55 protein-coding genes and 1 riboswitch (1 of these 56 running past the window's edge) are annotated in these 53,881 nt (G+C 71.2%); of the genes, 31 read left to right on the top strand and 24 right to left on the bottom strand.

Annotated elements, in window-relative coordinates; genetic code table 11:
* Positions 1-124 precede the first annotated feature (124 nt).
* The 5 genes from ACIQUC_RS06550 to xseA all read right to left on the bottom strand — a co-directional run bounded on the left by ACIQUC_RS06550 (position 125) and on the right by xseA (position 4,589).
* On the bottom strand, positions 125-1,525 hold the full coding sequence (locus tag ACIQUC_RS06550; protein ID WP_402265687.1) for a class II fumarate hydratase: 1,401 nt from the start codon (positions 1,523-1,525) through the stop codon (positions 125-127).
* A gap of 119 nt (positions 1,526-1,644) precedes the next feature.
* Positions 1,645-2,259: a carbonic anhydrase gene (locus ACIQUC_RS06545; RefSeq protein ID WP_022906013.1), complete on the bottom strand. Its 615-nt coding sequence runs from the start codon at positions 2,257-2,259 to the stop codon at positions 1,645-1,647.
* A 143-nt stretch (positions 2,260-2,402) separates the two neighbouring features.
* Positions 2,403-3,041, bottom strand: coding sequence for a DUF4245 domain-containing protein (locus ACIQUC_RS06540; RefSeq protein ID WP_402264639.1), 639 nt, complete (start codon positions 3,039-3,041; stop codon positions 2,403-2,405).
* Positions 3,038-3,283: an exodeoxyribonuclease VII small subunit gene (locus ACIQUC_RS06535; RefSeq protein ID WP_022906010.1), complete on the bottom strand. Its 246-nt coding sequence runs from the start codon at positions 3,281-3,283 to the stop codon at positions 3,038-3,040. Before ACIQUC_RS06535 ends, ACIQUC_RS06540 begins: the two co-directional genes overlap by 4 nt.
* A gap of 70 nt (positions 3,284-3,353) precedes the next feature.
* A complete protein-coding gene (gene xseA, locus ACIQUC_RS06530; protein ID WP_402264636.1) occupies positions 3,354-4,589 on the bottom strand; it encodes an exodeoxyribonuclease VII large subunit in 1,236 nt (411 codons plus the stop codon).
* 125 nt (positions 4,590-4,714) lie between these two features.
* Here xseA and ACIQUC_RS06525 point away from each other — a divergent pair, with 125 nt between their 5' ends.
* Both ACIQUC_RS06525 and ACIQUC_RS06520 read left to right on the top strand, forming a co-directional pair.
* Entirely contained in the window at positions 4,715-5,779 is a 1,065-nt protein-coding gene (locus tag ACIQUC_RS06525; protein ID WP_402264634.1) for a 4-hydroxy-3-methylbut-2-enyl diphosphate reductase, read from the top strand.
* A complete protein-coding gene (locus tag ACIQUC_RS06520; RefSeq protein WP_402264631.1) occupies positions 5,776-6,507 on the top strand; it encodes a DUF6264 family protein in 732 nt (243 codons plus the stop codon). The genes ACIQUC_RS06525 and ACIQUC_RS06520 overlap by 4 nt, the downstream gene beginning before the upstream one ends.
* Positions 6,508-6,563: 56 nt before the next feature.
* Here ACIQUC_RS06520 and ACIQUC_RS06515 read toward each other — a convergent pair whose 3' ends face one another.
* Complete coding sequence (locus ACIQUC_RS06515) at positions 6,564-7,127, bottom strand: TetR family transcriptional regulator (protein WP_402264628.1); 564 nt, start codon at positions 7,125-7,127, stop codon at positions 6,564-6,566.
* 87 nt (positions 7,128-7,214) lie between these two features.
* Between ACIQUC_RS06515 and ACIQUC_RS06510 the strand changes: the two genes are divergently transcribed.
* The gene (locus ACIQUC_RS06510; protein WP_402264626.1) at positions 7,215-8,354 is read left to right on the top strand and encodes a zinc-binding alcohol dehydrogenase family protein; all 1,140 of its coding nucleotides are present in this window, start codon (positions 7,215-7,217) and stop codon (positions 8,352-8,354) included.
* A 30-nt stretch (positions 8,355-8,384) separates the two neighbouring features.
* Here ACIQUC_RS06510 and ACIQUC_RS06505 read toward each other — a convergent pair whose 3' ends face one another.
* Both ACIQUC_RS06505 and fbaA read right to left on the bottom strand, forming a co-directional pair.
* Positions 8,385-9,644 (bottom strand): M18 family aminopeptidase, encoded by a 1,260-nt coding sequence (locus ACIQUC_RS06505; protein ID WP_402264623.1) that lies wholly within the window; start codon positions 9,642-9,644, stop codon positions 8,385-8,387.
* Between the two features lie 94 nt (positions 9,645-9,738).
* Entirely contained in the window at positions 9,739-10,767 is a 1,029-nt protein-coding gene (gene fbaA / locus ACIQUC_RS06500; protein ID WP_402264620.1) for a class II fructose-bisphosphate aldolase, read from the bottom strand.
* A gap of 220 nt (positions 10,768-10,987) precedes the next feature.
* Here fbaA and glpX point away from each other — a divergent pair, with 220 nt between their 5' ends.
* Positions 10,988-11,977, top strand: coding sequence for a class II fructose-bisphosphatase (gene glpX / locus ACIQUC_RS06495; RefSeq protein ID WP_022906003.1), 990 nt, complete (start codon positions 10,988-10,990; stop codon positions 11,975-11,977).
* Between the two features lie 125 nt (positions 11,978-12,102).
* On the opposite strand, the gene rmuC is transcribed toward glpX, so the two are convergent.
* Positions 12,103-13,362 carry a DNA recombination protein RmuC gene (rmuC, locus tag ACIQUC_RS06490; RefSeq protein WP_402264618.1) on the bottom strand — a complete coding sequence of 420 codons (1,260 nt, stop codon included), beginning with the start codon at positions 13,360-13,362 and terminating at the stop codon, positions 12,103-12,105.
* Between the two features lie 133 nt (positions 13,363-13,495).
* On the opposite strand from rmuC, the gene iolC reads away from it, so the two are divergent.
* The 10 genes from iolC (at position 13,496) to ACIQUC_RS06440 (ending at position 24,825) form a co-directional block, all read left to right on the top strand.
* Positions 13,496-14,488, top strand: coding sequence for a 5-dehydro-2-deoxygluconokinase (gene iolC, locus ACIQUC_RS06485; protein WP_402264616.1), 993 nt, complete (start codon positions 13,496-13,498; stop codon positions 14,486-14,488).
* Positions 14,481-15,470, top strand: a complete 990-nt coding sequence (locus ACIQUC_RS06480; protein ID WP_402264613.1) for a class I fructose-bisphosphate aldolase — start codon at positions 14,481-14,483, stop codon at positions 15,468-15,470. The genes iolC and ACIQUC_RS06480 overlap by 8 nt, the downstream gene beginning before the upstream one ends.
* Complete coding sequence (locus ACIQUC_RS06475; RefSeq protein ID WP_402264610.1) at positions 15,467-16,978, top strand: CoA-acylating methylmalonate-semialdehyde dehydrogenase; 1,512 nt, start codon at positions 15,467-15,469, stop codon at positions 16,976-16,978. The genes ACIQUC_RS06480 and ACIQUC_RS06475 overlap by 4 nt, the downstream gene beginning before the upstream one ends.
* An 8-nt stretch (positions 16,979-16,986) precedes the next feature.
* A complete protein-coding gene (gene iolB, locus ACIQUC_RS06470) occupies positions 16,987-17,880 on the top strand; it encodes a 5-deoxy-glucuronate isomerase (RefSeq protein WP_402264607.1) in 894 nt (297 codons plus the stop codon).
* A complete protein-coding gene (iolD, locus tag ACIQUC_RS06465) occupies positions 17,877-19,784 on the top strand; it encodes a 3D-(3,5/4)-trihydroxycyclohexane-1,2-dione acylhydrolase (decyclizing) (protein WP_402264604.1) in 1,908 nt (635 codons plus the stop codon). Before iolB ends, iolD begins: the two co-directional genes overlap by 4 nt.
* A gap of 42 nt (positions 19,785-19,826) precedes the next feature.
* Complete coding sequence (locus tag ACIQUC_RS06460) at positions 19,827-20,753, top strand: sugar phosphate isomerase/epimerase family protein (RefSeq protein WP_402264601.1); 927 nt, start codon at positions 19,827-19,829, stop codon at positions 20,751-20,753.
* A 26-nt stretch (positions 20,754-20,779) separates the two neighbouring features.
* Positions 20,780-21,811, top strand: coding sequence for a Gfo/Idh/MocA family protein (locus ACIQUC_RS06455; protein ID WP_402264598.1), 1,032 nt, complete (start codon positions 20,780-20,782; stop codon positions 21,809-21,811).
* Between the two features lie 71 nt (positions 21,812-21,882).
* A complete protein-coding gene (locus ACIQUC_RS06450; protein WP_402264596.1) occupies positions 21,883-22,995 on the top strand; it encodes a transaldolase family protein in 1,113 nt (370 codons plus the stop codon).
* Between the two features lie 98 nt (positions 22,996-23,093).
* Entirely contained in the window at positions 23,094-24,296 is a 1,203-nt protein-coding gene (locus ACIQUC_RS06445) for a Gfo/Idh/MocA family protein (RefSeq protein ID WP_402264593.1), read from the top strand.
* A gap of 124 nt (positions 24,297-24,420) precedes the next feature.
* The gene (locus tag ACIQUC_RS06440) at positions 24,421-24,825 is read left to right on the top strand and encodes a tautomerase family protein (RefSeq protein ID WP_402264590.1); all 405 of its coding nucleotides are present in this window, start codon (positions 24,421-24,423) and stop codon (positions 24,823-24,825) included.
* A gap of 3 nt (positions 24,826-24,828) precedes the next feature.
* On the opposite strand, the gene ACIQUC_RS06435 is transcribed toward ACIQUC_RS06440, so the two are convergent.
* The 3 genes from ACIQUC_RS06435 to ACIQUC_RS06425 form a co-directional block, all read right to left on the bottom strand.
* Complete coding sequence (locus tag ACIQUC_RS06435) at positions 24,829-25,587, bottom strand: GntR family transcriptional regulator (RefSeq protein ID WP_402264588.1); 759 nt, start codon at positions 25,585-25,587, stop codon at positions 24,829-24,831.
* 160 nt (positions 25,588-25,747) lie between these two features.
* Entirely contained in the window at positions 25,748-26,206 is a 459-nt protein-coding gene (locus tag ACIQUC_RS06430) for an SRPBCC family protein (protein WP_402264585.1), read from the bottom strand.
* 38 nt (positions 26,207-26,244) lie between these two features.
* Positions 26,245-26,880 carry an exonuclease domain-containing protein gene (locus tag ACIQUC_RS06425; protein ID WP_022905989.1) on the bottom strand — a complete coding sequence of 212 codons (636 nt, stop codon included), beginning with the start codon at positions 26,878-26,880 and terminating at the stop codon, positions 26,245-26,247.
* A gap of 89 nt (positions 26,881-26,969) precedes the next feature.
* Between ACIQUC_RS06425 and ACIQUC_RS06420 the strand changes: the two genes are divergently transcribed.
* The 4 genes from ACIQUC_RS06420 to ACIQUC_RS06405 are packed head-to-tail and all read left to right on the top strand — an operon-like array spanning position 26,970 to position 29,565.
* Positions 26,970-27,557, top strand: coding sequence for a hypothetical protein (locus ACIQUC_RS06420; RefSeq protein ID WP_402264582.1), 588 nt, complete (start codon positions 26,970-26,972; stop codon positions 27,555-27,557).
* A gap of 11 nt (positions 27,558-27,568) precedes the next feature.
* On the top strand, positions 27,569-28,642 hold the full coding sequence (gene ychF / locus ACIQUC_RS06415; protein ID WP_022905988.1) for a redox-regulated ATPase YchF: 1,074 nt from the start codon (positions 27,569-27,571) through the stop codon (positions 28,640-28,642).
* Positions 28,643-28,653: 11 nt separating this feature from the next.
* Positions 28,654-29,043, top strand: coding sequence for a DUF2510 domain-containing protein (locus ACIQUC_RS06410; RefSeq protein ID WP_402264579.1), 390 nt, complete (start codon positions 28,654-28,656; stop codon positions 29,041-29,043).
* Positions 29,044-29,103: 60 nt separating this feature from the next.
* Positions 29,104-29,565: a phage tail protein gene (locus tag ACIQUC_RS06405; protein WP_402264578.1), complete on the top strand. Its 462-nt coding sequence runs from the start codon at positions 29,104-29,106 to the stop codon at positions 29,563-29,565.
* Positions 29,566-29,575: 10 nt separating this feature from the next.
* On the opposite strand, the gene ACIQUC_RS06400 is transcribed toward ACIQUC_RS06405, so the two are convergent.
* The gene (locus tag ACIQUC_RS06400) at positions 29,576-29,986 is read right to left on the bottom strand and encodes a nucleotidyltransferase family protein (protein ID WP_402264576.1); all 411 of its coding nucleotides are present in this window, start codon (positions 29,984-29,986) and stop codon (positions 29,576-29,578) included.
* A gap of 207 nt (positions 29,987-30,193) precedes the next feature.
* Here ACIQUC_RS06400 and ACIQUC_RS06395 point away from each other — a divergent pair, with 207 nt between their 5' ends.
* Positions 30,194-30,526, top strand: a complete 333-nt coding sequence (locus ACIQUC_RS06395; protein ID WP_402264574.1) for a hypothetical protein — start codon at positions 30,194-30,196, stop codon at positions 30,524-30,526.
* 63 nt (positions 30,527-30,589) lie between these two features.
* Here the strand turns inward: ACIQUC_RS06395 and ACIQUC_RS06390 are convergent, their stop codons facing one another.
* From ACIQUC_RS06390 to ACIQUC_RS06380, 3 genes are all read right to left on the bottom strand, one after another.
* Entirely contained in the window at positions 30,590-30,877 is a 288-nt protein-coding gene (locus ACIQUC_RS06390) for a hypothetical protein (protein ID WP_148286865.1), read from the bottom strand.
* Positions 30,878-31,107: 230 nt separating this feature from the next.
* A complete protein-coding gene (locus ACIQUC_RS06385) occupies positions 31,108-31,734 on the bottom strand; it encodes an HD domain-containing protein (protein WP_402264571.1) in 627 nt (208 codons plus the stop codon).
* Positions 31,735-31,817: 83 nt separating this feature from the next.
* Positions 31,818-32,594, bottom strand: coding sequence for an isocitrate lyase/phosphoenolpyruvate mutase family protein (locus ACIQUC_RS06380; protein WP_402264568.1), 777 nt, complete (start codon positions 32,592-32,594; stop codon positions 31,818-31,820).
* A gap of 97 nt (positions 32,595-32,691) precedes the next feature.
* On the opposite strand from ACIQUC_RS06380, the gene ACIQUC_RS06375 reads away from it, so the two are divergent.
* From ACIQUC_RS06375 to ACIQUC_RS06365, 3 genes are all read left to right on the top strand, one after another.
* On the top strand, positions 32,692-33,573 hold the full coding sequence (locus tag ACIQUC_RS06375; protein ID WP_402264565.1) for a helix-turn-helix domain-containing protein: 882 nt from the start codon (positions 32,692-32,694) through the stop codon (positions 33,571-33,573).
* A 193-nt stretch (positions 33,574-33,766) separates the two neighbouring features.
* A complete protein-coding gene (locus tag ACIQUC_RS06370; RefSeq protein WP_402264562.1) occupies positions 33,767-34,954 on the top strand; it encodes a MalY/PatB family protein in 1,188 nt (395 codons plus the stop codon).
* 562 nt (positions 34,955-35,516) lie between these two features.
* Positions 35,517-35,897 (top strand): hypothetical protein, encoded by a 381-nt coding sequence (locus ACIQUC_RS06365; protein ID WP_402264560.1) that lies wholly within the window; start codon positions 35,517-35,519, stop codon positions 35,895-35,897.
* 9 nt (positions 35,898-35,906) lie between these two features.
* On the opposite strand, the gene ACIQUC_RS06360 is transcribed toward ACIQUC_RS06365, so the two are convergent.
* Both ACIQUC_RS06360 and ACIQUC_RS06355 read right to left on the bottom strand, forming a co-directional pair.
* Positions 35,907-36,107, bottom strand: coding sequence for a hypothetical protein (locus tag ACIQUC_RS06360; protein ID WP_402264557.1), 201 nt, complete (start codon positions 36,105-36,107; stop codon positions 35,907-35,909).
* Between the two features lie 122 nt (positions 36,108-36,229).
* The gene (locus ACIQUC_RS06355) at positions 36,230-36,724 is read right to left on the bottom strand and encodes a GNAT family N-acetyltransferase (RefSeq protein WP_402264555.1); all 495 of its coding nucleotides are present in this window, start codon (positions 36,722-36,724) and stop codon (positions 36,230-36,232) included.
* A gap of 68 nt (positions 36,725-36,792) precedes the next feature.
* Between ACIQUC_RS06355 and ACIQUC_RS06350 the strand changes: the two genes are divergently transcribed.
* On the top strand, positions 36,793-37,680 hold the full coding sequence (locus ACIQUC_RS06350; RefSeq protein WP_402264552.1) for a LysR substrate-binding domain-containing protein: 888 nt from the start codon (positions 36,793-36,795) through the stop codon (positions 37,678-37,680).
* A gap of 15 nt (positions 37,681-37,695) precedes the next feature.
* Here ACIQUC_RS06350 and ACIQUC_RS06345 read toward each other — a convergent pair whose 3' ends face one another.
* From ACIQUC_RS06345 to ACIQUC_RS06330, 4 genes are read right to left on the bottom strand one after another with little or no spacing between them, the layout of a single operon-like run.
* Positions 37,696-37,950, bottom strand: coding sequence for a hypothetical protein (locus ACIQUC_RS06345; RefSeq protein ID WP_022906065.1), 255 nt, complete (start codon positions 37,948-37,950; stop codon positions 37,696-37,698).
* Positions 37,947-38,429, bottom strand: coding sequence for an FBP domain-containing protein (locus ACIQUC_RS06340; protein WP_402264549.1), 483 nt, complete (start codon positions 38,427-38,429; stop codon positions 37,947-37,949). The genes ACIQUC_RS06345 and ACIQUC_RS06340 overlap by 4 nt, the downstream gene beginning before the upstream one ends.
* A gap of 35 nt (positions 38,430-38,464) precedes the next feature.
* Positions 38,465-39,205: a M56 family metallopeptidase gene (locus tag ACIQUC_RS06335; protein WP_022906067.1), complete on the bottom strand. Its 741-nt coding sequence runs from the start codon at positions 39,203-39,205 to the stop codon at positions 38,465-38,467.
* A 13-nt stretch (positions 39,206-39,218) separates the two neighbouring features.
* Positions 39,219-39,593, bottom strand: a complete 375-nt coding sequence (locus ACIQUC_RS06330) for a BlaI/MecI/CopY family transcriptional regulator (RefSeq protein WP_402264546.1) — start codon at positions 39,591-39,593, stop codon at positions 39,219-39,221.
* A gap of 94 nt (positions 39,594-39,687) precedes the next feature.
* A riboswitch (glycine riboswitch) is annotated at positions 39,688-39,790 on the top strand.
* Between the two features lie 170 nt (positions 39,791-39,960).
* On the opposite strand from ACIQUC_RS06330, the gene gcvT reads away from it, so the two are divergent.
* The 8 genes from gcvT (at position 39,961) to ACIQUC_RS06290 (ending at position 50,806) form a co-directional block, all read left to right on the top strand.
* Positions 39,961-41,079: a glycine cleavage system aminomethyltransferase GcvT gene (gcvT, locus tag ACIQUC_RS06325; RefSeq protein ID WP_402264544.1), complete on the top strand. Its 1,119-nt coding sequence runs from the start codon at positions 39,961-39,963 to the stop codon at positions 41,077-41,079.
* Positions 41,080-41,083: 4 nt separating this feature from the next.
* Positions 41,084-41,461: a glycine cleavage system protein GcvH gene (gene gcvH, locus ACIQUC_RS06320; RefSeq protein WP_022906070.1), complete on the top strand. Its 378-nt coding sequence runs from the start codon at positions 41,084-41,086 to the stop codon at positions 41,459-41,461.
* Positions 41,458-44,382, top strand: a complete 2,925-nt coding sequence (gene gcvP / locus ACIQUC_RS06315; protein ID WP_402264541.1) for an aminomethyl-transferring glycine dehydrogenase — start codon at positions 41,458-41,460, stop codon at positions 44,380-44,382. Before gcvH ends, gcvP begins: the two co-directional genes overlap by 4 nt.
* Positions 44,383-44,783: 401 nt before the next feature.
* The gene (locus tag ACIQUC_RS06310; protein WP_402264538.1) at positions 44,784-46,412 is read left to right on the top strand and encodes an ABC transporter substrate-binding protein; all 1,629 of its coding nucleotides are present in this window, start codon (positions 44,784-44,786) and stop codon (positions 46,410-46,412) included.
* A 231-nt stretch (positions 46,413-46,643) separates the two neighbouring features.
* On the top strand, positions 46,644-47,573 hold the full coding sequence (locus tag ACIQUC_RS06305) for an ABC transporter permease (RefSeq protein WP_022906073.1): 930 nt from the start codon (positions 46,644-46,646) through the stop codon (positions 47,571-47,573).
* Complete coding sequence (locus tag ACIQUC_RS06300; RefSeq protein ID WP_022906074.1) at positions 47,563-48,513, top strand: ABC transporter permease; 951 nt, start codon at positions 47,563-47,565, stop codon at positions 48,511-48,513. Before ACIQUC_RS06305 ends, ACIQUC_RS06300 begins: the two co-directional genes overlap by 11 nt.
* Positions 48,510-50,252: a dipeptide ABC transporter ATP-binding protein gene (locus ACIQUC_RS06295; RefSeq protein WP_402264534.1), complete on the top strand. Its 1,743-nt coding sequence runs from the start codon at positions 48,510-48,512 to the stop codon at positions 50,250-50,252. Before ACIQUC_RS06300 ends, ACIQUC_RS06295 begins: the two co-directional genes overlap by 4 nt.
* An 83-nt stretch (positions 50,253-50,335) precedes the next feature.
* Positions 50,336-50,806: a PH domain-containing protein gene (locus tag ACIQUC_RS06290; protein WP_022906076.1), complete on the top strand. Its 471-nt coding sequence runs from the start codon at positions 50,336-50,338 to the stop codon at positions 50,804-50,806.
* An 84-nt stretch (positions 50,807-50,890) separates the two neighbouring features.
* Here the strand turns inward: ACIQUC_RS06290 and ACIQUC_RS06285 are convergent, their stop codons facing one another.
* The gene (locus ACIQUC_RS06285) at positions 50,891-53,035 is read right to left on the bottom strand and encodes a dipeptide ABC transporter ATP-binding protein (protein WP_402264530.1); all 2,145 of its coding nucleotides are present in this window, start codon (positions 53,033-53,035) and stop codon (positions 50,891-50,893) included.
* Positions 53,028-53,881, bottom strand: partial view of an ABC transporter permease gene (locus tag ACIQUC_RS06280; RefSeq protein ID WP_022906078.1) — the 3' portion only. The gene runs 85 nt beyond the window's last position; the window shows 854 of its 939 coding nt (coding positions 86-939); its start codon lies off the right edge, out of view; it ends in the stop codon at positions 53,028-53,030. Before ACIQUC_RS06280 ends, ACIQUC_RS06285 begins: the two co-directional genes overlap by 8 nt.

Below are 53,881 nucleotides of genomic sequence, written 5' to 3'. Positions count from 1 at the left end.
CGCGCCTCCCCGCCCCCGGGGGCCCCCGCCGGCGGGCGCCCCCGGCCCCCCCCCCCCCTCCCCCCCCCGGGCGGGGGGGGGGGCCCCCCCCCCCCCCCCCGCCTCCTGTCCGTCAGGGGGTGCGTCAGTTCGGGTGCGTCATGCTGAGCACGTCGAGGGCGCTGTCGAGCTGCTCCTCGGTGACCTCGCCCCGCTCGACGTGACCGAGGGCGATCACGGCCTCGCGCACGGTGATGCCCTCGCGCACGGCGTACTTGGCGACCTTGGCGGCTGCCTCGTACCCGATCACGCGGTTGAGCGGCGTCACGATCGACGGCGAGGACTCGGCGAACGCGCGGGCACGGTCGAGGTTCGCCTCGAGCCCGTCGATGGTCTTGTCGGCGAGCACCCGCGAGCTGTTCGCGAGCAGACGGATCGACTCGAGCAACGCGGTGCCCATCACCGGGATCGCAACGTTCAGCTCGAACGCGCCGGACGCACCCGCCCAGGCGATCGTGGCGTCGTTGCCGATGACGCGGGCGGCGACCATGAGAGTGGCCTCGGGGATGACCGGGTTGACCTTGCCGGGCATGATCGACGAGCCCGGCTGCAGGTCGGGGATGTGCAGCTCGCCCAGGCCGGTGTTCGGCCCGGAGCCCATCCAGCGCAGGTCGTTGTTGATCTTCGTCAGGCTGACCGCGAGGACCTTGAGGGCACCCGAGGCCTCGACGAGGGCGTCACGCGCACCCTGGGCCTCGAAGTGGTCGAGCGCCTCGGTGATGGGCAGGCCGGTGTCAGTCGCGAGCTGGGCGATGACGCGCTGCGGGAAGCCCTTCGGCGTGTTGATCCCGGTGCCGACCGCCGTGCCACCGAGGGGGACCTCGGCGACGCGGGGAAGCGTCGCCTCGACCCGCTCGATGCCCAGACGGACCTGGCGTGCGTAGCCGCCGAACTCCTGCCCGAGGGTGACGGGCGTCGCGTCCATGAGGTGCGTCCGACCGGACTTCACCGCGTCGGCCCACAGCGTCGCCTTGGCCTCGAGCGACTCGGCGAGGTGCTCGAGCGCCGGCACGAGGGTGCGGATGAGGGCCTCGGTCACCGCCACGTGCACCGACGTGGGGAACACGTCGTTCGAGGACTGCGAGGCGTTCACGTGGTCGTTCGGGTGCACGGGGGTGCCCGCGATGTCCGACGCGAGCGTCGCGAGGACCTCGTTCATGTTCATGTTCGACGAGGTCCCGCTGCCGGTCTGGTAGACGTCGACCGGGAACTGGTCGTGGTGCGCCCCGCCGATGATCGCGTCCGCCGCCTGCGCGACGGCGTCGGCCAGCGCGGGGTCGACGATGCCGAGCTCCCCGTTGACGATCGCGGCGGCGCGCTTGATCCGGGCGAGGGCGACGATCTGCGCCGACTCGAGTCCGCTCCCCGAGATCGGGAAGTTCTCCACCGCGCGCTGCGTCTGCGCCCGGTAGAGCGCGGACACCGGCACCCGGACCTCGCCCATGGTGTCGTGCTCGATGCGGTACTCGCCGGAGCTGTCGGTCACGGTGGTCGGGGTGGTGTCGGTCACGTCGTCGTGGTCCTTCCTGGGGTGCTCGCCGGCCGCGGTCGCGCCGGCTGGTGGATGTCCCGAGGGTGTCCGGGACGATTCGTCGTGGCGGCGGGTCAGGCCTGGCCCACGACGGTGTCGATGGCGACCTCGCCCGTGGTGAGGTCGTAGGTCGCGCCGACGACGGCCAATCTACCCTCGGCGATCGCGTCGGAGACGGCACCGGACCGCTCGATCACCTGGCGCAGCGTGGCCTCGAGGTGGGCGGCGCCGACCGATTCCTGCGGGACGTCGGCGTCGGTGCTGCGGACACGCTCGACGCTCGGGGCGATGGCGTCCACCAGCGCCTGCAGGTGCGGTGCCGGCACGGGCTCGCCGGAGCGGGCGGCGGCGACCGCGCCGCACTTGGTGTGCCGGAGCACGACCACGAGCGGGGTGCCGAGCGCGACGACGGCGAACTCGATCGACCCGAGCACGACGTCGTCGACGATCTGCCCGGCGTTGCGGATCGCGAAGAGGTCACCGATGCCGGCGTCGAAGACGTGCTCGAACGGCACGCGCGAGTCGGAGCAGCCGAGCACGGTGGCGAAGGGTGCCTGCGACCCGGCGAGTTCCGAGCGGCGGTCCGGGTCGATCCGGCCGGTGCGGCGCTTGTCGGCGGCGAAGCGGGCGTTGCCCTCGACGAGGAGTCGGAGGGCGTCGGACGGGGTGGCGGCGGCGCGGTCGGGCATGGGGTTCCTCGGGGCTTCGGGTCGGTGGTCGTGCTGGGGGTCGGGCTGGGGCTGGTGCTCGCGCTGGTGGTCGTGCTGGGGCTGGTGCTCGCGCTGGGGGTGGGGCTGGTGGTCGTGCTGGTGCTCGCGCTGGTGCGGAGGGGTCAGTTCGCGAACTGCTTCGCGACGGCGGTGGCGACGGTCCGGAAGGCGGCGTCGTCGGCGGTGCCGGCCAGGACGACGGTGCCCTGGTCGAACCTCGCCACGAGCGAGTACGCCTGGTTGCCGGCGTCGTCCCCCTCGGACCGGCGGTCGTACACGGTCCACTTCGTGCCGGCGATCGTGCGGGAGCCGGTGGCCGCGTGCTGGTCGAGCTGGTTCGACACCCACGTCGCATTCGCGTCGATGCCCTGCTGCAGGCCGATGTACTGCTTGTCGGGCGTGATCAGGCCGACGGTCCAGACGCTCACGCCGTCGGAGGTCTTGTCCTGGTAGTCGGCGCGGTTCGACGAGAAGCCCTTCGGCAGGGCCGGAGCCGCCAGCGTGACGCCGGGCACCTGCGCCTGGGACGCGACCTGCCGGTAGTCGACCGTGCGGTCGCCGATCGTGGTGTCCGGGCGGACGACCACGGCGACGAGGAACAGGACGATCCCGAGCGAGGCGATCAGCGCGATGACGAGGTTGAACGCCGTCTGGTGCTGCCGTCGTGCGGTGCGTGCGGCGTCCTTTCGCGCCCAGGTCTCTTCCGGGGTCTCGGGGCGGCCCAGCTCGGCGACGATCGGGCGGCCGTCGGCATCGGTCATCGCGCTGCGCCGTCCTCGGACTCGGACGCGGCACGGGCGGCGTCAAGCCGGGCCCGTGCGCCGACGAGCCACTCTTCGCACCGGGCGGCGAGCGACTCGCCCCGTTCCCACAGCGACAGCGAGCGTTCGAGCGTGGCCGACCCCTGTTCGAGCTCGGCGACGACGCGCACGAGTTCGTCGCGCGCCGCTTCGTAGCTCAGCGACCGGACGTCGGGCTGCTCGGGTTCCTGCTGGGATGACACCCCTCGATCCTACCGAGCGCCCACCGACGTGTGCCCCGCACGGGCAGACCGGTGGAGAACCCGCAGCCGCTCAGACGCCGTCCGGCCCCGGCCCGTCCGGCTCGAGCGTCCCGGTGGCCGTCCCGGCGCCGAGCGTCACGTGCACGGGCGTCGCCCCGGACAGGTCATCGGCGCCGCGCACGACCCCGCCGTCCGCCGTCTGGACGATGGCGTAGCCACGGCGCAGGGTGTCCCGCGGCGACAGCGCCCGGAGCCTGGCGGTGAGGTGACCGACCTCGGCGTGGGAGCGTTCGAGCCGCCGGTCCAGCAGCTCACGGGCACGGGAGAGGTCGCGCGCCACCTCTTCCGCGCGGGTGTCGACGAGCCACGCGGTGGACGCGAGGGCCGGGCGGGAGCGCAGGGCCGCGATCCGGTCCGCCTCGACCGACAGGGTGTGCGACAGGCGCAGCCCGAGTCGTGCCCGCGCCTGCTGGACGTTGGCGAGTTCCTCGGCGACGTCCGGCACCACACGCTTGGCCGCGTCGGTCGGGGTGGAGGCGCGGAGATCCGCGACCTCGTCGAGGATCGGCCGGTCGGCCTCGTGCCCGATGGCCGAGACGATCGGGGTGGTCGCCGCGGCGGCGGCACGCACGAGTCCCTCGTCGCTGAAGCCGAGCAGGTTCTGGAAGTCGCCGCCGCCGCGGGCGACGATGATGACGTCGACGGAGGGGTCGGCGTCGAGTTCCGCGATCGCGGCCGTGACCTCGCCGACGGTGCGGTCGCCCTGCACCGCGGTGTGCACCGTCCGGAACTCCACCTGGGGCCACCGGAGCTGCGCGTTGCGCTTGACGTCCTTCTCGGCGTCGGAGTCCTTGCCCGTGATGAGGCCGATCCGGTGCGGCAGGAACGGCAGCCGCTTCTTCCGGGCGGGGTCGAACAGCCCTTCCTCGGCCAGGGTCCGGCGCAGCCGTTCGAGGCGTTCGAGCAGGTCACCGAGCCCGACGTGCTTCATCTCGACGACCTGCATCGTCAGCGAGCCGCCCTTGACCCAGTAGTTCGGCTTGACGGCGGCGACGACCCGGTCGCCCTGCTTGATGTCCGCCGGGACCCGGGAGCGCACGCTCGACCAGATCGAGAACGACACGGTGGCGTCGACCTCGACGTCCTTGAGCTTGCCGTAGACGTTGCCGCCGGCGACGTTCCACTGGGTGATCTCGCCCTCGACCCAGGCGGTGCCGAGGCGGTCGATCCAGTCGCGGATCTTGGCACCGAGCAGTGCGACGGGCCACGGGTTGTCGGCCGTGGGTGGTCCCTGTTCGATCGCCATGTCGCTCCTTCTCGTGCGGGACGTCCATCGTGCCGGACACCGGTGACAGCGGGGGCGCGACGGGTTCTCCACAGGTCGCACCCGCGCCCAGCCCGCACGCGACCCGCTCACCTATCATCGGGGACGTGACGATCACCAACGGCCACACGGTCCCGCTCGCCGCCCCGCGGGTCCTCGCGGCGCGCGGCCGCCTGCGGGACGAACCGGTCGCCGGCACCAAGAAGGTCCTGCTCGCAGCGCCCCGCGGCTACTGCGCCGGCGTCGACCGTGCCGTCGTCGCGGTCGAGAAGGCCCTCGAGCAGTACGGCGAGCCGGTGTACGTCCGCAAGCAGATCGTGCACAACGTCCACGTCGTGTCGACCCTCGAGCAGCGTGGAGCGGTGTTCGTCGACGACGTCACCGAGGTCCCTCGCGGCTCGCACGTCGTGTTCAGCGCGCACGGCGTCTCGCCGGCGGTCGTCGCCGGCGCGGCCGACCGCGACCTGCACGCCATCGACGCCACGTGCCCCCTGGTCACGAAGGTCCACCGCGAAGCCACGCGCTTCGCCCGGGCCGACCGCACGATCATCCTCATCGGACACGCCGGCCACGAAGAGGTCGAGGGCACCATGGGGCACGCGCCGGACCGCACGATCCTGGTCAACGGTCCCGAGGACGTCGCCGCGCTCGAGGTCCCCGACCCCGACAACCTCGTCTGGCTCTCGCAGACCACGCTGAGCGTCGACGAGACCATGGAGACCGTCCGTCGGCTGCGTGAGAAGTTCCCCGCGATCGAGGACCCGCCCTCCGACGACATCTGCTACGCCACCCAGAACCGACAGGTCGCGATCAAGAAGGTTGCCCCCGCGGCAGACCTCGTGATCGTCGTCGGCTCGGCGAACTCGTCGAACAGCGTCCGCCTGGTCGAGGTCGCGCTGGAGCACGGCGCGAAGGCCGCGCACCGCGTCGACTACGCCGCCGAGATCCAGCAGGACTGGCTGACCGGCGTCGCGACCGTCGGCGTCACGAGCGGCGCGAGCGTCCCGGAAGAACTCGTCACCGAGGTCCTCGACCAGCTCGCGGACGCCGGCTACGGCGCCGTCGAAGAGGTCGTCACCGCACACGAGGACCTCATGTTCTCGCTCCCCAAGGAGCTCCGCACCGACGCGTCGGGCAACCCGACGCGCGCACTCGGCGGGCGTCGCCGGTGAGCGGCGGCACGGACGGCTGGTCCGCGGTCCCGGCCCGCGACCCGGGTCACGTCGCCGATCCCCCTGCCGGCCAGGAGGCTCGGCGCACCCCCGCCACGTCGGCCGACGCCGACCAGCGCGGTCGCGTCCACGGCCGCCCGGCACCGCAGTACGGCGAGTACGCGCCCGAGGGCTGGGTGAACCCGGTGCTCGTCGAACAGGAGCGCCTCGCGCACGAAGAACGCTCCCGGGCGGCTGACGAACGCGCGGCGCGCGACCAGCCCGCTCGCGACCGCGGTCCCCGTGCCGGCGCGCAGCGGCCCAGCGCTGCGACCGACGATGCCACGGCCCGCCCGACACCGGTCGCCGGACGGTTCGGTGCCACCCCGCTCGACGTCGTCCTGACGGTCGGGCTGCTGGTGATCGGCCTCTGGTCGGTCGTCGAGTCCCTCGCCGTCGGCACCACCGCCTCGACGATCCGGACCCTCGTCGAGCGCCAGTACACCGAGCTGTCCGACCCGGCGGCGCTCTCGACCGCCGTGCTCGTCCGGGCGGTCGTGCTCGTCGTGGTGTTCGTGCTGGTCGCCTGGTGGTCGATCCGGCGGCTCCGTGCCCGGCGCTGGACGTTCTGGGTCCCGCTCCTGGGCGGTGTGGTCGCGTCGGTGCTCGGCATCGTGCCGGTGATGGTCGTGCTCCTCCAGGACCCGGCGTTCACGGCGTACGTGCAGCGGATGGCCACCGGCGGCTGACCCGCCCAGCGCGTCCGCCGACGGGGAACGCGGCGACGACGGTCTCGATCGCCGGGTCAGCAGCCGAAGGTCGACCGCATCCGGCTGAGCACCCGGTCCAGGTGCTCGGTGAGCGGTGCGGTGTCGTCGTCGGCCAGCCATCCCTCGAGCGCGGTCTGGAAGAGCTCGACGGTGAGTCCGCCGAGGACACGTGCCGTGAGTTCGTCCTCGCCCCGGTCGACGAAGCCCTGCTGCACGGCGTCTCGGAGGTCGGCCTGCTTGCGCAGGTCCCGCTCGCGGAGTAACGGTTCGGCCTCGATGATCCGCCGCGCCGAACGCATGTGCTCGCGCTGTGCCTCGAACCGTCGGATCGCGAGCGTCCGGAGTCCCTCGGTCACGAGCTCCAGTGGATCGACGCCGGCGGGTGCGCCCGCGAGGACCCCCGCGGCCAGGCGCGGGATCTCGTCGTCGCCGAAGAACACCTCGCGCTTGTCGCTGAAGTGCCGGAAGAAGGTCCGTTTCGTCAGTCCCGCCCGGAGGACGATGTCCGGCACGGTCGTGGCCGCGAAACCGCGCTCGGCGAAGAGCTCGAGCGCGGCGGTCCGCAGTCGTTCCCGGGAGTCGGGAGCCCATCTGGCCATACTGCGAGCCTAGATGATGACACCGGGTGTCGTCACGCGCTAGAGTGACGACACCGCGTGTCATCACTCCTGCAGAAAGGCACACCCGTGTCGCAGCACTCCGCCGCCGTCCTCCGCGCATCTCGCGCACCCCTCGTCGTGTCGAGCGTCCCCGACGCCGAACCCGGAGCGGGCGAGGTGTTGGTGCGCGTCCGGGCGGTCGCCGTGAACCCGGTCGACTGGGTGATCCAGGGCACGGGGTCGGTGACCTACCGCTGGCTCCGCTACCCGGCGGTCCTCGGGTCGGACGTCGCCGGCGAGGTGCTGGCGGTCGGGGCCGGGGTCACCCGCTTCCGCGTCGGGGACCGGGTGTTCGGGCTCGCGACGGGCACCGACCGCGGGCGTGACCCGATGCGGGAGGGAGCGTTCCAGGAGACGACGGTGCTGCTCGAGCGGCTGACCGCTGCGACGCCGTCCGGCGTGTCGGACGCAGAGGCCGCGGTCCTGCCGCTCGGCGCCTCGACCGCTGCCTGCGCACTGTTCCAGCCGGCGCACCTCGGCCTCAGGATGCCCGGCGACGCCGTCGTGCCCGGTGACGCCGTCGAGCCCGAGGGTGAGGGGGGCGTCGTGGTGGTGTGGGGCGGCTCGACGAGTGTCGGGATGAACGCCGTCCAGCTCGCCCGGGCAGCGGGCTACGACGTCGTCAGCACGGCATCGCCCCGGAACGCCGCACTCGTGCGGTCACTCGGAGCGGACGTCGTCGTGGACCACGGCGACGCGCGGGCAGTCGAGCACCTCGTCGAGGGCATCGGCGGGCGCCGGGTCGTGGGGGCCGTCGCACTCGGCACGACCTCGGCAGCCGCGTGCATCGAGGTGCTCCGACGGACCGGCGGGAGCGTCCTCGCGATGGCGAGCACGCCCGTCTCGCTCGACGGCCTCGCGGGCCGCCGACGCCTGTTCCCGGCGATGCTGCCCGTCTTCACGCGGGTCGGGCTGACCATGGCCCGGCTCACGCTGCGTGCACGACGGGCCGGCATCCGGTCGGCGTTCGTGTGGGGGAGCAGCCTGCGCGACGACGAGGTGGGCCGTCGACTCTGGAGCGAGGTGCTCGAGACCGGGCTGGCCGACGGGACGCTGCGTCCGGTCCCCGAGGCGCTCGTGGTCGGCGAGGGGCTCGGATCGGTGCAGACGGCGATCGACCGCCAGCGCGCCGGAGTGTCCGCCCAGAAGGTGGTCGTGACGCTGTAGCTGGGCACCCGACCGTTCCGGGCGACCCCGCTACCCGGCCAGGAACGCGGCGACGGCCCCGTGCAGGGCGGCCAGGTCGTCGACGTGCACGAGCTCCCGGATCGAGTGCATCGAGAGCAGCCCCACGCCGATGTCGATCGTCGGGATCCCGAGCCGGGTCGCCGCGATCGGGCCGATCGTCGAGCCGCCGGGGATCGTGTTCACGTTGACGAACGGCTGCCACGGCACGCCGGCGGTGGCGCACGCGGCGGCCCAGACGGCTTCGCCCTTCGCCTCGGTCATGTAGCGCTGGTTCGCGCTGATCTTCAGGAGCGGCCCACCGCCGGGGCGCGGGCGGTTGGTGGGGTCGTGCTTCTCGGGCTGGTTCGGGTGGACGAGGTGTCCGGCGTCGCTCGAGAGCAGCCACGATGCACGGAACGCCCGCGCCGCCTCGGAGCGGGTGGCGCCGAGGCCCTCCTGCACGCGGCCGAGGACGTCCTCGAGGAAGGGCCCGCCCGCGCCGGACGGCGTCGACGACCCGATCTCCTCGTGGTCGAACGCGGCGAACACGGGGACGTGGTCGCCGTCGGCCGGCGCGTCGACGATGCCGCGGAGCCCGGCGTGCACGCTGGTCAGGTTGTCCATGCGACCGGATGTGAGGAACTCGCGGTCGATGCCGATGCGCGCGGGGGCCTGGGTGTCGGCGAGGAACAGGTCCCAGGACACGCACGTCTCGCCGAGTCGGGCGCGGAGCCACGAGACCACGTCGGTGCCGCCGGCGTCACCGTCGACGCCGACGATCGGCAGCGTGTGCCGCTGCCGGTCGATCTCCTTGCCGTCGTTCACGCCGCGGTCGAGGTGGATCGCGAGGTTCGGGATGCGGGCGACGGCGTCGGTCGACACCAGCCGGACGGTCCCGTCGGCGTCCACGACCCGGCCGGCGATCCGCAGGTCGCGGTCGAACCACGTGGACAGCAGCGCGCCGCCGTAGACCTCGACGTTCAGCTGCTCCCAGCCGCCGGTCCGGACACCGGGGTTCGGCTTGACGCGGAACCCGGGGGAGTCGGTGTGGGCGCCGAGGATCCGGAACGGTGTCGTCGCGGTGGCACCCGCCGGCAGACGCCAGGCGATGACGGCACCGTCGCGGACCACCACGTACGCGCCCGGCGTCGTCGGCCACGCGGCGAGTTCGTCGAGCTCCTCGAACCCCGCCGCCACGAGGCGGTCCCGGGCCACCGCGGCCGCGTGGAACGCGGTCGGGGACTCGGTGACGAACTGGGCGAAGTCGGAGGCGATGGCGTCGGCGGTCACCCTGCCATCGTGGCACGCGGTGGAGGCGACCGGATGCAGGACGGGGCGCGTCCGACGGACGCGCCCCGTTCCTCCAGGTCGTGACCCCGGCGCGTCAGCCCTGGCTGTGACCGGCCGAGCCGAGCACCTTCGCGGCCTCGCCGACGCGGGCCGCCATGGCGGTCTCGGCGACCTTGCCCCAGGCGCGCGGGTCGTACTGCTTCTTGTTGCCGACCTCGCCGTCGATCTTCAGCACACCGTCGTAGTTCCGGAACATCGAGTCGGCGATCGAACGCGTGAAGGCGTACTGCGTGTCGGTGTCGATGTTCATCTTGATGACGCCGTTGCGCACGGCTTCGTGGATCTCGTCGTCGGTCGAGCCGGAGCCGCCGTGGAAGACGAGGTCGAGCGGGTTCTCGCCCGTGCCGTGCTTCGCGGCGACCGACGCCTGGATCTCACCGAGGAGCTCGGGGCGGAGCTTGACACCACCGGGCTTGTAGACACCGTGCACGTTGCCGAACGTGAGCGCGGCGATCCAGCGGCCCTGGTCACCGAGTCCGAGGGCGTCGACGACCTTCTCGACGTCGTTCGGGGTCGTGTAGAGGGCGTCGTTCGTGCCCTCGTGCTCGACGCCGTCCTCCTCGCCGCCGACGACGCCGATCTCGACCTCGAGGACGGCGTTGATGTTCCGGGTCTTCTGGAGCATGGTCGTCGCGATCTCGATGTTCTCGTCGAGGGGCACGGCCGAGCCGTCCCACATGTGCGACTGGAAGATCGGGTTGCGACCCTGGCGGACCTCTTCCTCGCTCGCCGCGATGAGCGGGAGCACGAAGCCGTCGAGGGCGTCCTTCGGGCAGTGGTCGGTGTGCAGGGCGACGGTGATGTCGTAGTTCTTCGCGACCTCGTGGGCGAAGCGCGCCATCGCGAGGGCGCCCGCCGCACGGTTCTTGACCGTGTGACCGGCGAAGTAGTCGGCGCCGCCCGTGGTCACCTGGAGGATGCCGTCCGAGCCGGACTCCTGCAGGCCCTGGAGGACCGCGTTGATCGTCTGGGACGACGACACGTTGACGGCCGGGTACGCGAACTTGCCGGCCTTCGCTCGTTCGATCATCTCGGCGTACTGTTCCGGCGTTGCGATGGGCACGTGGATCTCCTTCGACTTCGGTGGTGTCCTCGCCGATCGTAGTCAGCAGGACTGGGCCCCGACCGCCGGTTCCGGTGCGACGCGCCAGCGGCGGGCTGGCCGTGCCGGTTGGGAGAGGCGCGGTGCGGGTCACGCCGCCGACGCGCGGCGGGCGTGCACATGCGTTCACGGGCCCGCCGTCCGGACCGGCGGTCGGCCGCCGGTCGGTAGGCTGACGAGCGTGACTCCCACGACGGAAACCGGTTCCCTGTTCCTCCAGCCCGACCGCAACCTGGCGCTCGAGCTCGTGCGTGCGACCGAGGCGGCGGCGATCCGAGCGCAGCCGTGGGTCGGGCGCGGTGAGAAGAACCTCGCGGACGGTGCCGCCGTGGACGCGATGCGGAAGTTCCTCGGCACGGTGAACTTCGACGGCGTGGTCGTCATCGGCGAGGGCGAGAAGGACAACGCCCCGATGCTCTACAACGGCGAGCACGTCGGCAACGGGCACGGCCCGGCCTGCGACATCGCCGTGGACCCGATCGACGGCACCTCGCTGACCGCCGCTGGACGCCAGAACGCCATCTCCGTCATGGCCGTGTCGGACCGCGGCTCGATGTACGACCCGAGCGCGGTGTTCTACATGGACAAGATCGCCGCCGGCCCCGAGGGGCGTGGGGTCCTGGACCTCGACAAGCCCATCGGCGACAACATCCGCGCGCTCGCGAAGGCGAAGGGCAAGGACCTCGAGGACATGCAGATCGCCGTCCTCGACCGTCCCCGTCACGACGAGCTCATCCGTGCCATCCGCGCGACCGGTGCCGGCACGCGACTGCTCCTCGACGGTGACGTCGCCGGTGGCATCGCGGCGGCGCTGCCCGGGTCAACGATCGACATGTGCGTCGGTGTCGGCGGGACCCCCGAGGGCATCATCACGGCGTGCGCGATCAAGGCGCTCGGCGGGGTCATCCTCGGCAAGCTCCAGCCGAAGGACGACGAGGAGCGCGAGAAGGCCCTCGCCGCCGGGCACGACCTCGACAAGGTCCTCGACCAGGACGACCTGGTCACCGGGGACAACACGTTCTTCGTCGCCACCGGTGTAACCGACGGTGTCCTCGTGGACGGTGTCCGGCGCTCGCGTGGCGTCATCCACACGGACTCGCTCGTGCTCCGATCCCGCTCGAACACGATCCGCCGCATCCAGGCCGACCACCGCGCCGAGAAGTGGTTCTGATCCGCTGACCCGCTGACCCGCGGCCGGGTCGAACCACAAATGCGACATCGAACCAGCCCCGCGGGGGAGTTCGATGTCGCATTCGTGGTTCGACGGAGCGGTGCCAGTGTGCCGCGGGCGCGGGGTCAGTCGTCGACGGCGGCGACGAGCTCGGGCGCGGTGAGCAGTCGCGGCTCGTCGTCGATCGACGCCGGGTCCGCGATGACCTTCGACTCGTCGAGCAGCGACAGGCGACGGGCGCTCGGGAGCACCTGCCGTTCGAGCGACCCCACGAAGCGGTTGTAGTCGACGACGGAGCCACGGATCGAGCGCCCGAGCTTGTCGACGTGCCCGGCCATGGTGGCCAGGCGGCCGTAGAGCTCGCGGGAGACCCGGAAGAGCTCGTGCGCCTCTTGTGAGACGACGTCCTGCTGCCACGAGAACGCGACGGTCTTCAGCACGGACCACAGCGTCACGGGCGAGGCGAGGGCGATGCGCTTGCGGAACGCGTGGTCGAGCAGTCCGGGGTCGGCGGCGAGGGCGCTCGAGACGAGCGACTCGGAGGGGATGAACGCGATCGTCAGCTCGGGTGAGGCGTCGTACCCGGTCCAGTACTCACGCGCGGCGAGGGCGTCGACGTGCGCTCGCAGTGCCTTGACGTGCTGCCCGATGAGCGCGTCGCGTCGAGCACCCTCGGCACCGGTCGCGGTCGCAGGGATCTCCGCCGCCTGCAGGTAGGCGCTGAAGGGGACCTTGGCGTCGACGGCGATCGTCTTGCCACCGGGCAGGTGCACCACCATGTCGGGCCGGGCGGTGCCGGCGGCGGTCGTCACCGAGGACTGCACGTCGAAGTCGACGCGTTCGAGCAGGCCGGCGGCCTCGACCACGTTGCGCAGCTGCGTCTCGCCCCACACTCCGCGCGTGCTGTTCGACGACAGCGCGCTCGCGAGGGTGTCGGCGGTGGCCCGGAGGCGTTCCTCGGACTCGGCCGCCGACCGCAGCTGCGCGGAGATCGCCCCGTACTGCTCGCTGCGGGACTGCTCCAGCTCGGCGATCTTGGCGCGCATGACGTCGAGCGTCTGGGCGACCGGGCTGAGCGCGGAGAGCACCTTCGACTCGCCCTGCGACCGGGCGGCGTCGGCACCGTGCATGCGCTGGACGAGGTGCTCGAGTTCGGCGGCCCGGCGCTCGAGCGAGTCGACCTGCCGGCGGTACTGGGCGTCCTGTGCGTCGAGCCGTTCCTCGGCGTCGCGTCGGACCTCGTCCAAGCGGGACCGGAGCGCGTCGGCGCTGGCACGGGAGGTGGCGGCTTCCACGCCGGCGCGCGACCGTGCGAGCGACCAGGCGACGACCGCACCGACGGCGACGCCGATCACGAGACCGATGACCAGGGCGAGGATCTGCATGTCGTGACCTTGTCAGGACCCACCGACACCGCGCCTCCAGGCCGGGTGCATCCATGTCATGACATTATGGCAAACACGGTGTACAGTCGTCATCGTCCGCCGATGAAGCCGCACGGAAGGTCCCTCGCGTCGCATGACGAACCCCGCTCCCCACGCGTACGACGTGATCACGATGGGACGTGTGAGCGTCGACGTCTACCCGCAGCAGACGGGGCCGCTCGAGGACGTCACGACCTTCTCGAAGTCGGTCGGCGGCAGCGCCACGAACGTCGCGATCGCGGCAGCCCGGCACGGCGCCGACGCCGCGGTCATCACCCGCACCGGCAACGACCCGTTCGGTCGGTACATCGCCAGGACCCTGCCGGAGTTCGGCGTCGCGAACGCCTTCGTCGAGACGGTCGCGGGGCTGAACACCCCCGTCGCGTTCTGCGAGATCTTCCCGCCGGACGACTTCCCGCTGTACTTCTACCGGGCACCGAAGGCGCCGGACCTCATGATCACGGCGAAGTCGCTGCCGCTGCACGAGATCGAGCGCGCGAGGGTCTTCTGGACCACCGTGACGGGCCTCAGCGAGGAGCCGAGCCGCAGTGCGCACCACACGGCGATGCGGGCGCGGAGCGACGCCGACGCACCGACCGCGCTGCACACGGTGCTCGACCTGGACTACCGCTCGATGTTCTGGTCGAGCCCCGAGGCCGCGACGCGCGAGGTCGAGGCCGCCCTCGAGCACGCCACGGTCGCCGTCGGCAACCGCGAGGAGTGCGAGGTCGCCGTCGGCGAGACCGACCCCGTCCGAGCGGCCGACGCGCTGCTCGAGCGCGGCGTCGAGATCGCGATCGTCAAGCAGGGACCGAAGGGCGTGCTGGCGAAGACCCACGACGAGTTCGTCGAGCTCCGCCCGCACCGCATCGACGTCGTCAACGGCCTCGGATCCGGCGACGGGTTCGGCGGGGCACTGACCCACGGGCTGCTGCAGGGGTGGGGGCTCGAGCGGACGCTCGCCTTCTGCAACGCCGCCGGCGCCATCGTCGCCACCCGCTTCGAGTGCTCGACCGCGATGCCGACGAGCGACGAGATCGAACGGTTCCTGCAGGACAACCCGACCGAGGAGGCCGTCCGTGCCTGAGATCAGCACCGCCGACTTCGCGCGGCTGCGGGACGTCCGCGCGGGACGGCCGGACCTCGTCCGTGCCGCGCTCGACGCCCGTCGCACGCGCTCCCTGCTCGCCGACGACGGCAAGCTCTTCATCGTCGCCGCCGACCACCCGGCACGCGGAGCCCTGGCGGTCCGGGGTGACGAGTCCGCGATGGCCGACCGCTACGACCTGCTCGAGCGGCTCGTCACGGCCCTCGGGCGACCAGGGGTCGACGGGGTGCTCGGGACGCCGGACGTCCTCGAGGACCTGGCTGTCCTCGGCGCACTCGACGACAAGGTCGTGGTCGGGTCGATGAACCGCGGCGGCCTGCGCGGTGCGTCGTTCGAGATGGACGACCGGTACACGGCGTACTCGGCCAAGGCCATCGCGGACTCCCGGTTCGACTTCGCCAAGCTGCTGGTGCGCATCGCCCTCGAAGACGCGGGGACCGCCCCGACGCTCGAGGCCACGGCGCGGGCGGTGAGCGAAGCGGCGGCGCTCCGGCTGCCGATCATGCTCGAGCCGTTCATGTCCTCGTGGCGCGACGGCCGGGTCGTGAACGACCTCACCGCCGACGCCGTCATCACCTCGATGGCGATCGCCGCGGGGCTGGGGGAGTCGAGCGCGTACAGCTGGCTGAAGATCCCCGTCGTCGACGACATGGAGCGGGTGATGGCGGCCACGACGCTGCCGACGCTGCTGCTCGGCGGGGACCCGTCGACCCGGCCGCTCGAGACCTACGCCAAGTGGGCCGACGCGCTCGCGCTCCCCGGCGTGCGCGGCCTGGTCGTCGGCCGGACGCTGCTCTACCCGCCGGACGGTGACGTCGCCGCAGCGGTGGACGTGGCCGCGGGGCTCGTCCACACCCGCCCGACCGGGTCCGGGTTCTCCACAGATGCCCACGAACCGACCGCTCGGCCCGCGCAGGCCACCACCATGGACCCGTCCATCCCGGAAGGAAGCAACGCATGACCACCACGGAGACCGCCACCACGACCATCGGGCACTGGATCGACGGGGCGCGCGTCGCGTCGGCGTCCGGCAACACGGCCCCGGTCTACGACCCGGCGCTCGGTGTCGCGACGAAGCAGGTGGCCCTCGCGAACGAGGACGAGATCCAGGCGGCGATCGCGAGTGCGAAGGCGGCGTTCCCGGCGTGGGCCGAGCGCTCGCTGGCCAAGCGCCAGCAGATCCTCTTCGCCTTCCGCGAGATCCTGAACCGCGACAAGGCCGAGCTCGCCGAGATCATCACGAGCGAGCACGGCAAGGTCATCGACGACGCGCTCGGTGAGATCGCCCGCGGGCAGGAGGTCGTGGAGCTCGCGACGAACATCCCCAGCCTGATGAAGGGCGAGTTCTCCGACCAGGTCTCGACCGGCATCGACGTCTACTCGATCCGGCAGCCGCTCGGGGTCGTCGGGATCATCTCGCCGTTCAACTTCCCCGCGATGGTGCCGCTGTGGTTCCTGCCGATCGCGATCGCCGCGGGCAACACCGTGGTCCTGAAGCCGAGCGAGAAGGACCCGTCCGCGGCGATCTGGCTCGCGTCGAAGTTCCAGGAGGCCGGCCTCCCCGACGGCGTCTTCAACGTGCTCAACGGCGACAAGACGAGCGTCGACGGCCTGCTCACGAGCCCGGACGTCGAGTCGATCTCGTTCGTCGGCTCCACCCCGATCGCCCAGTACGTCTACGAGACCGGCACGAAGCACGGCAAGCGCGTGCAGGCCCTCGGCGGCGCGAAGAACCACATGCTCGTGCTGCCGGACGCCGACCTCGACCTCGTCGCCGACAACGCGATCAACGCGGGCTTCGGCTCCGCCGGTGAGCGCTGCATGGCGATCTCGGTCGTCGTCGCCGTCGAGCCGGTGGCGGACGAACTCATCCAGAAGATCACCGAGCGCGCGGCCACCCTGCGCGTCGGCGACGGCCGTCGTGGCTGCGACATGGGGCCGCTCGTCACGAAGCAGCACCGCGACAAGGTCGCCTCGTACATCGAGGTCGCCGAGCAGGACGGTGCCGAGGTCGTGGTGGACGGCCGGACCGTCCGAGCCGACGGCGACGAGAACGGCTTCTGGCTCGGCCCGACCCTCATCGACAGGGTGCCGACGACGAGCCGGGTCTACACCGAGGAGATCTTCGGCCCGGTGCTGAGCGTCGTCCGTGTCGCGAGCTACGAGGAGGGCCTGGCGCTCATCAACTCGGGCGCGTTCGGCAACGGCACCGCGATCTTCACCAACGACGGCGGTGCAGCTCGTCGCTTCCAGCGTGACGTGCAGGTCGGCATGATCGGCATCAACGTGCCGATCCCGGTGCCGGTCGCGTACTACTCGTTCGGCGGGTGGAAGAACTCGCTCTTCGGCGACCACAAGGCGTACGGGGCCGACGGCGTGAGCTTCTTCACCCGCCAGAAGGCGATCACGAGCCGGTGGCTCGACCCGTCGCACGGCGGCATCAATCTCGGCTTCCCGTCGAACGGCTGACGCGACCGATGACGAACGAGAACTGGTTCATCCCGGCGGGCTCCCGCCCCGAGGCGGGCTGGACCGACGTGGTGGACGGCCGCATCGCGGGGTGGGCGCACACCGGTCTGCGGACCGGCGCGCTCCGCGACGGGGGCGAGCTGCGCCTCCCGGCCGACGCGGTGGAACGACTCGTCGTTCCCCTCGCCGGCAGCGTCACGGTCGCGCACGACGGCACCACGCAGCCCCTCGACGGACGCGCGAGCGTCTTCGAGGGACCGACCGACGTCCTCTACCTGGGTTCCGGGACCGCCGCGACGATCACCGGCGAGGGCCGGGTCGCCGTCGCCGAGGCGCCCACCGAGACCGTCCGGCCGAGCGCGTACATCGCCCGCGACGACGTCCCGGTCGAGCTCCGCGGCGCCGGGCAGTCGAGCCGACAGGTGCACAACTTCGGGACGCCCGCCGCACTCGACGCCGCGCGGTTCATCGTGTGCGAGGTGATCACCCCCGCGGGCAACTGGTCGTCGTACCCGCCGCACAAGCACGACACGCACATCGAGGGCGAGGAGTCGAACCTCGAGGAGATCTACTACTACGAGGCCGCGGTGTCCCGCGGGGTCGCCGCCCCACCGGAGGCCGCCCCCTTCGCGCTGCACCGGACGTACGCGTCCGACGACCGGGCGATCGACGAGTTCCGTCAGGTCCGCACCGGGGACATCGCCCTGGTGCCGTTCGGCTGGCACGGGCCGGCCGTCGCGGCGCCCGGCTACGACATGTACTACCTCAACGTGATGGCCGGGCCCGACCCGGAGCGCGTCTGGAACATCACCGACGACCCGGCACACGGCTGGGTCCGCCAGACGTGGGAGCACGAACAGCTCGACCCACGCCTGCCCTACCGGAAGGACCCCGTCCGATGACCGAGACCCGTCGGATGACCGTCGGCCAGGCGCTCGTTCTGTTCCTGGCGAACCAGTGGACCGTCGACGGCGACGTCCGCGAACGCACGATCCCGGGGATCTTCGGCATCTTCGGGCACGGCAACGTCGCCGGCGTCGGCCAGGCCATCAAGCAGCTGCACGTCGAGCAGCCGGGACTGCTGCCGTACCACCAGGCCCGCAACGAGCAGGCGATGGTGCACGAGGCCGTCGGCTTCGCGCGGATGCACCGCCGTCGGGCGACCTTCGCGGCGACGGCCTCGGTCGGCCCGGGCGCCGCCAACATGCTCACCGCCGCAGCACTCGCCACGACGAACCGGCTGCCGGCGCTCCTGCTGCCGTCGGACACCTTCGCCACGCGGACCACCGACCCGGTCCTGCAGCAGATCGAGCTGCCGCACGACACCTCGTTGCAGGTGACCGACGCGTTCCGTCCGCTCTCGCGCTACTTCGACCGCGTCGAACGGCCGGAACAGCTGTTCTCGATCGCCCTCGCGGCGATGCGGGTGCTGACGGACCCGGCCGAGACCGGTGCCGTCACGATCGCGTTGCCGGAGGACGTGCAGGCCGAGCAGTTCGACGTCCCCGTCGCCTTCCTGCAGCCGCGCGAGTGGCACATCCGCCGCCCGCTGCCGGAGCACGGCCCGCTGGCGCGTGCGGTCGAGGCGATCCGGGCGGCGAAGCGCCCGGTCATCGTCGCCGGTGGTGGCGTGCTCTACGCCGGCGCCGAGGGCGAGCTCGCCGCGTTCGTCGAGGCGACCGGCATCCCGGTCGGCACCTCGCAGGCCGGCGGCGGGTCGCTCGTCTGGGACCACCCGCAGTACCTCGGCGGCATCGGTGCGACCGGCACGGCTGCCGCGAACGCGATCGCCGCACAGGCCGACGTCGTCATCGGGATCGGTACGCGGTACAGCGACTTCACGACGGCCTCGCGGACGGCGTTCCAGAACCCGGACGTCACGTTCGTCAACATCAACGTCGCCGCGTTCGACGCCTACAAGCACGGGTCGCAGCTCCCGCTGATCGCGGACGCCCGGGAGGCGCTGGTCGCCTTGACCACGTCGCTCACGTCCGACTCGTCGTACGCGGTCGACGCTGGCTACGCGGCCGAGATCGCCGAGCGGAAGCAGGAGTGGGACGCCGTCGTCGACCGCGCGTTCGCACCGTCGGGTCGCGCCCTGCCCGGGCAGTCCGAGATCATCGGCGCGGTGCAGTCCGCGACCGACCCGCGGGACGTCGTCATCCAGGCGGCCGGATCGCTGCCCGGCGACCTGCACAAGCTCTGGCGGGTGCGGGACGCGCTCGGGTACCACGTCGAGTACGCGTTCTCCTGCATGGGCTACGAGATCGCCGGCGGCATCGGGGTGCGCCGTGCCGCCCCGGACCGCGACGCGATCGTGATGGTCGGTGACGGCAGCTACCTCATGCTCCACACCGAGCTCGTCACCGCGGTCGCCGAGGGCATCAAGATCGTCGTGGTCCTCATCCAGAACAACGGGTTCGCGTCCATCGGGCACCTGTCCGAGACGGTCGGCTCCGAGCGGTACGGCACGAAGTACCGGTACCTCGACGACACCGGCTCGTTCGAGAACGACGACGTGCTGCCGGTCGACCTCGCCGCGAACGCCCGCTCCTACGGCGTGGACGTCATCGAGGTGCAGCCGGGGCCGAGCGCCATCGACGACCTCCGGGCCGCGGTGCGTCAGGCGAAGGCGAACGACCACACCACGCTCGTGCACGTCCACTCCGACCCGCTCGTCTACGCCCCCGACGGCGACGGCTGGTGGGACGTGCCGGTCGCCCAGACCTCGACCCTGCCCACGACGCAGGCCGCGCGCGCCGCGTACGAGCAGCAGGTCACGGCGCAGCGCCCCCTGCTCGGCTGAACACCCCTCCGACCCGACCCCTCCGCAAAGGACGACGACGTCATGACCGACACCGCCACCGCCACCGACGCCATCCGGATCGGCACCGCCCCCGACTCGTGGGGCGTCTGGTTCGCGGACGACCCGAACCAGGTCCCGTGGCAGCGCTTCCTCGACGAGGCCGCGGCCGCCGGCTACGAGTGGATCGAGCTCGGCCCGTACGGGTACCTGCCGACCGATCCGTCGCAGCTGTCCGACGAGCTCGAGTCCCGTGGGCTGCAGCTCTCGGCCGGCACCGTGTTCACCGGCTTCCACAAGGGCGAGGACCAGTTCCAGCGCGCCTGGGACCAGGCCGTCAAGGTCGCCGGGCTCGCGTCCGAGCTCGGCGCGGAGCACCTCGTCACGATCCCGGACCTGTGGCGCTCGGACGCCACGAACCAGGTGCTCGAACCCCGGACCCTGACGGACGAGCAGTGGGAGCGGTTGGGGAAGGGCCACGACCAGCTCGGCAAGGCGCTGCTCGAGGAGTTCGGCGTCCACCAGCAGTTCCACACCCACGCCGACAGCCACATCGGCACCTACCGGGAGACCGTCCGCTTCCTGTCGGAGACGGACCCGGCGTACACGAACCTCTGCCTCGACACCGGGCACTTCGCCTACTACGGCGGCGACAACCTCAGGATGATCGCCGAGCACCCCGAGCGGATCGGCTACCTGCACCTCAAGCAGGTCGACACCGACCTGCTCTTCGACGTGCTGAAGAACGACGTGCCGTTCGGCACCGCGGTGGCGCAGGGGATCATGACCGAGCCGCCACACGGCACCCCGGAGCTCGCCCCGATCATCGAGGCGGTCGCGGCGATCAACCCGGACGTCTTCGGGATCGTCGAGCAGGACATGTACGGCTGTTCCGTCGATGCTCCCGGCCCGATCGCCGAGCGCACGTTCCAGCACATCTTCGGCTCGACCGCCGCCGCCCGGACGCGCTGACGCGCCGACCACCACTGGAGACCAGCATGAGCACCACCGAGAACCTCCGCGTCGCCGTCGTCGGTGCCGGCGCGATGGGCAGCGACCACGTCCGCCGGATCACCTCCACGATCGCCGGCGCGGACGTCGTCGCGATCGTCGACCCCGACACCGCGCGTGCCACGGCCGCCGCGGCGACGGTGCCCGGTGCGATCACCGCCGCGTCGTTCGAGGACGCCCTCGACGCCACCGGGATCGACGCGGTCATCGTCGCGACCCCGGGGTTCCTGCACGAACCCGTCCTCGTGCCCGCCGTCGAGCGGGGCCTCGCCGTCCTGTGCGAGAAGCCGCTGACGACGAGCGCCGAGGACTCCCTGCGCATCGTCGAGCTCGAGCAGGCGAAGGCCGACCGTCCGATGATCCAAGTCGGCTTCATGCGGCGCTTCGACAAGGGGTACCAGGAGCTCCGGGCGCTGCGGGAGTCGGGGTCGAACGGCGCACTGCTCGCCCTGCACCACGCGCACCGGAACCCGACCACGCCGCCGAACTTCAGCGAGTCGATGCTCATCCACGACTCGGTGATCCACGAGATCGACATCATCCCGTTCATCACGGGCGAGCCGATCGTCGCCGTCGAGGTGAAGAAGCCGCGCAAGAGCTCCCTCGCCCCGGCCGACCTGCCCGAGCCGCAGTTCGTCCTGTTCACGACCGAGTCCGGCACCATGGCGATCGTCGAGATCAACGTGAACGCCCAGTTCGGGTACCAGGTGACGACCGACGCGGTCTTCGAGTCCGGTGTCGCGTACATCGGCCGCGAGACCTCGATGACCCTCGTCTCGCAGGGGATCTCCGGCCAGGGCGTCACGCCGTCGTTCGTGGAACGCTTCGGCGCCGCCTACGACGAAGAGGTGCAGCGCTGGGTCGACGCCGCCAAGCAGGGCGGCATCGACGGTCCGAGCGCGTGGGACGGCTACACCGCCTCGGTCGTCGCCGGGGTCGCGGTGCGGGCCCAGCAGTCCGGCGCCCTCGAACACGTCGCGTACGCCACCCGGAAGCCGGCGTTCTACGAGACGGCCTGACCGATGCCGGACGAACCCGCGGCCCAGGTCTCGCGCTCCCGACTCGCCACGATCACGAAGGGACCCTCCCGATGACCGACACGCTGTCGACCACGGCGACCTCCGACGCCGACGCCCGCCCCGTCACCCGGCAGGCCGCGGACCAGACCCCGACCGCCCTGTGGAACGACTCGGCGGACCTCCGCGAGCTCGCCACCGCGATCCACGAGTACGGGGCGGTGGGGGCCACGTGCAACCCGGTGATCGCCTACACGTGCATCCAGCAGGACCCCGAGCGCTGGGTGCCCCGCATCCGCGAGATCGCCGCCGAGCACCCGACGGCGGGGGAGTCCTGGATCGGCTGGAAGGCCGTCGAGGAGCTCTCGATCGCGGCGGCCGCACAGCTGCTGCCCGCGTTCGAGGCGTCCGGCGGCCGCAACGGTCGACTGAGCATGCAGACCGATCCGCGGTTCCACCGCGACCAGGACGCTCTCGTCGAGCAGGCCGTTCGGTTCTCGCAGCTCGCGCCGAACATCATCGTGAAGATCCCGGCGACGAAGGTCGGCATCGCGGCGATCGAGGAGGCGGCGTACCGCGGTGTCTCGATCAACGCCACGGTGTCGTTCACGGTGCCGCAGGTGGTGGCCGTGGGCGAGGCGATCGAGCGCGCCCTCGATCGTCGCGCCGCCGACGGGCTGCCGCAGCAGGAGTTCGGTCACGTCGTCACGCTGATGGCGGGCCGGTTCGACGACTGGCTGAAGACCGTCGTGGCGCGCGAGCACGTCATGGTCGACCCCGGCATCCTCGAGTGGGCGGGCATCGCCGCGGTGAAGCACGCCTACCGGGTCTTCCAGGAGCGTGGCTTCCGGTCGCGGGTCCTCGTCGCCGCCTTCCGGAACCCGCTGCAGTGGTCGGAGTTCCAGGGTGGTGACCTCGTCGTGTCGCCGCCGTTCCAATGGTCCAAGGACATCAACGACAACGCCTTCCCGTGGCGACCGGACGCGATCCACGACGAGGTCCCGGCAGCGGTCATCGCGGCGCTCCGTGCGGCCACGCCGGAGTTCGCGCGTGGCTACGACGTCGACGGCATGACGATCGACGAGTTCGACCGCTTCGGGGCGACGGTCACCACGCTGCGGCAGTTCCTCGACGCCGACGCGAAGCTCGACGCCCTGGTACGCGACATCATCGTGCCGGCAGCATGACCGCGACTCCACCCGCACCCGGGCCCGAGCCCGTACCCGCACCCGCACCCGCACCCGAGCCCGTACCCGCACCCGGGGCTGCGCCCGGGCCCGAGCCCGTGCCCGCGCCCGCCACCATCGGGGTCGGCCTCATCTCGGTCGGCTGGATGGGGCGCCTGCACTCCCGCGCCTACCGGGCCCTGCCCGACCACTTCCCGGAGCTCGGCGTCCACCCCCGGCTCGTCGTCGCGGCCGACCCGATCGAGGCCGCCCGCGACCAGGCCACGTCGCGGCTCGGCTACGACCGTGCCGTCGCCGACTTCCACGACGTCCTCGCCGACCCCGAGGTCGACGTCGTGTCGATCTGCTCGCCGAACTTCCTGCACCGCGAGATGGCGGTCGCCGCCGCCGAGGCGGGCAAGCCGTTCTGGATCGAGAAGCCGATGGGGCGGTACGCCAGCGACTCCCGCGCGATCCACGAGGCCGTCCAGCGCGCGGGCGTCGTCACGAGTGTCGGCTTCAACTACCGGCACGCCCCCGCCGTCCAACGCGCCAGGGAGCTGGTGCGCACCGGTCGGCTCGGTCGGATCACGAACGTGCGCGGATCGCTCCTCGCCGACTACTCGGCCGATCCCGCGGCGCCGCTGACCTGGCGCTTCGAACGAGAGCGTGCCGGGTCGGGGGTCCTCGGCGACCTGCTCTCGCACGGCCTCGACCTGGCGCAGTACGTCGTCGGCCGGATCGCGTCCGTGACGGCGCTCGCGGAGACCTTCATCGCCGACCGCCCGCTCCCCGGCGCCGGCATCGTCGACCGCAGTGCCGCCGCGACGGGGGAGCGGAAGCCCGTCGAGAACGAGGACTACGCGGCGCTCCTCTTCCGCTTCGAGGACGGTGCCGTCGGCACGATGGACTCCAGCCGGGTGATGCGCGGGCCGCACGCCGAGTACACGCTCGAGGTCTACGGCACGCGGGGGTCGATCCGGTGGGACTTCCAGCGCCTCAACGAGCTCGAGGTGTTCCTCGACGGGCAGGAGGTCGACGGGTACGCCACCCACTACGTGGCCCCGGGTGACGGCGAGTTCGCCCGCTTCCAACCGGGCGCCGGCACCGCCATGGGGTACGACGACCTGAAGACCGTCGAGGCGGCGCAGTTCATCGCGAGCGTCCGGCGCGGGGAGCAGTTCGCGCCGTCGGTCGCCGACGGCCTGGCGGCCGCGTCGATCGTGGAAGCGGCCGAGGCGTCGCTCGCCGACGGTGCGTGGCACGAGGTCGCGCGTGTCGACGGACCGCTCACCTACGAGGCGGCGACACCGGTGCTCTAGCCGGCCACGACGGACGGACGGGAGGCGCGGTGCCAGCTGGCACCGCGCCTCCCGTCCGTCTGGGTGTCGCGATCCACCGACGTGGTACTTTGACAGGACAAAGTCCCGAACTGCAGGAGGCGCCATGCCGCTCGTCCGTATCGACCTCACCACCGGCCGCGCCCCCGAGGCCGTGCGCGCCATCGCCGACGCGATCCACACCGCCATCGTCGATGTGTACGGGATCCCGGCCCGCGACCGCTTCCAGGTCATCACCGAGCACCCCGCCCAGCAGATCATCGCCGAGGACGCCGGGCTCGGGTTCGAGCGCACCGACGGCGTCGTCATGATCCAGGTCTTCACCCAGCGGGGGCGGGACCAGGCGGCGAAGCAGGAGCTCTACCGGGCGATCCACGACGGGCTCGCCGCGGTCGGGGTGGCGTCCGAGGACGTCTTCATCGGGTACGTCGAGAACGGTCCGGAGGACTGGTCGTTCGGCTTCGGTCGCGCGCAGTACGTGACCGGCGAGCTCGGCGTGCCGTCGGCCTGAGTCCTACTTGTCGACGAGCGTGACCTCGAACGAGTAGCGGTCCGGTCGGTAGCAGTGCACGCCGTACTCGACCGCTCGACCCGAGGCGTCGTAGGCCGTGCGGCTCATCGTCAGCACCGGGTCGCCGTCCTCGATCTCGAGCAGCGTGGCCTCCTCGTCGGTGACGGCACGGGCACCGATCCGCTGCTTCGCGACCCGCATCGTCACGCCGCGGCCGCGCAGCAGCTGGTAGAGGCCGTGCGACTGCAGGTCGTCGTCGGTGATCTCGAGGAACTCGGGCGGCAGGTAGTTCTCGAGGATCGCCATCGGCACGTCCTCGGCGAAGCGCACGCGGCGGATGTGCGCGACCGTGGTCCCCGGTGCGATGCCGAGGGCCTCGGCGACGACCTCCGGCGCGGGGACGTCGTTCCGTTCGAGCAGCTTCGTCGCGGGCGCCTGCGACCCCTGCGCGAGGTCGTCGTACAGACTCGTGAGCTCGACCTTGCGGGTCACGGGGCCGTGCACGACCTGCGTGCCGATCCCGCGGCGACGCACCAGCAGGCCCTTGTCGACGAGGTCCTGGATCGCCCGGCGGATGGTCGGACGCGACAGTCCGAGCCGCTCACCGAGGGCGATCTCGTTCTCGAGACGGGCACCGGGCGGCATGGCGCCGGAGCGGATCGACTCCTCGATGCGCGAGGCCACCTGGAAGTACAGGGGCATCGGCCCCGACCGGTCCAGGTCCAGGAACAGGTCGGACGGCAGCTGGCCATCGTTGGTCATCGCGGTCCTTCAGCAGTACGGTTCGGCGGCGGCACCGAGGGATTGTCATGACAATACCACCGGGGCTCATGCGGTCCCGGCCGCACCACCGGGCCTCGTGCGGTCCCGGCCGCACCACCGGGGCTCGTGCGGTCCCGGCCGCGGTGCCGTGCGGTCGTCGTCAGCGCTCGACGACGACCTTGAGCCGCGCGAGGCCCTTCTCGAAGTCGCCCCCGATGAACCGCTCCATGTTCATCACCAGGTTGACGATCCTCGACATCACCGTCACCGGGCTCGTCATCGTCCACACCACACGGGTGCCGCCGGGGACCTCGTCGAGCCGGAACGCGGTGGTGCTCGACGACGCGAACGGTGCCGTGAACCGCAGGCCGATCTCCACCTCGTCCGCGGTGACCCGCCGCACGACCATGTCGCCGCTGCCGGCCTTGCGGTTGCCCTTCCACGCGTACGTGGAGCCGACCGCGCCGGGTGTCCCGCCGTACTCGCGGTGCAGCTCGGGGTCGCGGCCTTCCCACGGCGACCAGTCCACCCACCGGTGGAGGTCGGACAGGTGCGGCAGGATCGTCGACGCTGGCGCGGCGATGACGACGTCACGCTCGATGGTGGTGGTCGCGGCCATGCGCTGAGCGTAGCGGTGGAACGGCGCGGCGGGGAGGGTCAGTCGGCGAAGATCATCGGGCGGTTCGACAGTCGCGGCTGCGGAGCCGTGCGCGGCTGCTCGGCTCGTGCCCGCACCGGAGCGATGGCGACCCGGACCGCGGCACCCAGCGCCTCGACCGTGTCCGTGCCGTGGTGCCCGGCCGCGTGCACGACGATCGCCGCGCAGGCCTCGGCATCGGCGGCGGCATCGTGGTGCTGGAACCCCTCGTACCCGGCGGCCCGTGCCGCCATCGGCAGCCGGTACGAGTCGAGGGTGTAGGTCTTGCGGGCGACCTGCAGCGAGCACAGCGAGTGGTGTTCCGCGAGGTCGATCCCCGTCGCCGAGCACCCGCCCGCGATCACGCCCATGTCGAACCGGGCGTTGTGCGCCACGAGCACGTCCCCCTCGGCGAACGCGACGATGTCGGGGTACTGCTGCTCCCACGACTTCGCCCCGACGACGTCCGACGCGACGATGCCGTGGATCCGGGTGTTCCACTCGAGGAAGGCGTCGTGCCCCACCGGCGGCCGGATGAACCAGGACGCCCGCTCGACGACCCTGCCGGCACGGACCTTGACGAGTCCGACCGAGCAGGCGCTGGCGGGCGAGCTGTTCGCGGTCTCGAAGTCGATCGCGGTGAAGTTCAACGGCACGGCTCCGATGGTCGCACGCGGCGCCGACATCGCTGGAAGCCGCCCCGGCGTTGCGGCCGGGTCGGCGGTCCCAGCCGTACGGTGGGCGGATGGGGAACCGCACCGACCGACCGCCGCTCGTCCTCGTGCTCGCCGGGTCCGGCTACGGCCAGCAGGCACCGTTGCTCTGGTGGTCCCGCGAGATCGCCACCGCGGCCGGGTGCGAGGTCGTCGCGCCCGGCTGGGACGTCGACGACCGTGCTGCGACCGATCCCGTCGGCTTCGTCGAGGCCGCCGTCGCTGACGCGCTCGGCGGCCGGTTGCCCGACCTCGTCGTCGCGAAGTCCTTCGGGTGCTTCGCCCTGCCGTGGGCGGTCCGGAACGGGGTCGCAGGCATCTGGCTCACGCCGGTGCTGACGCACGACGACGTTGCTCGTTCCCTCGCCGACGCGGGTGACGAGCACGTCGCCATCGGGGGTGGGGTCGACACCATGTGGCGGCCCGAGCGTGCGTCGGGGACGGCCGCGCGCCTCCAGACCGTCGGCGGTGCCGACCACGCGCTGCAGGTGCGCGGCGACTGGCGGCGCTCGCAGCGGTTGCAGACCGACGTCCTCGACGTCGTCGAGCGCGCGATCACGCGGGTCGCTGAGGCATCGGGCTGGAGGCGCGGGTCGGCCCCGGCTGGCGGCCGCCGGTAAGCTGTCCTCCCGTGGCACTCACCATCGGAATCGTCGGTCTCCCGAACGTCGGCAAGTCGACCCTGTTCAACGCCCTGACCAAGAACCAGGTCCTCGCCGCGAACTACCCGTTCGCGACGATCGAGCCGAACGTCGGCGTGGTGAACCTGCCGGACCCGCGGCTGGACCAGCTCGCGACGCTCTTCAACTCCGAGAAGACCGTGCCGGCCCCCGTGTCGTTCGTCGACATCGCCGGCATCGTCAAGGGCGCGAGCGAGGGCGAGGGGCTCGGCAACAAGTTCCTCGCCAACATCCGCGAGGCCGACGCCATCGCGCAGGTCGTCCGCGGCTTCACCGACGACGACGTCGTGCACGTGGCGAACAAGGTGTCCCCGAAGGACGACCTCGAGGTCATCAACACCGAGCTGATCCTCGCCGACCTCGAGACGATCGAGAAGGCCCTGCCGCGGTACGAGAAGACCGTGAAGCTCAAGCAGGCCGAGCCGATCGTGCTCGAGACCGCGCGCGAGGCCAAGGCAGCGCTCGAGCAGGGCACGCTCCTGTCCGCCACCTCGATCGACCTCGCACCGATCGCCGAGCTCGGGCTGCTGTCGGCCAAGCCGTTCATCTTCGTCTTCAACGTCGACGAGGCGATCCTCACCGACGAGTCGCGCAAGGCCGAGCTGGCCGCGCTTGTCGCTCCCGCCCAGGCCGTCTTCCTCGACGCGCAGGTGGAGTCCGAGCTCATCGAGCTCGACCCGGCAGACGCCGCGGAACTCCTCGAGTCGACCGGGCAGACCGAGTCCGGCCTCGACCAGCTGGCCCGCATCGGCTTCGACACCCTCGGGCTGCAGACCTACCTGACGGCCGGTCCGAAGGAGGCCCGGGCGTGGACGATCGGCAAGGGGTGGAAGGCGCCCCAGGCTGCCGGTGTCATCCACACCGACTTCGAGAAGGGCTTCATCAAGGCCGAGGTCATCTCGTTCGAGGACCTCATGACCGCCGGTTCCATCGCCGAGGCCCGTGCGCACGGCAAGGCCCGGATCGAGGGCAAGGACTACGTCATGCAGGACGGCGACGTGGTGGAGTTCCGCTTCAACAACTGATCGACGGGGTCATGACGAACGCACAGGCGGGTTGGTACGACGACGGTTCCGGCACGATGCGGTGGTGGGACGGCGCCGCGTGGACGGAGCAGGTGCAGCCCGCGGCGGCGCCCGCGCCCGGCGTGGGCGGGTTGATCGACCGCATCCAGGCCGAGGCCTCGGCCGGCGGCCAGCCCCGACCGGCTCCGGCGGGAATGAGCTACGTCGTGCTGCAGGTCGTGCTCAAGGAGAAGTTCTTTGGGACTGGGTCGGGGAACCTCACGGAACTCGAGCGTGCGATCAACGCGCAGGCGGCGCTCGGCTACCGGCTGCACACGATCACCACGTCGTCGTCGGGCAGCACGGGGTTCGGGGGCGGCGACCGGATCCAGGCGACGATGGTGTTCGAGAAGCTCGTCTGACGCGGACTCCGTCCACGTCGCCGCGCTAGTTTGGCCTCGAGTCCAGCACCAGGAGGCCCCATGTCGTACGTCGTCGACTTCGAGCACGTGTCCACCGTCGGGTTGGAGTCCTCGCCGGTCGCGGAGGCACTCGCCGGGTTGCGGGCGAACGAGGCCCGCTACTTCAAGAACAAGTACGACCACGTCCTCACGACCCACCCTGCCGAGGACGTCCCCGACCTGGTCGACTACGTCACGAAGGTCCTGCAGGACGAACGCGGGCTGGTCATCGCGTCGAAGCCGCTCGAGGCCACCGAGGCCTTCGTCGACGGGATCCGCTGGACCCACGTCTTCTACGAGTCAGGGCTCGCCGTGAACGTCCTCTACACGCTGGAGCCGGGCGGCAAGCGCGCGGTCGGCTTCAAGCTCTCGGACGGCATGGAGGTACCCGACGAGCTGTCCGGGTTCAAGTTCGCCCGGCAGAAGTCGAAGCTCGCCGGGACGATCCGCGGTTCGTACTTCGTCGTCAAGGGCGAGTACTGACCCACAGCGTTCAGAGCGGTACGGACTCGACGAGGACGTGGCGGAACTGCTCGTCGTCGTCGAGGTCGTCCGCCAGCAGGTCGACGGGGAACCCCGTGATCTGTTCGACAGCATGGGCGAAGCCGCCCAGGTCGAAGAGTGACGTCGTCGAGGTGATGGACACCAGCAGATCGATGTCGCTCGTCTCGGTGTCGTGGCCGCGCACCACGGACCCGAACACACGGACGTCCCGGAGTCGGAACCGGCGAGCCTCGGCGAGGACATCGTCGGCGTAGAAGGCGAGCGGGATGCTCGGTCGGAGACGTGCCGCGCGGAGGATCCTCCGGAACACCGCTTCCGAGGGGCGCGCTTTCCCTCCTTCGAACGCCGCGATCGTGGATGCCGGGAGCCGGGCTGCCCGTGCGAGCGATGCCCTCGACATCAGAACGTCATCGCGAGCCGAGCGGATCAGGGCGGCACTGTCTTCGACACGCATCGGACCACGATGGCTGGCAGCACGGCGGCGGCCCGGACATTCCGGATGTTCGTGGCCTCAGCCGGTCCGGAACGCCCCTCGTTTGGCCACGGAACGCGCTCGTCCGGCCCGCGTGCATCACGCCCTCCTACCGTCAGGACGCTAGGAGGCAACGTGAAGTACATCCACTACGACGGCAGCCGGATCCTCACAGGCGACGCGATCGCCGATGCGGTCGCGGACTACGCGGCGGTCCTCGGTGCCAATGCTCGGACGGACACCGTTGCGATCCCGGCGGTGGCCGACGACGGCTCGGTGACCCGGACGACGGTGCTGGTCGGGCCGTCGAGCGAACTGACCGTGAGTGCGGCACCGGACGACGAGCTCGAACCCGAGGACCACGACTTCATCCGACGGTTGCGTGACGCTGCCACGCGGGCGGGGACCGAACGACCGGTCGACGTCGACGGCGGGCACCGGTTCGCCGGTGCGGACGACACCGACTGACCGGGCGTACGACGAAGGCCGCCGAGCAGTGCTCGACGGCCTTCGTGTGGTGGGGCGCTGGTGTCAGGCTGCGAGCGCGAGCTCGCCGCCGCGGACGGACTGTGCCTGCACGAGCGTGCGGCTCGCCTCGCCGCGCCACGAGCGACCGGGCACGGTCCAGCCGGCCTCGCCGTCGATGTCGACGCGGGCGCCACGGGTGATGAAGAGACCGAGGTCGTCGGCCGGGATGCGGACGAGGTACTCGCGCTGCGAGTGCTCGTCACGGACCCCGAACTCGGCGATGCGGTCGGGGGAGACGGTCGGCGCCGCGAGGGCGGTGCCGATGATGGTGATGCGTTCGTTGCTGGTCATGGTGTTGCGGTACTTCCTGGTCGTTCGGCGCCAGGGCGACTCGGTGTCGGCGGACGGCTGAGTCCGGCGCGACGCATCGAGTGCGGGGCGCGCACGTCGAGCTTCGACGTGCAGCTCGTCCGTTCGGATCGAGCGGGGTCTCGCGGGAATGCGACTCGGGTGAGTCGGCTTCGAGACGGGTCGGTGTGCGCGAGTCAGATGGGTTCGCTGCAGTGCACCAAGTGAACAGACTAGTGGATGGCGGACGGATTGTCCAGGAATGATCGCCAGCGGGTGCCGCCGGCCGCCACGTTGCCCGAGCCGTCCAGGCGGGCGGCGGACGAGGACGGCTTCCGACCGGCCTGCTCGTGGACCAGCCCGTGGAACGCCTCGGAGAAGTCGAGGCGGGGGACGGCCGCGGTGACGGCGCCGAGGTCCGATGCCTTCCAGCGGGAGAACCCGGCCCCGGAGACGTCGAGCGAGGTCGCGACCTCGAGCAGGTGCCCCTCGACGTCGAGCGCGGGGTCGACCGACGTCCACATGTGCCGCTCGATCACCTCGCCGACGCGACGGGCGCGGAGCGCGTCCCATCCGGCACCGCGTGCGAAGACGCTGCCGACGGCACCGCCGGCCTCCTCGAACGGGACGGCGTGGGCGTCGAACGAGGGCGTCACACCGAGGTCGTGCAGCATCGTCGCGACGAAGAGGAGCTCACGGTCCGGCTCGTGCCCTTCGGACTCCGCGAGGAGCACGGCCCAGGCCCACGAACGCAGGCAGTGGTTCACCAGCGCCGGTGAGGACCACGCCCGCACGACGTCGAGCGCCCGCGCGGCCACGGGGGAGGGCGGTGCGAGCAGTGCGTCGACGTCCAGGGTCATGGCACGACGCTAGCGGAGGTGACCGGCCGTCGGACGGGAGGCGCGGTGCCAGCTGGCACCGCGCCTCCAGGCCGACTGTTGCTTCAGTTCAGGGTCGGGGTGTCCTCCGGCACGACGCCACCGCCGTACAGGTCGGTCGCCAGGTCGCGGAGCGCGCGCAGTGCGACGCGCTGGGTGAGCGGCCCGTACGAGATGCGGGCCACCCCGAGGGCTTCGTACTCGGCGGCGGGCAGGGCGCCGGGCAGGCCGATCACGGACAGCTTGCCGCGGCCGAGGCCGGCGACGAGCTGCTCGACGACGTCCCGCTGGACGGCTCCCGGCACGAACACGAGCGCGGCACCGTTGTCGAGGAACGCCTTGCCGCGGGCGATGGCGTCCGCGATGCTCTCCTCGATCGGACGGTCCCCACCGCGGGCGATGGCGTCGGTACGGGCGTTGAGCTGGAAGTCGATGCCCTCGGCCTGGGCGGCGGCGGTGATGGCGGCGACGCGGGCGACGGCCTCGTCGAAGGGACGCAGGCGGTCCTCGACGTTCGCGCCGACGATCCCCGCAGCGATCGCGCGCCGGATCGTCTCGGCCGGGTCCGCGTAGCCGTCGTCGAGGTCCGCCGTGACGGGCAGGTCCGTGGCGGCGGCGACGGTCGCGGCCCCGGCGAGGGCGACGTCGAGCGGCATCCCGCCGTCCTCGTACCCGTGCGAGGCGGCGATGGAGTGCCCGGCGGTGGCGATCGCCTTCGTCTCCGGCAGGTCGCTGACGACCTTCGCGCTGATCGCGTCCCAGACGTTGACGACCCGGAGGATCTCCGGGGCTTCGTGCAGCTGCTTGAGGGTGGTCGCCTTGTCGGCGGTGCTCGTGCTCATGACCCAGACAGTAGGCCGACCAACCCGGGCAGGGATCATCGTGTCCGTCGCGCGACGTCACCGTAGCGTCGAGGACACCACCAGGAAGGACACCGACATGGAGCGTTGGAACGAGGCGATCGCCGCGGTCGAGGAACACCTCGACGGCGGCCCGGACGACACGGTGCTCGCCGTGGACGAGCTCGCGCGCATCACCGGGACGAGCGAGTACCACTTCCGGCGGGTGTTCTCCGCGCTCGCCGGCATGCCGCTCTCCGACTACGTCCGGCGTCGCCGGATGACGCTCGCCGCCGCCGTCGTCGCCTCGGGGACGACGACCGTCTCGGAGGTCGCCGCACGCTTCGGGTACGGCTCGGCCGATGCGTTCGGGCGGGCGTTCCGAGCCGTGCACGGCATCGGGCCACAGGAGGCGCGCGAGCCCGGCGCCGTCCTCCGGTCGCAGGGTCGGCTGTCCTTCCGTCTCACCGTCGAAGGGAGCACTCCCGTGCAGTACCGCCTCGTCCAGAAACCCGCCTTCCGTCTCATCGGACGCTCGACCCGTGTCCCGCTCGTGTACGAGGGGCCGAACGACGCGATCCAGGCCTTCGAACGCAGCATCACTCCGGAGGACCGAGCGCGCATCGCCGGGCTGTCCGACCAGGAGCCGTCGGGCGTGCTCTCGGTGTCCGATGCGTTCACCGAGGGGCGCGCGGACGGCAGTCGACTCCGCTACTCCGTCGTCGCCGCCACCTCGGTCGAGAGCGCACCGGGCCTCGACGTCATCGAGGTGCCGGCAGCGACGTGGGTGGTGTTCTCCGGCTCGGGATCGGTGCCCGGAGCGATCCAGGCGCTGTGGCCGCAGGCGTTCGGGGAGTGGCTGCCCGCCAACCCCTACCGTCTCGTGGCGGCGCCGGAGATCGCTCGTGTCCGGCTCGCCCCCGACGGTCGTAGCGCGGATGCCGAGCTCTGGCTGGCGGTCGAGCCCGAGCCGAGGGCGTGACGCGCATCTGGTGAGCAGAAGTGGTCGGGTCGGCGCAGGCAACCCGACCACTTCTGCTCACGATGCGATCCGGCCCCCGGCCGCAACGCGGCCCCCGGCCGCAGCGCCGGCCCCCGCGCGGCGTGGCCCCCGCGCGACGCAGGATGACGGCCGGACTCGCGCCGCGCCTCCAGTCCGATGCATGCTGGGACGCATGGCGCACGACGAGGAGGACCCGGTCGGCACGCTCCGAGGGGTCCGCACGAGCATCAAGTGGACGCGGTACGCGCCCGACGTGCTGCCCCTGTTCGTCGCCGAGATGGACCACGAGGTCGCGCCGGCGATCCGGCAGGCGCTCATCGAGCGGGTGCAGCAGTCCGACCTCGGCTACCTCGACGGCCCCGGCCCGCTCGCACCGGCGTTCGCCGCGTTCGCGAAGGACCGGTGGGACTGGGACGTCGACCCGGCCCGGGTCTACCTGGCCACGGACGTGAGCGTCGGGATCGTCGAGTCGCTGCGGCTCGCCCTGCCCGACGGTGGCCGCGTGGCGATCACCCCGCCGGTGTACCCGCCGTTCTTCGAGCTCGTCGAAGAGGCCCGATGTCAGGTCGCCGAGGTCCCCCTGCTCGAACAGTGGGGCGTGTACCGGCTCGACCTCGAGGCGCTCGAGCGCTCCTTCGCCGACGGCGTCCGCGTCTTCCTGCTCTGCAACCCGCACAACCCCGTCGGCCTCGTGCACGACCACGACGACCTCGTGGCGCTCGCCGAACTGGCCGCACGGTACGACGTCCTCGTCATCAGCGACGAGATCCACGCACCGCTGACGCACCCCGGCGTCCGGTTCACCCCGTTCGCCGCGGTCGCCGAACCCGCTGGTGCGCGGAGCATCTGCGTCACGAGTGCGAGCAAGGGCTGGAACCTCGCCGGCGTGAAGTGCTCGATCATCGTCGCCGGGGACGCACGGACGGCAGCGCTCCTCGACACGCTGTGGGAGGAGGTCGCCTGCCGCACGAGCATCCTCGGGCTGCACGCGAACCTCGCGGCGTTCAGCCTGGCGACGGACTGGCTCGACGACGTGGTCGCCCGGATCGTCGCGAACGAGCGACTGCTCGGCTCCCTGCTCGCCGAACACCTGCCCGGCGTCGTGTACACCCGACCGCGAGCGGGCTACCTGGCGTGGCTCGACTTCCGCGGCATCGGGCTGGGCGACGACCCGGCGGTGCCACTCCGGGAGCACGCCTACGTCGCGCTCAACTCCGGACTCGGCTTCGGGTCGCAGGGGCGCGGCTTCGCGCGGCTGAACCTCGCGTGCTCGCCGGACACGCTGCGCGAGGCGGTGCTGCGGATCGCCGCGGCTTACCCGTCCAGTGCGCAGGAGGGATTGGTCTGGCACGTCGCGTGAGCGGCGGGTGGGTGTGAGCCGTCAGCTGTCGGCTGTCGGCTGTCGGCTGTCGGCTGTCGGCTGTTGCCGTCGCCCTGGAGGCGCGGGTCGGCTGCTCGGTCCGGCGCGCCTCGATGAGGCGGCGAGCCGAGGACGCCACGAACGGTCCGTGCAGGTCGCGCAGACGGTCGCAGCGCGCGGCGTCGGCCCGTGCCCAGACATTCCTCCACAGCGCCCCGCTGGCCTCACCTGTCCACCGGTGGTGTCGCTGCTCCGGCGCAGCGGTCCGTGGCCCGTCACGGTCGGTGCATGCGACCACACGGATCTCACTTGTCCAACGGGACTAGACAGAGTTGCCTACCGACAGTTGGGCAACTACCGTGAGGCGCACGGAGTTGCTCCGCCGGCTTGCTCGGAAAGCCGACGAGCAGGGTGTCGGGTTCGTGTTCCAGCGCCACGGCGGGCGTCACGACCTGTTCCGGTTCGGTCCGAACACGATCGCCGTCCCGAGACGCCGAGATGTGGAGGAGCTGACGGCGCGCAGCATCCTCCGCGAATGCGAACGACAAGGAGATGGCCGACGATGAGCCGACACACGGTACGAGCCGAACGAGGCACGAAGTACTGGGTGATCTCGATCGACGGGGTCGTCCGGACGCAGGCAAAGCGCGAACGCGAGATCGAGCTCATGGCTCGCGATTGGCTCTCGCTGATGAACGACGACCGTGATCCGGAGTCGTTCGAGCTCGTCGTCGAGGTGGCGATGCCCGAAGCGGCGCAGGCACACCTGGACCGTGCCCGGGCGCTTCGGGAGGAATCCGAGCGTGCGCGCGTCGAGGCGGCGAGGGAGACCGCAGCTGCGGCGTTGGTCCTCCACGAGTCCGGGCTCACCGTGCGGGAGATCGGCCCGCTGCTCCACGTGTCGCACCAACGGGCGCAGCAGCTCGTCGCAGCTGCTCGCTGACGGGGGACGTCAGGCCACGTACTGGTTGCGGCCGACCACGCGGATCGTGATGTCGACCTCGCGCGCGGGCACCTCGTCGGTGAGCGCGATCCACTCGCGGGCGACGAACCCGACGGACGGCCACCGGGTGACCTCGGTCACCAGGAACCCGTCGATGAACACCTGCCACGCGCCGCGCTCGCGGACGGCCTGCACCTCGTGTGTCGCCATGCCGCGAGCGTACCGGCTGCCCGGACGCGCCGGACGCGCCGGACGCGCCGGCCGGCCCGGACGCGGCGCTCGGCCCGGACGCGCCGGTCGCGCCGGCCGGCTCGGTCGCGCCGGTCGGCGGGTCAGAGGTCGAGCGCCATGTGGACGTCGGCGCGCGCGTAGGGGCTCGGCGCGACCTCGTCGTGGCCGAGGTGCCGGAACCCGAACGCCTCGTACAGGTGCACCGCGCTGGCCAGCTGCGCGTTGCTCTCCAGCACCACCCGGTGCGCACCGATCGCCCGGGCACGTTCGAGCGCCGCGGCGATGAGCTTCCGGCCGGTGCCGTGCCCCTGGTGCTCGGGCGAGACGGCCATCTTGACCAGCTCGAACACCCCGGGCCCGACGGGCGCGATGCCGACGCAGCCGATGACCGGCCCGTCCGATCCGAGCCGTGCGATGAAGGCCGCGCCACCGGGCTCGACGATCTGCCCGAGCGGGTCGCCCAGGAGCTTCCGGTCCTCGTCCTCGAGCGTGAAGAACCGGCTGATCCACGCCTCGTTGAGGACACGGAACGCCTCGGCGTCGGCGGCGGAGGCGATGTCGGTGATGAGGACGGCGTCGGTGGTCGCATCGGGCATGGACCCATCCTCGGACTCGGGCCGAGTGCCGTCCAATACTCGTTCGTGTCGATCGATACGCTCAGTGCATGGATCGGGAACCCGAGGTCGACCTCCGCCAGCTACGTGCCTTCCTCGCCGTGGCCGACGAGCTGCACTTCGGCCGGGCCGCCCGGGCGCTCCGGATCGCCCAGCCCGCGCTGTCGCAGCAGATCCGGCGGACGGAGCAGGCGCTCGGCGTCGACCTCTTCGCCCGGACGAGTCGCAGCGTGGCCCTCACCGCGGCGGGCCGGTCGCTGCAGGGTCGCGCGCGATCGCTCCTGGCCCAGGCGCGCCGGGACCTCGACGAGACCGTCCGGGTCGGTCGCGGCGAGGCCGGTCGCCTCGACGTCGGGTTCGTCGTCTCCGCCCTGCCGCTCGGCCCCATCGAGCGTGTCCAGGTGTTCCGGGAGCGCTACCCCCTCGTCCGCGTGGAACTCACCGAGGGCTACTCGTCGACGCTGCTCGCCCGGATCGTCCGCGGGGAACTCGACCTCGCCGTCCTGCGCGACCCCGATCCCGACCCGGGGGTGCGTTTCCTGCCGTTCCGCAGCGAGCGGTTCGTGGCGGCGGTCCCGAGCGGGCACCGCCTCGCCGCGCGGTCGTCGATCCGGGGCCCGGAGCTGCTCGACGACCCGTTCGTGTTCTTCCCGGCCGAGGCCGGCTCGGTCGCCATGGAACGGAACCTCGCGCCGGTGGTGTCGGGCGCCAGGCGACCCGTGGTCGTGCAGGAGGCCACCACCTGGGCCACGGTGCTGCACCTCGTGGGAGCGGGCCTCGGGGTCACGGTCGCACCGGAGAGCGCGACCCTCGCCGCTCCGGACACGGTCGTGCTGCTGCCGCTCGAGGCGGACGAGCATCGGAGTGAGCTCGTCTGGGCCGCCCGCGCCGACGACGACCGCGAGATCCTGCGGAACTTCGTCGCCGCGGCGGAGTGACTGCTGCGGCGCCGGTCACGCCAGCGGTAGCACCGGCGCCCGCTGGTCCCCGAGCTCGTCCACCCGCCAGGGCCGCGCGCCGCGCAGGGTCAGCCCGAGCTGGGCGAGCACGAATCCCACGTGCGGTTCGACGTCCGGGTCCCACGGACCCTCGACCCCGAGTCCGATCGCACCGAGTTCGTCGTCGGCCTCGTCGTGCAGGGTCAGCCGCCACCGGCCGTCACCGAGTTCCTCGACGACGGCCCACCGGGCGGTGCTGAACCGGCTCACGCGGTCTTCGCGACGTCCTCGGTGAAGTTCCGCACCCGCTGCAGGAGCGCTTCGCCGCGCATCGCGATCGTCGCCGGAGGGTTGAGGTGCGGCGGTGCCGTCCGGATCAGCATGGAGCAGCCGAGGTCCTCGCAGATGTAGGAGCCGATGGTGTTGCCGTTCCGACCGGACTCTCCGGCACGGGCGGCGGAGAACAGGCGCACCTGCGTCGCCGGCTGCGGGGAGTGGCAGAACGAGCACATCGCGGCGATGCCCGCGCGCAGTGATCCGCCGGCCGACCGCACGACGATCCCGACGGGTCGGTCGTCGATCCACGACACGATGTAGCCGCGACGAGCGGCCTGCGGGTCGCGCCACCCGAGGAACTCGCGCTCGTCCCACAGCATCTCGTGGAGACCCGGGATGGGCAGCTGGGCGAGTTCGTCCGGGGTGGCGTTGACGAACGACGAACGGATGTCTGCTTCGGTCAGTGGCTTCACGGTGCGACCACCATATGCCTCGCCACCGACACGCGTCAGGACCCCAGACGGGAGGCGCGGATCGCCCCGAGCGCGCTCGTCGCGTCCGCCACCAGCACCGCTCGACGCAGCGCGTCGCGTCCGACGCGTCGGGCCGCGGCGTCGTCGGCGGCGAACTCCACGAGGACGCGCGTCGACCGCGCCATGGCGCGCGCGCCGGGTACCCACGGCACCGCACGCTCGATCGACTCCGCGATGGCGACCGCGACCGCGTGGTGCTGGGTGAGGTGGGCGCGTTCGTGGGCGACCACCGCTTCGAGCTCGTCGGTGCGCAGGCGGTCCGCGAGCCCGGTGCTCACGAGCACGCCACCGGCCCGGCCCGGCACGGCGCAGGCGAGCGCGTGGTCCGCCTCGACGACGGACACGGGCGTGCCGTCGATCTCGCGGTGCGGCGCGGCACCGGAGCGCATCGCCTCGCGCACGGCCTCGTGCTCGGGCCCCGGCCTGACGCGCACGGCGACGACGAACGCGAGCACGGCGAGCAGGGCGACCCCGACGTTGAGGCCGTGCGTGGGGGAGTCACCGAGACCGAGCGGGTCGGTGATCGGACGGTTCGCCACGACGAGGAGGGTGATGCCGGCGACGAAGCCGACCACCCCGAGCAGCACGGCGAGCGACCAGCACACCAGCGCGGTGCGCGGCCGGTCGATCGTCCACGCGGAGCGGGTCAGCACCCGGGGCGCGAGGACCACCACCGCGAGGGCGAGCGCGATGAGGACGACTCCGGAGACGACCACGACAGCGGGACCGTCAGGAACGGGCTCGGGCGTCGAGGGCGCGGCGGATGACGTCGAGGTCGTCGGAGGCGAGCGAGCCGGTGAACTGCAGCAGGGCGGCTTCGCGGTCGGTCGCGGCGGCGAGGGCGTTCGACATGAGCGAGGCGGTCTGCTCCTCCCTGCTGTTCGTCGCGCGGAAGGTGAGCGGGGCGTCGTCGTGCTGCTGTCGTTCCACCTGCCCCTTGCGACCGAGCCGGTCGAGCACGGTGAGCACGGTCGTCAACGCGGGCCGGGGCTCCGGGAAGGCGTCGAGGACCTGGCGTGCGCTGAGCCCGCCGTCCGCCGACCACAGTGCGTCGAGCACCGCCTGCTCGAGCTGCCCCCTGGGGCGTGATCGCTGACCTGCCATCCGGGCATTCTACGAGATGTCGAACCCCTGGATCCGACACATGCCCGAAACGCGGGGTCGGTATGATCGGCCCGGACAACTGAAGACCGGCCGTTCATCCGTCGCGGGAGACGTCGTGCGGTGCCCTGGGCACCCTGCACGGCACCGAAGGAGCAATCCCCCCGACAATCTCTCAGGTCCCACACCGCAGCGGACAGGCCACTCTGAAAAGCAGCCACGAAGCCCCCACCGGGTCGGTCCGTGGCTCGCCCACGGTGAAAGCCGCCGGACCTCACGGGCCGCGGTGAAACTCTCAGGCCCATGACAGAGGGGGAGTTCCGCCCGACGACGGTCGTCGGGTCCTGCCGATGCCAGGAGAACTCCGTTCATGCCAACGTCCCCACTGCGCTCGTCGCCGCTGGAACCCGCCCACGAGGCGGCCGGCGCCACCTTCACCGACTTCGCCGGGTACCGGATGCCCGTCCGGTACTCGTCCGACCTCGCCGAGCACCATGCCGTGCGTCAGGCCGCCGGCGTCTTCGACCTCTCGCACATGGCCGAGATCGGGGTGACCGGTGACGCTGCCGTCGCCTTCCTCGACCACGCCCTCGCCGGATCGTTCGGGGCGATGCCGGTCGGGCGGGCGAAGTACTCGCTCCTGCTCGCCGAGGACGGCGGGATCCTCGACGACCTCGTCGTCTACCGCACCGACGAGGACGTCTTCCTGGTCGTCGCGAACGCGTCGAACCGGCAGGTCGCGGTGGACGCCCTGACCGCACGGGCGGACGGCTTCGACGTCGAGGTGTCGGACGACTCGGACACCACCGCGCTCGTCGCGATCCAGGGCCCGGCAGCTGCCGGGACGCTCGACGCGCTCGTCGTCGCCGACCGGCTCCAGCCGGAGAGCCCCCTCGACGAGCTCGGGTACTACCGGGCGCTGCACGCGGTGTTCGACGGTGCCGAGGTCCTCGTCGCCCGCACCGGCTACACCGGCGAGGACGGCTTCGAGGTCTACTGCGACCCGTCCGTCGCCGGAGCGCTCTGGGACGCCCTGCTCGAGGCCGGCGCCGACCGCGGGGTCGTCCCCGCAGGGCTCGCCGCCCGCGACACCCTCCGGCTCGAGGCGGGCATGCCGCTCTACGGGCACGAGCTCGGCACCGACGTCCGTCCCGCCCAGGCCGGCCTCGGCCGGGTCGTGGCCAAGGAGGGCGACTTCGTCGGTGCCACCGGCGTCGCACCGGCCGACGGTGCCCGCGTGCTCGTGGGCCTCGTCACCGAGGGGCGTCGCGCTCCCCGCGCCGGGTACGACGTCGTCCACGAGGGCGAGGTCGTCGGCACCGTGACGTCCGGTGCGCTGTCACCGACGATCGGCCACCCCGTCGCCATGGCCTTCGTCGACCCGGCCCTCGCCACCGAGGGACAGGTCCTCCACATCGACGTGCGGGGCACGGCCATCCCCAGCACCGTCACCGCGTTCCCCTTCTACCGCCGCGCCTCGAAAGGCTGATGCAATGACCGACCAGACCGCACTCCAGTACACGGCCGACCACGAGTGGCTGCTCGTCGAGGGCGACACCGTCACCGTCGGCATCACCGACCACGCAGCCGAACAGCTCGGCGACGTCGTCTTCGTCGAACTCCCGGCCGTCGGCACCGCGACCACCGCAGGCGAGCAGATCGGCGAGATCGAGTCGACCAAGAGCGTCGGCGAGCTCTTCGCCCCGATCGAGGGCGAGGTCGTGGCGATCAACGACGCCGTCGTCGACGCCCCCGACACCGTCAACCAGGACCCGTTCGGCGCCGGCTGGCTCGTCAAGATCAAGGTGGAGGGCACCTCCTTCCCCGAGGACCTCATGGACCACGACGCGTACCGGGCGTCCCTCGCATGACCGGCGACCTCCAGAACCTGCAGACGTCCTTCGCCGACCGGCACATCGGGACGACCCCGGCCGACCAGCGGACGATGCTCGACACCGTCGGGCAGCCCTCGCTCGACGCCCTCGTCCGCGCCGCGATCCCGGAGTCGATCCACGCGGCGCCGACCGTCGACTCGACCATCCCCGCCGCCGTCGGTGAGACCGAAGCGCTCGCCGAGCTCCGCGCCAAGGCCGCCCGCAACACGGTCCGCCGCGCGATGATCGGCCTCGGCTACCACGGCACCCACACCCCCGCCGTGATCCAGCGGAACGTCCTCGAGAACCCGAGCTGGTACACGGCCTACACGCCGTACCAGCCCGAGATCTCGCAGGGCCGGCTCGAGGCGCTGATCAACTTCCAGACGATGGTCTCGGACCTGACGGGCATGGCCACCGCCGGCGCCTCGATGCTCGACGAGGGCACCGCCGTGGTCGAGGGCATGCTCCTCGCCCGCCGTGCGTCGAAGGTGAAGGGCGACGCGTTCCTCGTCGACGACGACCTGCTCCCGCAGACCCGTGCACTCCTCGACCACCGCGCGGACGCCGTCGGCATCACGCTGCGCGGGTTCGACCCCGTCGCCGGACCGAGCGACGAACAGCTCGACGGCGCCTTCGGCGTGATCGTCCAGTACCCCGGCGCGTCCGGTCGGATCGTCGACCCGTCCACCACGATCGAGCGCGTGCACGCCGGCGGCGGCATCGCAGTCGTCGCGGCCGACCTCCTCGCCATGACCCTCCTCGCCAGCCCCGGTGACCTCGGTGCCGACGTCGCCGTCGGCACGAGCCAGCGCTTCGGCGTCCCGCTCGGCTTCGGTGGCCCGCACGCCGGCTACCTCGCCGTCCGGGCCGGGCTCGAGCGCCAGCTCCCCGGCCGACTCGTCGGGGTGTCCTTCGACGCCGACGGGCAGATGGCGTACCGCCTCAGCCTGCAGACCCGCGAGCAGCACATCCGCCGCGAGAAGGCGACGAGCAACATCTGCACCGCGCAGGTCCTGCTCGCCGTCATGGCCTCGATGTACGCCGTGTACCACGGGCCGGAGGGCCTCCGCTTCATCGCCGACCGCGTCGCCCGGACGACCTCGGCGCTCGCCGCGGTCGCCCGTGACGCCGGGCTCGAGGTCGTGCACGACGCGTTCTTCGACACGCTCACGCTCCGCGCCCCCGGACGCGCCGACGCGCTCGTCGCCGCGGCCCGCGACGCGGACCGCCTGCTGCACCTCGTCGACGCCGACACCTTCCAGCTGTCCGTCGACGAGACGACGACGCCGGACGACGTGACGGCGCTCGCCGTCGTGTTCGGGGCCGTGGACCAGACCGTCCCGGCGACCGAGACGGCCGTGCGGGACGCGGCCACGGGCCTCCCGGACGCCCTCCGGCGCACCAGCGAGTACCTGACGCACCCGGTGTTCAGCGCGCACCGGAGCGAGACGCGGATGATGCGGTACCTGAAGCACCTCGCCGACAAGGACTACGCGCTCGACCGCGGCATGATCCCGCTCGGCAGCTGCACGATGAAGCTCAACGCCGCCACCGAGATGGCCGCGGTCACCTGGCCGGAGTTCGCGAACGTGCACCCGTTCGCCCCGCGCGAGGACGTCGTGGGCTACCTCGACATGATCGGTGACCTCGAGTCCTGGCTGGCCGAGGTCACGGGGTACGACACCGTCTCCCTGCAGCCGAACGCCGGCAGCCAGGGGGAGCTCGCGGGGCTGCTGGCGATCCGCGGGTACCACCGGTCCCGTGGCGACGACGCCCGCACCGTCTGCCTCATCCCGTCGAGCGCCCACGGCACGAACGCCGCGTCGGCCGTCCTCGCCGGCATGCAGGTCGTCGTGGTCGCGTGCGACGAGAACGGCAACGTCGACCTCGACGACCTCCGCGCGAAGACCGCGCAGCACGGCGACCGGCTCGCCGCGCTGATGATCACGTACCCGTCCACGCACGGCGTCTACGAGCACGACATCCGCGAGATCTGCGCCGCCGTGCACGACGCCGGCGGCCAGGTCTACGTCGACGGCGCGAACCTCAACGCGCTGCTCGGTCACGCCCGCTTCGGCGACTTCGGCGGGGACGTCTCGCACCTCAACCTGCACAAGACGTTCTGCATCCCGCACGGCGGTGGCGGTCCCGGTGTCGGACCGGTCGCGGCGAAGTCGCACCTCGCGCCGTTCCTGCCCGGGCACCCGTTCGCGCAGGACGCCGACCGCCGCACGGGCTCGGTGGCGGAGCCGGGGTCCGGGCGGGACGCGCACGCCGGCGGACCGGTCAGCGCGGCGCCGTACGGCAGCCCGAGCATCCTGCCCATCACGTGGACCTACGTCCGGATGATGGGGCTCGAGGGGCTCACGCGTGCGACGGAGGCCGCCGTGCTCGGCGCGAACTACGTCGCCGCCCGTCTGCGCGACGCCTTCCCGGTGCTCTACACGGGCGAGTCCGGGCTCGTCGCGCACGAGTGCATCCTCGACCTCCGCCCGCTGCGCGACACGACCGGCATCACGGTCGACGACGTCGCGAAGCGTCTGGTCGACTACGGGTTCCACGCCCCGACGATGTCGTTCCCGGTCGCGGGCACGCTCATGGTCGAGCCGACCGAGAGCGAGGACCTCGCCGAGCTCGACCGCTTCGTCGACGCGATGCTCGCCATCGGTGCCGAGGCCTCGGCCGTCGAACGCGGCGAGTGGCCGGCCGACGACAACCCGCTCGTGCACGCGCCGCACACGGCGGCCTCGGTGATCTCGGGGGAGTGGACGCACGCGTACACGCGGGAGCAGGCGGTGTACCCGCTGCCCGGCATCAGCGCACGGAAGTACTGGCCGCCGGTGCGCCGCATCGACCAGGCGTACGGCGACCGCAACCTCGTATGCGCCTGCCCGCCGGTCGAGGCGTTCGCCTGACCGCGAGTCCGAGTACCGTGTGCCCCGTCCGGCCTGCCGGGCGGGGCACACTGCCGTTCCGGGAGCGTGCACGCCGCCGTCCCGTGGTCGCGCAGACCGCCGTGCCGGGGTGGCACGCCCGCTGTCCGGGCGCGTCGCCGTGGCGCCCCGCTGCATGCCGACTTGCACAGAGTTGTGCGTCGATGCAAGCATCTCGATGCGGTTGCAACAATCTCGCCCGGGCGTCCGCGATCCGCCCGAATCTTGCATCCTCTCGCAAGGATCGTGCAACTTGGTTTCCGATTTGTAACCGATCTCCTCTGGGCTTGGTGAGCGCTCCCCGCACTGCCTACAGTGCAAAGGTCAAACGTGGCGAGGGGGCACCCGTGCGCCTCGCCGCGTCCCATGCACCAGGAGGAATCTTGATCAAGAAGCGCGCTGGGCTCGCAGCCCTCGCCGTGCTCGGGGCCACAGCAATCGCCCTGGCCGGCTGCTCCAGCAACAGCAGCAGCGGCGGTGACAAGTCGGGCTCGACGAACGCGTCCGGCATCGTCACCACCAACGGCAACGAGCCCCAGAACCCGCTCATCCCCTCGAACACCACCGAGGTCGGCGGCGGCAAGATCATCGACTCGGTCTTCGAAGGCCTGGTGTCGTACGACGCCAAGGGCAAGCCGGTCAACGAGGTCGCGAAGAGCATCGACACCGATGACTCGAAGACGTTCGACATCAAGCTGAACACGAACTACACCTTCACGAACGGCGAGAAGGTCACGGCCGAGTCGTTCACGAAGGCGTGGAACTGGGCGGCGCAGTTCTCGAACAAGCAGGGCGCGAGCTACTTCTTCGAGAACATCGAGGGCTACGACGCGACGAAGGACTCGGAGCTCACCGGCCTCAAGGTCAAGAGCGACGACGAGTTCACCGTCACCCTCAAGTCGGCGCAGTCGGACTTCCCGCTGTCGCTCGGCTACTCGGCGTTCGTGCCGCTGCCCTCGGCGTTCTACAAGGACACCAAGGCCTTCGGTGAGGACCCGATCGGCAACGGCCCGTACAAGCTCGACGGCAAGGGTGCGTGGACGCACAACCAGTCGATCAAGCTGGTCACCAACAAGGACTACGTCGGCAAGCGCAAGCCGAAGAACGGCGGCCTGACGGTCACGTTCTACACCTCGCAGGACACCGCGTACTCCGACGCCCAGGGCGGCAACCTCGACGTCCTCGACGCCGTGCCGGACAGCGCCTTCGCGACCTACAAGTCCGACTTCCCGGACTCGAACGTGAACCAGGCCGCCGCGATCTTCCAGGCGATCTACCTGCCCTACTACCTCGACCACTGGAAGGGTGAAGAGGGCAAGCTCCGTCGCGAGGCGATCTCGCTGTCGATCAACCGCAAGCAGATCACCGACAAGATCTTCGAAGGCACCCGCACCCCGGCCAAGGACTTCACCTCCCCGGTGATCGCCGGCTGGAACGACGACCTCGACGGTTCCGACGTCCTGACCTACGACAAGTCGAAGGCCAAGGAGCTGTGGGCCGAGGCCGACAAGATCTCGAAGTACAACGACACCCTCACCATCGCGTACAACGCCGACGGCGGCCACCAGGCGTGGGTCACCGCGGTGACCAACTCGATCTCGAGCACGCTCGGCATCAAGGCCGAGGGCAAGGCGTACCCGACCTTCGCCGAGGCGCTCGCGGTCCAGACGGACAACAAGCTCACGGGCGGCAGCCGCACCGGTTGGCAGGCGGACTACCCGTCGCTGTACAACTTCCTCGGCCCGACCATGGGTGACGGTTCGTCGAGCAACTACTCGCGCTACGACTCGTCCGAGTACAACGAGCTCCTTGCGAAGGGCCGCTCGGCCGCGACCGTCGAAGAGGGCAACAAGTACTTCGACCAGGCGCAGGAGCTCCTGTTCAAGGACCTCCCGGAGATCCCGCTGTGGTACTCCAACGTCACCGGCGTCTGGAACGCGGACAACGTGTCGAACGTGAAGTTCGGCTGGAACTCGGTGCCGCTGTACTACGACGTCGAGGTCAAGAAGTAACACCAGTCTCCTCGTGAGACACATCGCGGACGGGTATCCTGCTCCGCGACCACCGGACGGGGGTTCGGGGGCCCACCAGGCTCCCGAACCCCCGTACCACGGCGGCAACACCTTCCCCCACCACCGCGGGCGCCGCCGCCCGCACCGGACACCCGTGCCGACCCGCGGACCGTCCACCCCTCACGAAATGAACCTGAACGACATGCGCGTCCCGAACCAGGCAGGGATCTGATGGCCTGGTACCTCGGCAAGCGCCTCCTGCAACTCATCCCCGTGTTCTTCGGGGCCACGTTCCTCATCTACTTCATGGTGTTCTCCCTGCCGGGTGACCCGATCGCCGCCCTGTTCGGCGATCGTCAGCCGTCCCCGCAGGTCATCGAGCAGCTGCGTCAGCAGTACAACCTCGACAAGCCGTTCATCATCCAGTACCTCCTCTGGATCGGCGGCGTGTTCCGCGGCGACCTCGGTCTGACCTACTCGGGTCTGCCGGTCAGCTCGCAGCTCGCGCAGGCGTTCCCGATCACGGCACGTCTGGCGATCCTGTCCCTGCTCTTCGAGTCGATCGCCGGCATCGTCGTCGGTGTCATCGCCGGCCTCCGCAAGGGCAAGCTCTTCGACGCGACCGCCCTGGTCGTCAGCCTCCTGCTCATCTCGGTCCCGACGTTCGTCGTCGGCTTCCTGCTGCAGTACGTCTTCGGCATCAACCTCGGGCTGTTCCGGGTGACGGTGTCGAGCCAGGCGCCGTGGTCCGAGCTCGTGCTGCCGGCGATCGTGCTGGCGACGGTGTCGTTCGCGTACATCGTCCGCCTGACCCGTGCGAGCGTCGCCGAGAACATGTCGGCCGACTTCGTGCGGACCGCGACGGCCAAGGGGCTGGCGCGACGCCGGGTCGTGGGCGTGCACATCTTCCGCAACTCGCTCATCCCCGTGGTGACCTACCTGGGTGTCGACATCGGCAACCTGATGGTCGGCGCGGTCGTCACCGAGGGCATCTTCAACATCCACGGTGTGGGTGGCACGGTGTTCCAGGCCGTCAAGCTCGGTGAGGGCCCGACCGTCGTGTCGTTCGTCGCCGTGATGGTCATCATCTTCATGCTCGCCAACCTCCTGGTCGACCTGCTCTACGCCGTCCTGGACCCGAGGATCCGCTATGCCAAGTAACACCGAACCCCGCTCGGCGACCCACTACGTCGCCCCGATCGAGGAGACCCCGCTCCAGGCGGTCGACCAGGTCAACGAGGACGAGAAGACCCGTTCGACCTGGAGTGACGCGTGGGACGCGATGCGGGTCCGCCCGATGTTCTGGGTGTCGTCCGTCCTCATCCTGCTGATCATCCTCGTGGCGCTCTTCCCGGGCCTCTTCGCCCATGTCGACCCGCGCGCGGCGAACCTGGCGAAGAGCAACGAGGGGTCCGAGCCCGGCCACATCCTCGGCTTCAACCGCCAGGGCAACGACGTGTACGCCCGCACCATCTGGGGCACGCGCAACTCGCTCATCGTCGGCATCGTGGCGACGGTCCTGGTGTCGGTCGTCGGCATCGTGATCGGCGCACTCGCCGGCTTCTTCGGCGGCTGGCTCGACACGATCGTGTCCCGCATCGGTGACATCTTCTTCTCGATCCCGACCGTGCTCGGCGCGATCGTGATCATGTCGGTGCTCCCGGCGCGGAACGCCCTGACGGTGTCGCTCGTCCTGGCCGTGTTCGCCTGGCCGCAGATCGCCCGCATCATGCGCGGCGCGGTGCTCAGCGCGAAGCAGTCCGACTACGTCACCGCCTCGGCGGCGCTCGGCGTGAGCCGCTTCACGACGCTGGTCCGGCACGTGGTGCCGAACTCGCTCGCGCCGGTCATCGTCGTCGCGACCGTGTCGCTCGGCACGTTCATCGTGGCCGAGGCGACGCTGTCCTTCCTCGGCATCGGCCTGCCCGACTCGGCGCTCAGCTGGGGCCAGGACATCGGCAACGCGCAGGCGTCGATCCGCACCGCGCCCTCGACGATCTTCTGGCCGTCGGCCGCACTGTCCATCACCGTGCTCTCGTTCCTCCTCCTCGGTGACGTGGTCCGCGACGCACTCGACCCGAAGGCGAGGGCCCGCCGATGAGCGAGACTCTGACCCAGCCGAACGCCAGCCGTACCGGTGGCACCGGCGCGCCCCTGCTCGAGATCACCGACCTCGAGGTCGGCTTCAAGACCCAGAACGGCTTCGTCCAGGCGGTCCGCGGCGCGAGCTTCACCCTCGAGCAGGGCGAACGCCTCGCGATCGTCGGCGAGTCCGGGTCCGGCAAGTCGACCAGCGCGCAGTCGATCATCAAGCTCCTGCCCGGCACCGGCCAGGTCACCGGCGGGTCGATCAAGTTCAACGGGCGCGAGCTCGTCGGGCTGAGCGACAAGGAGATGTCGGAGATCCGCGGGAAGGAGATCGGCTACGTCCCCCAGGACCCGATGTCGAACCTCAACCCGCTCTGGTCGATCGGCTTCCAGGTGGAAGAGGCCATCAAGGCGAACGGGATCGCGACCGGCAAGCACGCGATCCGCGCCCGCGCGATCGAGGTCCTGCAGGAGGCCGGCCTCGGCGACGCGTCGACGCGCCTCAAGCAGTTCCCGCACGAGTTCTCCGGCGGCATGCGGCAGCGCGTGCTCATCGGCATCGGTCTGTCGAGTCGCCCCAAGCTGCTCATCGCCGACGAGCCGACGAGTGCGCTCGACGTCACCGTCCAGCGGGTCATCCTCGACCACCTCGAGACACTGACCCGCGACTTCGGCACCTCGGTGCTGTTCATCACGCACGACCTCGGCCTCGCCGCCGAGCGGGCCGAGAAGCTCGTCGTGATGTACAAGGGCCAGGTCGTCGAGGCCGGCCCCTCGAAGGAGATCTTGGCAAACCCGCGGCACCCGTACACGCAGCGCCTCGTGGCCGCCGCGCCGTCGCTCGCGAGCCGCCGCATCCAGTCGAAGGTGCAGCACCAGCGGGTCGACATCGCGGACGTCGGCAGCGACGACGCCGAGCTCCTCGCCCGTGCCCAGCAGCGTGAGCACCAGCCGGCGGAGGACCTCATCGTGGTGAAGAACCTCGAGAAGGTCTACAAGCTGCGCGGCAAGAACCTCGCCACCCGCGAGCTGAAGGCCGTCGACGACGTGTCGTTCTCGATCCCGAAGGGCACGACCACGGCGCTCGTCGGCGAGTCCGGTTCGGGCAAGTCGACCGTCGCGAAGCTCGTCCTGCAGCTCGAGGACATCACGAGCGGCACGGTGCAGTTCGACGGGATCGACATCGGCGCGCTGAAGGGCAAGGACCTCTTCGACTTCCGCCGCCGCGTGCAGCCGGTCTTCCAGGACCCGTACGGCTCGCTGGACCCGATGTACAACGTCGGGAACACGATCGCCGAGCCGCTGAAGACGCACAAGGTCGGGGACAAGGACTCGCGCCGTGCGCGCGTGCTCGAGCTGCTCGACCAGGTCGCGCTGCCGAAGTCGATGGTGAACCGCTACCCGAACGAGCTCTCGGGCGGGCAGCGGCAGCGCATCGCCGTGGCCCGCGCGCTCGCGCTCAAGCCCGAGGTCATCGTGCTCGACGAGGCGGTCTCGGCCCTCGACGTGCTCGTGCAGGGCCAGATCCTCGACCTGCTCACCGAGCTGCAGTCCGAGCTGGGCCTGACCTACCTGTTCATCACGCACGACCTCGCCGTGGTGCGCCTCGTCGCGGACAACGTCTGCGTCATGCGCAAGGGCCAGATCGTCGAGAAGGCGACGACCGACGAGGTCTTCGCCGACCCGCGTGAGCAGTACACGAAGGACCTGCTCGACGCCATCCCCGGCGCCGGGTTCGAGTTCGGACGCTGATCCCGCTGGACACCAACGAGGCCGGACGCACCGTCGTCCTCCGCGCAGGTCGCGGGGGCGCGGTCGCGTCCGGCCTCGTCGCCGTGCTGGCCCTCTTCATGCTCGGCGACGCGGCGGTCCGCGGCAGCTGGGACGTCGTCCTGCACGCGGTCGGTCCCCTCGCCGCCCTCGTCTGGGTGCTCTGGGTGCTCACCTTCCGCCCGCACGTGCGGATCGCCGACGACGCCGTCACGGTCGTGAACCCGCTCCGCCGGACGACGGTGCCGTGGGGCGCCGTCGAGGACGTCCGGATGCGCTGGCAGATCGTGCTCGACCTCGCCGACGGCCGGCGGTTGACCTGCTGGGGCGGCCCGTCGCTGCCGCGGCCGAAGCCGACCCGCCGCGGCGAACCCCGGGTGCTGCGGCAGCCGGACGAGTTCGTCGCAGTGCGCGACCGGTGGTCGGAACGACACGGTACGGCCGCCGACGGACCCGTGGTCCGCGGATGGGACCGGCCCGCGCTCGTCGCGGGAGCGGTGATCGTCGTCCTCTGCGTCGTCGCCCTGCTCGTCTGACGTCGCGTCCGCGACGCGACCCGCAACGGACTGGAGGCGCGGTGCCAGCTGGCACCGCGCCTCCAGTCCGTCTCGCGGAACCGCCTACGCGACGGCCTCCACCCGCTCGGTGAGGAGCGGGTTCTGGTCGGTCTGGATGCACGCGACACCGCGGCCGTGCACGTCCTGCAGCCGCGGGTCGACCGAACGGCACTGCTGCTGCCGGCCCTCGTCAAGGAGCTGGTACAGCGGGCAGCGGGTCCGGAAGCGACACCCCTCGATCCGTTCGGTCGGCGACGGGAGGTCGCCGTCGAGCAGGATGCGTCCGCGGGCGGCCTCGGCGAACGGGTCGGGCACCGGGACGGCGGACAGGAGCGCCCGCGTGTAGGGGTGCTGCGGGTCGTCGAACACCCGGTCACCGTCGCCGTACTCGACGATCCGGCCGAGGTACATCACGGCCACGTCGTCGGCGATGTGCCGGACCACGGACAGGTCGTGCGCGACGAACAGGTAGGACAGGCCGAGCCGGTGCTTGAGGTCCTCGAGCAGGTTGATGACGCCGGCCTGCACCGAGACGTCCAGCGCGGAGACCGGTTCGTCGAGCACGAGGATCTTCGGCTCGACGATGAGCGCGCGGGCGATCCCGATGCGCTGGCGCTGCCCGCCGGAGAACTCGTGCGGGTACCGGTCGATGTAGCTCGGCTCGAGGCCGACCAGCTCGAGGGAGTCGCGCACCCGCCGACGGATCTCGTCCTTCGGCACACCCTGCACGGTGAGCGGTTCGCCGATCACGGAACCGATGTCGAGCCGGGGGTCGATGGAGGCCATCGGGTCCTGGAAGACGACCTGGATGTCGCTGCGGAGCGCACGGCGGTCGGCCTTCGACAGCGAGCCGGTGTCGACACCGTTCACCCTGATGGTGCCCTGCTGGGCGCCGGCGAGCTCGAGGATCTCCATGATCGTGGTCGTCTTGCCGCAGCCGGACTCGCCGACGAGGCCGAGGACCTGCCCGCGCTTCAGGGTGAGGGAGATGCCGTCGACCGCGTGCACCTCGCCGATGCGCCGACGGAACAGCGCACCCTTGGTCAGCGGGAACGTCTTCACGACGTCGTCGAGCTGCAGCACCACGTCGTCGCCGTGGTCGATCTCGGCTTCGGGCACGTCCTCCGGACGCGGGAAGATCTCGGAGCGAGCGAGCGTCCCGGCGGCGATCTCGTCGCGGCGGATGCACGCGGCGGTGTGCTCGTCGTCGAAGGCGCCGTTCGAGATCGTGGGCGTCGCGCCGGTCAGCACCGGGTTGTCGGCACTCGGCGGGACCGTGGGGGCGATCAGGGCGGGCTCGCCCTCGCGGCAGGCGTCGAGCACGGCCGGGCAGCGGTCGGCGAACGGGCACCCGGTCGGCTTCTGGGTGAGGAGCGGCGGGCGGCCCTCGAGCGGGACGAGGCGCTCCGAGCGCGCCGACGTCATGTTCGGCATCGAGCGGAGCAGCCCGATCGTGTACGGCATGACCGGCTCGCGGAAGAGCGGTTCGACCGGAGCGGTCTCGACGATCCGGCCCGCGTACATCACGGCGACGCGGTCGGCGTTGCCGGCGACGACACCGAGGTCGTGCGTGATGAGGACCACCGCGGCGCCGGTCATCTCCTTCGCGGTCTGCAGGACGTCGAGGATCTGCGCCTGGATCGTCACGTCGAGCGCGGTCGTCGGCTCGTCGGCGATGATCAGCTTCGGGTCGTTCGCGATGGCGATGGCGATCATCGCGCGCTGACGCATGCCGCCGGAGAACTCGTGCGGGAAGGCGTCGAGTCGCCTGGAGGGGTTCGGGATGCCCACGACACGCAGCAGTTCCTCGGCGCGGGTCCGCGCGGCGTGCGGGGTGAGGCTCCGGTCGTGCAGCCGCAGTCCCTCGACGATCTGCTGCCCGATCGTGTACACGGGCGTCAGGGCGGAGAGCGGGTCCTGGAAGACCATGGCGATGTCGCGCCCGCGGAGCTTCGACATCTCGCGGTCGTTCAGGCCGAGCAGCTCGCGGCCGTCGAACCGGATGCTGCCCTCGACCTTGGCCGACGACGGCAGCAGGCCCATGACGGCCATCGAGGACACCGACTTGCCGGACCCGGACTCGCCGACGATGCCGAGGAACTCGCCCTGGTTGACGGAGTAGTCCACACCGCGGACGGCGTACACGGGCTTCGAGCCCGGGTTGAACGTGACGGTCAGGTCGGAGACGGAGAGCAGGGGCTCAGTCACGGTTGGCTCCCGAGGTAGGGTCGATGGCGTCGCGCAGGGCGTCGCCGAGCAGGCTGGTGGAGAGGACCGTGGCGACGAGCGTCGCAGCCGGCAGGACGAACAGCCACGGTCGGGTGACCGCGGACTGGCTACCGGCGGCGAGCAGCGTGCCGAGCGACACGTCCGGCACCTGGATGCCGAAGCCGAAGAAGCTCAGGGCACTCTCGGACAGGATCATCGCGCCGACCCCGAGCGTGGCGTCGATGATCAGCAGCGAGGCCACGTTCGGCAGGATGTGCCGCCGGATGATCGTGAACGACGGCACACCCATGAACCGCGCGGCCTTGACGTAGTCGCGCTCTCGCAGCGACATCGTCTGCCCGCGGATCACGCGCGCCATGATCATCCATCCGAAGATCGCCAGCCCGACGATGAGCGCGAGCCAGCTGAGGTTCTTGAACAGCGGGCTGAGGAGGACCAGCGCGTAGAAGGACGGGATGACCAGCAGCAGGTCGATGCCCCAGACGAGCGCCCGGTCCACGAACCCGCCGAAGTACCCGGCCACGGCGCCGACGATGCCGGCGATGAGGGTGGCGGCGGGACCGGCGATGAGGCCGATGAGCAGCGACTTCTGCAGGCCGACGAGCGTCTGCGCGTAGATGTCCTGCCCGATGTCGTTCGTGCCGAACCAGTGGGACGCGCTCGGCGGCATGCCGAACGCCAGGCCGTCGGAGTCGACGGCGTTCCAGTGGTACAGGTACGGGCCGACGAAGGCCCAGAGCAGGATGAGCAGCAGCGCGCCGCCGCCGATGCGGGCGCGCCAGGTGCCGAGCACCTTGCGCCAGAGCGGGGTGCGGCCACCCTTCA

Origin of the sequence: Curtobacterium sp. NPDC098951, from assembly GCF_044759965.1 — a bacterium.
Lineage (GTDB): Bacteria > Actinomycetota > Actinomycetes > Actinomycetales > Microbacteriaceae > Curtobacterium.
Note: the sequence above shows the minus strand (reverse complement) of the source record. Positions and strands in the feature narration are given on the sequence as shown.

Coding starts and splice junctions, on each gene's coding strand:
- ACIQUC_RS06460 (WP_402264601.1), top strand. CDS start 19,827: ATGACCGACACCGCCACCGCCACCGACGCCATCCGGATCGGCACCGCC.
- ACIQUC_RS06300 (WP_022906074.1), top strand. CDS start 47,563: ATGCCAAGTAACACCGAACCCCGCTCGGCGACCCACTACGTCGCCCCG.
- ACIQUC_RS06330 (WP_402264546.1), bottom strand. CDS start 39,593: ATGGCAGGTCAGCGATCACGCCCCAGGGGGCAGCTCGAGCAGGCGGTG.
- xseA (WP_402264636.1), bottom strand. CDS start 4,589: ATGGCGATCGAACAGGGACCACCCACGGCCGACAACCCGTGGCCCGTC.
- ACIQUC_RS06375 (WP_402264565.1), top strand. CDS start 32,692: ATGGAGCGTTGGAACGAGGCGATCGCCGCGGTCGAGGAACACCTCGAC.
- ACIQUC_RS06405 (WP_402264578.1), top strand. CDS start 29,104: ATGTCGTACGTCGTCGACTTCGAGCACGTGTCCACCGTCGGGTTGGAG.
- ACIQUC_RS06435 (WP_402264588.1), bottom strand. CDS start 25,587: ATGACCAACGATGGCCAGCTGCCGTCCGACCTGTTCCTGGACCTGGAC.
- iolB (WP_402264607.1), top strand. CDS start 16,987: ATGACGAACGAGAACTGGTTCATCCCGGCGGGCTCCCGCCCCGAGGCG.
- rmuC (WP_402264618.1), bottom strand. CDS start 13,362: ATGCAGATCCTCGCCCTGGTCATCGGTCTCGTGATCGGCGTCGCCGTC.
- ACIQUC_RS06385 (WP_402264571.1), bottom strand. CDS start 31,734: ATGACCCTGGACGTCGACGCACTGCTCGCACCGCCCTCCCCCGTGGCC.
- ACIQUC_RS06410 (WP_402264579.1), top strand. CDS start 28,654: ATGACGAACGCACAGGCGGGTTGGTACGACGACGGTTCCGGCACGATG.
- ACIQUC_RS06380 (WP_402264568.1), bottom strand. CDS start 32,594: ATGAGCACGAGCACCGCCGACAAGGCGACCACCCTCAAGCAGCTGCAC.
- ACIQUC_RS06450 (WP_402264596.1), top strand. CDS start 21,883: ATGACCGACACGCTGTCGACCACGGCGACCTCCGACGCCGACGCCCGC.
- ACIQUC_RS06515 (WP_402264628.1), bottom strand. CDS start 7,127: ATGGCCAGATGGGCTCCCGACTCCCGGGAACGACTGCGGACCGCCGCG.
- ACIQUC_RS06390 (WP_148286865.1), bottom strand. CDS start 30,877: ATGACCAGCAACGAACGCATCACCATCATCGGCACCGCCCTCGCGGCG.
- ACIQUC_RS06540 (WP_402264639.1), bottom strand. CDS start 3,041: ATGACCGATGCCGACGGCCGCCCGATCGTCGCCGAGCTGGGCCGCCCC.
- gcvT (WP_402264544.1), top strand. CDS start 39,961: ATGCCAACGTCCCCACTGCGCTCGTCGCCGCTGGAACCCGCCCACGAG.
- iolD (WP_402264604.1), top strand. CDS start 17,877: ATGACCGAGACCCGTCGGATGACCGTCGGCCAGGCGCTCGTTCTGTTC.
- ACIQUC_RS06475 (WP_402264610.1), top strand. CDS start 15,467: ATGACCACCACGGAGACCGCCACCACGACCATCGGGCACTGGATCGAC.
- ACIQUC_RS06400 (WP_402264576.1), bottom strand. CDS start 29,986: ATGTCGAGGGCATCGCTCGCACGGGCAGCCCGGCTCCCGGCATCCACG.
- ACIQUC_RS06350 (WP_402264552.1), top strand. CDS start 36,793: ATGGATCGGGAACCCGAGGTCGACCTCCGCCAGCTACGTGCCTTCCTC.
- iolC (WP_402264616.1), top strand. CDS start 13,496: ATGACGAACCCCGCTCCCCACGCGTACGACGTGATCACGATGGGACGT.
- ACIQUC_RS06545 (WP_022906013.1), bottom strand. CDS start 2,259: ATGCCCGACCGCGCCGCCGCCACCCCGTCCGACGCCCTCCGACTCCTC.
- gcvH (WP_022906070.1), top strand. CDS start 41,084: ATGACCGACCAGACCGCACTCCAGTACACGGCCGACCACGAGTGGCTG.
- gcvP (WP_402264541.1), top strand. CDS start 41,458: ATGACCGGCGACCTCCAGAACCTGCAGACGTCCTTCGCCGACCGGCAC.
- ACIQUC_RS06295 (WP_402264534.1), top strand. CDS start 48,510: ATGAGCGAGACTCTGACCCAGCCGAACGCCAGCCGTACCGGTGGCACC.
- ACIQUC_RS06430 (WP_402264585.1), bottom strand. CDS start 26,206: ATGGCCGCGACCACCACCATCGAGCGTGACGTCGTCATCGCCGCGCCA.
- ACIQUC_RS06365 (WP_402264560.1), top strand. CDS start 35,517: ATGAGCCGACACACGGTACGAGCCGAACGAGGCACGAAGTACTGGGTG.
- ACIQUC_RS06355 (WP_402264555.1), bottom strand. CDS start 36,724: ATGCCCGATGCGACCACCGACGCCGTCCTCATCACCGACATCGCCTCC.
- ACIQUC_RS06440 (WP_402264590.1), top strand. CDS start 24,421: ATGCCGCTCGTCCGTATCGACCTCACCACCGGCCGCGCCCCCGAGGCC.
- ACIQUC_RS06360 (WP_402264557.1), bottom strand. CDS start 36,107: ATGGCGACACACGAGGTGCAGGCCGTCCGCGAGCGCGGCGCGTGGCAG.
- ACIQUC_RS06370 (WP_402264562.1), top strand. CDS start 33,767: ATGGCGCACGACGAGGAGGACCCGGTCGGCACGCTCCGAGGGGTCCGC.
- ACIQUC_RS06455 (WP_402264598.1), top strand. CDS start 20,780: ATGAGCACCACCGAGAACCTCCGCGTCGCCGTCGTCGGTGCCGGCGCG.
- ACIQUC_RS06305 (WP_022906073.1), top strand. CDS start 46,644: ATGGCCTGGTACCTCGGCAAGCGCCTCCTGCAACTCATCCCCGTGTTC.
- ACIQUC_RS06420 (WP_402264582.1), top strand. CDS start 26,970: ATGGGGAACCGCACCGACCGACCGCCGCTCGTCCTCGTGCTCGCCGGG.